This window comes from Kitasatospora sp. NPDC058218 (genome assembly GCF_042882445.1).
In the GTDB taxonomy this organism is placed as follows: domain Bacteria; phylum Actinomycetota; class Actinomycetes; order Streptomycetales; family Streptomycetaceae; genus Kitasatospora.
The window spans coordinates 17,682-73,268 of the sequence record NZ_JBHVWC010000038.1; the positions used below are offsets into that span (position 1 = coordinate 17,682).

58 protein-coding genes (1 of these 58 cut by a window edge) are annotated in these 55,587 nt (G+C 70.8%); 27 read left to right on the forward strand and 31 right to left on the reverse strand.

Going from position 1 to position 55,587, the window contains the following annotated elements:
- Positions 1 to 127 precede the first annotated feature (127 nt).
- The 13 genes from ACFVYI_RS23485 (at position 128) to ACFVYI_RS23545 (ending at position 12,423) form a co-directional block, all read left to right on the forward strand.
- Complete coding sequence (locus tag ACFVYI_RS23485) at positions 128 to 691, forward strand: hypothetical protein (protein WP_387888728.1); 564 nt, start codon at positions 128 to 130, stop codon at positions 689 to 691.
- 475 nt (positions 692 to 1,166) lie between these two features.
- Entirely contained in the window at positions 1,167 to 1,769 is a 603-nt protein-coding gene (locus ACFVYI_RS23490) for a hypothetical protein (protein WP_387888729.1), read from the forward strand.
- A gap of 10 nt (positions 1,770 to 1,779) precedes the next feature.
- Positions 1,780 to 2,757 (forward strand): NlpC/P60 family protein, encoded by a 978-nt coding sequence (locus ACFVYI_RS23495; RefSeq protein ID WP_387888731.1) that lies wholly within the window; start codon positions 1,780 to 1,782, stop codon positions 2,755 to 2,757.
- A 49-nt stretch (positions 2,758 to 2,806) separates the two neighbouring features.
- Positions 2,807 to 3,145, forward strand: coding sequence for a hypothetical protein (locus ACFVYI_RS23500; protein ID WP_051741238.1), 339 nt, complete (start codon positions 2,807 to 2,809; stop codon positions 3,143 to 3,145).
- 120 nt (positions 3,146 to 3,265) lie between these two features.
- On the forward strand, positions 3,266 to 4,459 hold the full coding sequence (locus ACFVYI_RS23505) for a hypothetical protein (RefSeq protein ID WP_387888733.1): 1,194 nt from the start codon (positions 3,266 to 3,268) through the stop codon (positions 4,457 to 4,459).
- Positions 4,440 to 6,467 carry a hypothetical protein gene (locus ACFVYI_RS23510; protein ID WP_387888734.1) on the forward strand — a complete coding sequence of 676 codons (2,028 nt, stop codon included), beginning with the start codon at positions 4,440 to 4,442 and terminating at the stop codon, positions 6,465 to 6,467. Before ACFVYI_RS23505 ends, ACFVYI_RS23510 begins: the two co-directional genes overlap by 20 nt.
- 3 nt (positions 6,468 to 6,470) lie before the next feature.
- Positions 6,471 to 7,997, forward strand: coding sequence for an SCO6880 family protein (locus tag ACFVYI_RS23515; RefSeq protein ID WP_387888735.1), 1,527 nt, complete (start codon positions 6,471 to 6,473; stop codon positions 7,995 to 7,997).
- On the forward strand, positions 7,994 to 9,430 hold the full coding sequence (locus tag ACFVYI_RS23520; protein ID WP_387888737.1) for an ATP/GTP-binding protein: 1,437 nt from the start codon (positions 7,994 to 7,996) through the stop codon (positions 9,428 to 9,430). The genes ACFVYI_RS23515 and ACFVYI_RS23520 overlap by 4 nt, the downstream gene beginning before the upstream one ends.
- Positions 9,431 to 9,492: 62 nt before the next feature.
- A complete protein-coding gene (locus tag ACFVYI_RS23525; RefSeq protein ID WP_387888738.1) occupies positions 9,493 to 9,813 on the forward strand; it encodes a DUF6238 family protein in 321 nt (106 codons plus the stop codon).
- Positions 9,814 to 9,821: 8 nt separating this feature from the next.
- Positions 9,822 to 10,073: a hypothetical protein gene (locus ACFVYI_RS23530; RefSeq protein WP_387888741.1), complete on the forward strand. Its 252-nt coding sequence runs from the start codon at positions 9,822 to 9,824 to the stop codon at positions 10,071 to 10,073.
- 30 nt (positions 10,074 to 10,103) lie between these two features.
- Positions 10,104 to 11,546 (forward strand): type IV secretory system conjugative DNA transfer family protein, encoded by a 1,443-nt coding sequence (locus ACFVYI_RS23535; protein ID WP_387888743.1) that lies wholly within the window; start codon positions 10,104 to 10,106, stop codon positions 11,544 to 11,546.
- Positions 11,543 to 12,016, forward strand: a complete 474-nt coding sequence (locus ACFVYI_RS23540; protein ID WP_387888745.1) for a hypothetical protein — start codon at positions 11,543 to 11,545, stop codon at positions 12,014 to 12,016. Before ACFVYI_RS23535 ends, ACFVYI_RS23540 begins: the two co-directional genes overlap by 4 nt.
- Positions 12,013 to 12,423 (forward strand): hypothetical protein, encoded by a 411-nt coding sequence (locus tag ACFVYI_RS23545; protein ID WP_387888748.1) that lies wholly within the window; start codon positions 12,013 to 12,015, stop codon positions 12,421 to 12,423. Before ACFVYI_RS23540 ends, ACFVYI_RS23545 begins: the two co-directional genes overlap by 4 nt.
- Before the next feature lie 13 nt (positions 12,424 to 12,436).
- Here ACFVYI_RS23545 and ACFVYI_RS23550 read toward each other — a convergent pair whose 3' ends face one another.
- From ACFVYI_RS23550 to ACFVYI_RS23590, 9 genes are all read right to left on the reverse strand, one after another.
- Positions 12,437 to 13,723, reverse strand: a complete 1,287-nt coding sequence (locus tag ACFVYI_RS23550) for a serine hydrolase domain-containing protein (RefSeq protein ID WP_387888750.1) — start codon at positions 13,721 to 13,723, stop codon at positions 12,437 to 12,439.
- A complete protein-coding gene (locus ACFVYI_RS23555) occupies positions 13,720 to 14,628 on the reverse strand; it encodes an aKG-HExxH-type peptide beta-hydroxylase (protein WP_387888752.1) in 909 nt (302 codons plus the stop codon). The genes ACFVYI_RS23550 and ACFVYI_RS23555 overlap by 4 nt, the downstream gene beginning before the upstream one ends.
- A gap of 109 nt (positions 14,629 to 14,737) precedes the next feature.
- The gene (locus ACFVYI_RS23560) at positions 14,738 to 14,869 is read right to left on the reverse strand and encodes a hypothetical protein (protein ID WP_387888753.1); all 132 of its coding nucleotides are present in this window, start codon (positions 14,867 to 14,869) and stop codon (positions 14,738 to 14,740) included.
- A 106-nt stretch (positions 14,870 to 14,975) separates the two neighbouring features.
- A complete protein-coding gene (locus ACFVYI_RS23565) occupies positions 14,976 to 15,842 on the reverse strand; it encodes a protein kinase (protein WP_387888756.1) in 867 nt (288 codons plus the stop codon).
- Positions 15,842 to 16,486: a hypothetical protein gene (locus ACFVYI_RS23570; protein ID WP_387888758.1), complete on the reverse strand. Its 645-nt coding sequence runs from the start codon at positions 16,484 to 16,486 to the stop codon at positions 15,842 to 15,844. The genes ACFVYI_RS23565 and ACFVYI_RS23570 overlap by 1 nt, the downstream gene beginning before the upstream one ends.
- A 4-nt stretch (positions 16,487 to 16,490) precedes the next feature.
- Entirely contained in the window at positions 16,491 to 17,219 is a 729-nt protein-coding gene (locus ACFVYI_RS23575; RefSeq protein WP_387888760.1) for a hypothetical protein, read from the reverse strand.
- Positions 17,216 to 17,848, reverse strand: a complete 633-nt coding sequence (locus ACFVYI_RS23580) for a hypothetical protein (protein ID WP_387888761.1) — start codon at positions 17,846 to 17,848, stop codon at positions 17,216 to 17,218. Before ACFVYI_RS23580 ends, ACFVYI_RS23575 begins: the two co-directional genes overlap by 4 nt.
- Positions 17,845 to 19,731, reverse strand: a complete 1,887-nt coding sequence (locus tag ACFVYI_RS23585) for a radical SAM protein (protein WP_387888763.1) — start codon at positions 19,729 to 19,731, stop codon at positions 17,845 to 17,847. Before ACFVYI_RS23585 ends, ACFVYI_RS23580 begins: the two co-directional genes overlap by 4 nt.
- Before the next feature lie 34 nt (positions 19,732 to 19,765).
- Positions 19,766 to 20,797 (reverse strand): NUDIX domain-containing protein, encoded by a 1,032-nt coding sequence (locus tag ACFVYI_RS23590; RefSeq protein WP_387888765.1) that lies wholly within the window; start codon positions 20,795 to 20,797, stop codon positions 19,766 to 19,768.
- Positions 20,798 to 21,010: 213 nt separating this feature from the next.
- On the opposite strand from ACFVYI_RS23590, the gene ACFVYI_RS23595 reads away from it, so the two are divergent.
- From ACFVYI_RS23595 to ACFVYI_RS23660, 14 genes are all read left to right on the forward strand, one after another.
- Positions 21,011 to 21,871, forward strand: coding sequence for a Scr1 family TA system antitoxin-like transcriptional regulator (locus tag ACFVYI_RS23595; protein ID WP_387888766.1), 861 nt, complete (start codon positions 21,011 to 21,013; stop codon positions 21,869 to 21,871).
- On the forward strand, positions 21,868 to 22,395 hold the full coding sequence (locus ACFVYI_RS23600; protein WP_387888768.1) for a DUF397 domain-containing protein: 528 nt from the start codon (positions 21,868 to 21,870) through the stop codon (positions 22,393 to 22,395). Before ACFVYI_RS23595 ends, ACFVYI_RS23600 begins: the two co-directional genes overlap by 4 nt.
- A gap of 140 nt (positions 22,396 to 22,535) precedes the next feature.
- Positions 22,536 to 23,738: a helix-turn-helix transcriptional regulator gene (locus tag ACFVYI_RS23605; RefSeq protein WP_387888771.1), complete on the forward strand. Its 1,203-nt coding sequence runs from the start codon at positions 22,536 to 22,538 to the stop codon at positions 23,736 to 23,738.
- 76 nt (positions 23,739 to 23,814) lie between these two features.
- On the forward strand, positions 23,815 to 24,414 hold the full coding sequence (locus ACFVYI_RS23610; protein WP_387888772.1) for an HAD-IA family hydrolase: 600 nt from the start codon (positions 23,815 to 23,817) through the stop codon (positions 24,412 to 24,414).
- Positions 24,415 to 24,619: 205 nt separating this feature from the next.
- Positions 24,620 to 25,009: a recombinase family protein gene (locus ACFVYI_RS23615; RefSeq protein ID WP_387888773.1), complete on the forward strand. Its 390-nt coding sequence runs from the start codon at positions 24,620 to 24,622 to the stop codon at positions 25,007 to 25,009.
- Positions 25,010 to 25,080: 71 nt separating this feature from the next.
- Positions 25,081 to 25,473 (forward strand): roadblock/LC7 domain-containing protein, encoded by a 393-nt coding sequence (locus ACFVYI_RS23620; RefSeq protein ID WP_387888776.1) that lies wholly within the window; start codon positions 25,081 to 25,083, stop codon positions 25,471 to 25,473.
- Between the two features lie 146 nt (positions 25,474 to 25,619).
- Positions 25,620 to 25,823 (forward strand): DUF5999 family protein, encoded by a 204-nt coding sequence (locus ACFVYI_RS23625; protein WP_387888778.1) that lies wholly within the window; start codon positions 25,620 to 25,622, stop codon positions 25,821 to 25,823.
- A gap of 211 nt (positions 25,824 to 26,034) precedes the next feature.
- On the forward strand, positions 26,035 to 27,249 hold the full coding sequence (gene fxlM, locus ACFVYI_RS23630; RefSeq protein ID WP_387888780.1) for a methyltransferase, FxLD system: 1,215 nt from the start codon (positions 26,035 to 26,037) through the stop codon (positions 27,247 to 27,249).
- Between the two features lie 78 nt (positions 27,250 to 27,327).
- On the forward strand, positions 27,328 to 27,519 hold the full coding sequence (locus ACFVYI_RS23635) for an FxLD family lanthipeptide (protein WP_387888781.1): 192 nt from the start codon (positions 27,328 to 27,330) through the stop codon (positions 27,517 to 27,519).
- Between the two features lie 79 nt (positions 27,520 to 27,598).
- Complete coding sequence (locus tag ACFVYI_RS23640; RefSeq protein ID WP_387888783.1) at positions 27,599 to 30,631, forward strand: lantibiotic dehydratase; 3,033 nt, start codon at positions 27,599 to 27,601, stop codon at positions 30,629 to 30,631.
- Positions 30,628 to 31,773, forward strand: coding sequence for a lanthionine synthetase C family protein (locus ACFVYI_RS23645; RefSeq protein WP_387888785.1), 1,146 nt, complete (start codon positions 30,628 to 30,630; stop codon positions 31,771 to 31,773). The genes ACFVYI_RS23640 and ACFVYI_RS23645 overlap by 4 nt, the downstream gene beginning before the upstream one ends.
- A gap of 11 nt (positions 31,774 to 31,784) precedes the next feature.
- Complete coding sequence (locus ACFVYI_RS23650) at positions 31,785 to 32,732, forward strand: thiopeptide-type bacteriocin biosynthesis protein (protein WP_387888788.1); 948 nt, start codon at positions 31,785 to 31,787, stop codon at positions 32,730 to 32,732.
- Between the two features lie 124 nt (positions 32,733 to 32,856).
- On the forward strand, positions 32,857 to 33,450 hold the full coding sequence (locus tag ACFVYI_RS23655) for an ATP-binding protein (protein WP_387888790.1): 594 nt from the start codon (positions 32,857 to 32,859) through the stop codon (positions 33,448 to 33,450).
- A gap of 96 nt (positions 33,451 to 33,546) precedes the next feature.
- Complete coding sequence (locus ACFVYI_RS23660) at positions 33,547 to 34,035, forward strand: hypothetical protein (RefSeq protein WP_387888793.1); 489 nt, start codon at positions 33,547 to 33,549, stop codon at positions 34,033 to 34,035.
- A 53-nt stretch (positions 34,036 to 34,088) separates the two neighbouring features.
- Here the strand turns inward: ACFVYI_RS23660 and mobF are convergent, their stop codons facing one another.
- The 22 genes from mobF to ACFVYI_RS23770 form a co-directional block, all read right to left on the reverse strand.
- A complete protein-coding gene (mobF, locus tag ACFVYI_RS23665) occupies positions 34,089 to 38,546 on the reverse strand; it encodes a MobF family relaxase (protein ID WP_387888795.1) in 4,458 nt (1,485 codons plus the stop codon).
- A gap of 304 nt (positions 38,547 to 38,850) precedes the next feature.
- Positions 38,851 to 39,852 carry a hypothetical protein gene (locus ACFVYI_RS23670; RefSeq protein ID WP_387888797.1) on the reverse strand — a complete coding sequence of 334 codons (1,002 nt, stop codon included), beginning with the start codon at positions 39,850 to 39,852 and terminating at the stop codon, positions 38,851 to 38,853.
- A 155-nt stretch (positions 39,853 to 40,007) separates the two neighbouring features.
- A complete protein-coding gene (locus ACFVYI_RS23675; protein ID WP_387888800.1) occupies positions 40,008 to 40,181 on the reverse strand; it encodes a hypothetical protein in 174 nt (57 codons plus the stop codon).
- A gap of 2 nt (positions 40,182 to 40,183) precedes the next feature.
- A complete protein-coding gene (locus ACFVYI_RS23680; RefSeq protein ID WP_387888802.1) occupies positions 40,184 to 40,882 on the reverse strand; it encodes a hypothetical protein in 699 nt (232 codons plus the stop codon).
- A complete protein-coding gene (locus ACFVYI_RS23685; RefSeq protein ID WP_387888804.1) occupies positions 40,879 to 41,157 on the reverse strand; it encodes a DUF6211 family protein in 279 nt (92 codons plus the stop codon). The genes ACFVYI_RS23680 and ACFVYI_RS23685 overlap by 4 nt, the downstream gene beginning before the upstream one ends.
- A 198-nt stretch (positions 41,158 to 41,355) precedes the next feature.
- Entirely contained in the window at positions 41,356 to 41,961 is a 606-nt protein-coding gene (locus ACFVYI_RS23690; RefSeq protein ID WP_387888806.1) for a DUF6349 family protein, read from the reverse strand.
- Positions 41,958 to 42,359, reverse strand: a complete 402-nt coding sequence (locus ACFVYI_RS23695) for a DUF6181 family protein (RefSeq protein ID WP_387888808.1) — start codon at positions 42,357 to 42,359, stop codon at positions 41,958 to 41,960. Before ACFVYI_RS23695 ends, ACFVYI_RS23690 begins: the two co-directional genes overlap by 4 nt.
- A 42-nt stretch (positions 42,360 to 42,401) precedes the next feature.
- Positions 42,402 to 42,830 (reverse strand): DUF6197 family protein, encoded by a 429-nt coding sequence (locus ACFVYI_RS23700; RefSeq protein ID WP_387888811.1) that lies wholly within the window; start codon positions 42,828 to 42,830, stop codon positions 42,402 to 42,404.
- A 58-nt stretch (positions 42,831 to 42,888) separates the two neighbouring features.
- On the reverse strand, positions 42,889 to 43,485 hold the full coding sequence (locus tag ACFVYI_RS23705) for a hypothetical protein (RefSeq protein ID WP_387888813.1): 597 nt from the start codon (positions 43,483 to 43,485) through the stop codon (positions 42,889 to 42,891).
- A 72-nt stretch (positions 43,486 to 43,557) separates the two neighbouring features.
- A complete protein-coding gene (locus tag ACFVYI_RS23710) occupies positions 43,558 to 44,571 on the reverse strand; it encodes a DUF3560 domain-containing protein (protein WP_387888814.1) in 1,014 nt (337 codons plus the stop codon).
- A gap of 330 nt (positions 44,572 to 44,901) precedes the next feature.
- Positions 44,902 to 45,300, reverse strand: coding sequence for a DUF6409 family protein (locus ACFVYI_RS23715; RefSeq protein WP_387888815.1), 399 nt, complete (start codon positions 45,298 to 45,300; stop codon positions 44,902 to 44,904).
- 121 nt (positions 45,301 to 45,421) lie between these two features.
- Positions 45,422 to 46,285 carry a hypothetical protein gene (locus ACFVYI_RS23720; RefSeq protein ID WP_387888817.1) on the reverse strand — a complete coding sequence of 288 codons (864 nt, stop codon included), beginning with the start codon at positions 46,283 to 46,285 and terminating at the stop codon, positions 45,422 to 45,424.
- A 125-nt stretch (positions 46,286 to 46,410) separates the two neighbouring features.
- On the reverse strand, positions 46,411 to 46,770 hold the full coding sequence (locus ACFVYI_RS23725; RefSeq protein ID WP_387888820.1) for a hypothetical protein: 360 nt from the start codon (positions 46,768 to 46,770) through the stop codon (positions 46,411 to 46,413).
- Positions 46,771 to 46,837: 67 nt separating this feature from the next.
- The gene (locus tag ACFVYI_RS23730) at positions 46,838 to 47,470 is read right to left on the reverse strand and encodes a hypothetical protein (protein ID WP_387888823.1); all 633 of its coding nucleotides are present in this window, start codon (positions 47,468 to 47,470) and stop codon (positions 46,838 to 46,840) included.
- Positions 47,471 to 47,925: 455 nt separating this feature from the next.
- Positions 47,926 to 49,071 carry a hypothetical protein gene (locus tag ACFVYI_RS23735; protein ID WP_387888826.1) on the reverse strand — a complete coding sequence of 382 codons (1,146 nt, stop codon included), beginning with the start codon at positions 49,069 to 49,071 and terminating at the stop codon, positions 47,926 to 47,928.
- 370 nt (positions 49,072 to 49,441) lie between these two features.
- A complete protein-coding gene (locus ACFVYI_RS23740; protein ID WP_387888828.1) occupies positions 49,442 to 50,659 on the reverse strand; it encodes a hypothetical protein in 1,218 nt (405 codons plus the stop codon).
- Between the two features lie 138 nt (positions 50,660 to 50,797).
- On the reverse strand, positions 50,798 to 51,220 hold the full coding sequence (locus tag ACFVYI_RS23745) for a hypothetical protein (protein WP_387888830.1): 423 nt from the start codon (positions 51,218 to 51,220) through the stop codon (positions 50,798 to 50,800).
- Between the two features lie 72 nt (positions 51,221 to 51,292).
- Positions 51,293 to 53,221, reverse strand: a complete 1,929-nt coding sequence (locus ACFVYI_RS23750; RefSeq protein WP_387888831.1) for a ParB N-terminal domain-containing protein — start codon at positions 53,219 to 53,221, stop codon at positions 51,293 to 51,295.
- A 99-nt stretch (positions 53,222 to 53,320) separates the two neighbouring features.
- Positions 53,321 to 53,782, reverse strand: coding sequence for a DUF6197 family protein (locus ACFVYI_RS23755; RefSeq protein ID WP_387888834.1), 462 nt, complete (start codon positions 53,780 to 53,782; stop codon positions 53,321 to 53,323).
- Positions 53,783 to 53,799: 17 nt separating this feature from the next.
- On the reverse strand, positions 53,800 to 54,036 hold the full coding sequence (locus ACFVYI_RS23760) for a hypothetical protein (protein ID WP_387888835.1): 237 nt from the start codon (positions 54,034 to 54,036) through the stop codon (positions 53,800 to 53,802).
- A gap of 76 nt (positions 54,037 to 54,112) precedes the next feature.
- Positions 54,113 to 54,859, reverse strand: a complete 747-nt coding sequence (locus ACFVYI_RS23765; RefSeq protein WP_387888838.1) for a DUF2786 domain-containing protein — start codon at positions 54,857 to 54,859, stop codon at positions 54,113 to 54,115.
- Between the two features lie 471 nt (positions 54,860 to 55,330).
- On the reverse strand, positions 55,331 to 55,587 hold the final stretch of the coding sequence (locus ACFVYI_RS23770; protein ID WP_387888841.1) for an HNH endonuclease. The gene runs 427 nt beyond the window's last position; 257 of the gene's 684 nt are visible here — the last part of the coding sequence; the start codon falls outside the window, past its right edge — the gene reads right to left on this strand; it ends in the stop codon at positions 55,331 to 55,333.

A 55,587-nucleotide genomic window follows, 5' to 3' on the forward strand; every position in this document is an offset into this window, starting at 1 on the left:
CCGCCCCCCCGCCCCGCCCGGGGGGTCCCTCTTTTTTTTTTTTTTCTTTTTTGTTGGGGGGGGGGGGGGGGGCGCGGCGCCCCCCCCCCCCCCCCCCGCCAGCCCCGTTGACCAGGAAGGAAAGGCCATGTGGCGACGTCGGCAGAACCGCGCCGAGGAGGCCGCCCGCGCCGAGGAGGCCGTCCGCGCCGAAGGCGAGCAGGCAGCGTCCGCACTCGCGGCCCATCTCCGGACCGGCGGCCGGCTGGTGCCGGTCGAGGTGGCGGGCGTACCGCTGGCCGTGGGCGAGACCGCCCTTGCGGACGTGTCGTGCTGGGCCGCCCGGTTCTACGGGACCGACATCGTGTATCCGCAGTCGACTGGGGGGTACTACGAGAACCACCCGACGTTCGGCCAGCAGTGGGTGCCCAACCCGCTCGACGCCCGGCGGCGGCAGGACGCCGAGGCCGCCGCCGAACAGCAGTGGCGCGACCACACCCCGGCCCGCCTCGTCCTGACCTCCACCGGAGTGCGGCTCAGGCCGGTCGGCTCCTCGACCTGGATGCCCTTCGACCACTGCCTCCTCACCGGCCTCACGGCAGGACCCGGGGAGCTCGTGCTCTCGTACAGCGTGTGCGCTCCGCTGCTGATCGGCGGGCCCGCCGCCCCCTGGCTCGGGGTGGCGATCGAGCACCTTCGCCAGGCCGGCTGAAACAGCCTCTCCACCACGAAGCCGGAACCTAATTCCTGGAATTAGGTTCCGGCTTTTTTGCTGATTCGAGTTGTCCGCAGACCTCTGTGAGGATTTAGGCACGGCCAACGCCACAAGGCGATTATCGGCCCGCCGGAGCCCGGCCAACGGGCTCCCCTTTTCCCGAGAGGGGCTGATGGCCTTGATATGAGCGACTGCTTTCGCGCACCCTCCCCTGAACTATGCCACGGGTTGACGGGTACTGGAATCGGCATCTGACCTGGACGAAGGTCTGCCGACAAGGCCAGTGGGCACTCAGCGGACAGAGGGCGGCACAGGACTGCCCCCTCGCCCGTGAATTCTACGGCGATGACCCGCCGATAAAGCCCGCAGAGGAAATCCCCCTCCCCTGCGAAGGGGTGTTGCGGCCCTCCCCCCTGGGGCCGCAACACCCAATCACTCGAAATCCCCCTTGCACCGAGATTGCGGATTCCCCATGCCCCGATCCACCCGTTTCATACGCATATCCGCCGCCATGGGCATCGTCGGCACGCTGGCCGCACTGTCGACCGGCTGCTCCAGCGGGCCCGACGCTTCCCGCCCCTCGGCCGCGCAGCCGAACACCGTCTCGGCGGGCTCCGCGGTGGCGACCTCGGTCCGGTCCGCAGAAGACCCGGCGGCACCGCCGAACGCCACCTTGCCGGCGGACGTCGACCAGGCCGCACGGGCGTTCACCACCGCCTACGCCGAGCACGACGCCCGCGACGGCAAGGACAGCTCGTTCGCCGACGCCGGGGCCCGCGCCTCCCAGATCGCATCCGGCGACCTGGTGGCCATCCTCAGCCAGAAGCGCCCCGGCCAGGAGGCGGCCTGGGCAGCGCTCCGCGCCGAGCAGGCCCGGCAGACCGTCGAGATCAACTCGACCAAGGTTCCCGACGGCGCACCGGCGCCGACCCGAGCCGTCGCCCTGGTCCGGGTGAACTACACCCTCACCACCACCCCGGCCTCCGGGCCCGCGCGGCGGAGCGGTGAACAGCTCGCCCTGCGCCTTGAGCACGTCTCCCAGGGCTGGCGGGTCACCGCCCTGCCCTGGGCGTGACGAGGCCGCGATGAACACGGGCTCGAAGTTCGGCCTGGGCCTCGCCTCCGCCATGGTGGTCACCGGCATCGCCCTGCTGACCACGTTCGGCGGGGCCGACAGTGCCTCCGCCAAGGAGGCCGGCCCGGGCGGCGGCATCTCGACGGACGCACCCGTCCCCGGCTGGGTCCGGGACCTCATCAACAAGCACGCGGGACTGTGCCCGCAGGTGACGGCCAGCCTGCTGGCGGCCCAGCTCTACACCGAGTCGAACTTCAATCCCGACGCCGTGTCTCCGGTCGGCGCCGTCGGGATTGCGCAGTTCATGCCCGGCACCTGGGCCGAGCACGGCCAGGACGGCGACGGCGACGGGATCAAGGACATCCGCAACCCCGCCGACGCCATCGCGGCGCAGGCCAAGTACGACTGCACCCTGGCCAAGGAAGTCAAGGACGTGCCGGGGGACTCCACGGAGAACATGCTCGCGGCCTACAACGCGGGCGGCGGGGCCGTGATCAAGTACGGCGGCATCCCGCCGTACGAGGAAACCCGGAACTACGTCCGCAGCATCCGCGACCTGGCGGCCAAGTGGGCGGACGCCGTCCAGCCGAACCTCCCGGTCGGCGAGGGAGCCGCCCGCGCGATCTCCGCCGCGAAGACGGCGCTGGGGACTTGGTACCTGTGGGGCGGCCCCTGCGAGTCGCCGTACACCGGCGGGAGCGGCTGCGACTGCTCGTCGCTCACCAAGATGGCCTGGGCCTCGGCAGGGGTGAATTTGCCGAGGGTGACCTACGACCAGGTCAGGGCCGGTACCGCCGTCGCCAGCGTCTCTCAACTGGCCCCGGGCGACTTGCTGTTCAGCGTCCCCGGGGACTCCGGCCCCGAGCACGTCGGCATGTACATCGGCAACAACGAGGTGATCGACGCCCCGCACACGGGCGCTCAGGTCCGCATCCAGCCGCTCAGTGTCTGGACGCCTCAGATCATCGCCATGCGGCACGTCGGCTAATCGCCACAAACACCCTCATTTCATCCCACACTCACCAAAGGGCCTGAACATGTACAACCTCCTGTCTGCCGCTGCCGATCCCTCCCTGCACACCACCCTCGCCGCAGGTGCCGACGTCGTCTCCGGCGTCACCCCGGACTGGGGCCCCTTCGGGAAGCTGGGCGGCACGGCGAAGGTCATCCTCGGCGTCATCGCCGCCGTCACCCTCGTCATCGGCGCAGGCGCGTTCCTCGCCGGCGTCGGCAAGTCGAAGGGGTGGTTCGGCGAAGGCCACAGCACCATGGAGAGCAGCCGTGGCAAGGGACTGATGGTCGGCGGCCTGACCGTGGTCTTCCTGGTGGCCAGCTTCGGCACCATCTTCGGCATCACCTACGGCATGGGCGTGTGACCCATGGCCTCTCGACTCCGTAGGAGAAACGATTCTTCACGGTCGGCCGGACCACCCCGGCCTGCCGCCAAGCTCTCCGGCATCGCCGCAGGCGGGGTCGCGGTCGTCACGCTGGCCGGAGTGATCGTCAGCTTCGCCACCGGCTCGCCGTCCACGCCCGCCCCCTCGGCGCCCTCGCCCGCACACGCGGCCCCGCAGGTGAACGTGGAGCGCGCCCGGGCGGTCGACGGTGTCCCCGTCGGCTACCCGCACACGCAGGACGGCGCGAAGGCAGCGGCGGCCAACTACACCGTGGTCAGCGGCAGCACCGCCTTCCTCACCAACAGCGAGCGTCGGCACCGCGCCGTGGCGGCCATGTCCGCCCGGGACGCCGCCGACGCAGCCGGCAAGAAGGCCGACCTGGCCGCCGCCGAGTCGGTCGCCTCCCTCCGGGGCGACAACCCGGAGGTCTCCGCCGATCAGGCCATCGCCCGTACCGGCGTCCTCTCCGCCCGCGTCCTGGGCTACGACGACCAGGGGGCCATGATCCGGCTGTGGACCACCACGGTCCGCGGCAGCGCGGCCGGGCACGCGACCCCGGTGGCGGGGTACCGGTCGGTGACGGTCACCCTGGTCTGGGAGGCCAACGACTGGAAGCTCAAGGACAGTTCGAGCACCGCCGGGCTCGTCGCGCCGATCGACGCGCGGCAGGCGTCCAACGTCGCCGCCGACTTCTCCGGCTACGTGCCGGCCGCTGCGGACGATCCGGTCGTGACCGGTGCGGCCCGGCCGGACGGCCTCCCCGCGCCCTACGAGCAGAACGAGCAGGGGGCCCGTGCCGCTGCGGTCAGCGCCGTCATGCTCTACGGCGACACGCGGTTCTTCACCGATGAGCAGTGGCGGCACCGGATGCTGGCCGCCACCGCAGCACCGAGCGTGCTCAAGTCGGTCACGTCGGACTCCGACGCGACGGCCCGCCTCGTCACGGAGAACCGCGGGGTCGGCACCAACGGCAAGTCGGCGGACGGCAGCGAGCTGATCACCCGGACGGCCGCCCTGGCGACCCGCACCATCTCCTGCTCCGGCCAGGCCGCGAGCATCGAGCTCTGGACCGCGTCGGCGGGCGGGATCGCGGGCGGGGAGGAGACCCGCCGCCCGCAGGTCGCCTTCCTGCGGATGACCGTGGACCTCACCTGGGCCGACGGCACGTGGAAGACGACCTCGGTCACGCCGTCCGCGCCTCTCGTGCCGTCGCCGCCCGCGATGCAGCAGGCGGACTCGGCCGACAGCTTCTCCGAGGTGGGGGGTGTCGGCAATGCGCCTGCGACTGCGTGATGACGCCCCCGGCCTGCTGCGGGTCGAACGGACCGCGCCGAGCCGCTGGGGGCGCCGGCTCCGGACCATCGCAGTGGTCAACGTCGTCCTCGGGTTCCTCTTCGTCCCGGCCGCGGTGGCGAACCCGTTCTGCTACATCCCGATGGTGTGCGAGGCCAAGGCTGCGATCGACTTCGTCAAGGACCCGCTCGGCTTCCTGCTGCAGAAGCTGACGGAGGCCAACATCTGGTTCCTGCGCAAGATGTTGGAGTTGATCCAGGCCACCACCAAGATCGACCTCACGTCGCCCGGCTTCCTGAAGCAGTACGCGATCATTTTCGCGGCCAGCTGCCTGCTCACCGTGGCGCTGTGGTTCGTCGCCGTGGCCAAGCGGGCGGTCCGCGGGGTCGGCATCACCACCGCCGTGTCGGAGGCGATCGGCTTCCTGCTCCTCCAGTTCACCGTCAACGCGCTGACGCCGGGGGCCCTCGCCCTGCTGCTCAAGGCAATCGACGAGGTCACGGCGGTCTTCGAGCCCTACGCGACGGAGAACTTCAAACCGTTCCTGGAGAACATCCTCACGGTGATGGCGGCCAACCCGAGCGAGGGCGTGGGGCAGCTGCTGGTGGTCAACCTGATCATGATGGCCGGCGCGCTGCTGATGTGGATCGAGCTGCTGATCCGCAGCGCCGCGATCTACGTGGCCGTCGCCCTCGGGCCCATCGTGAACGCCGGTCTGGTCGACCGTGACCTGTGGGGCAAGAGCAAGAAGTGGTTCGGTGCGATCTTCGCCATCGGCTTGTCCAAGCCGGTCCTCTTCGCCCTGCTGGGCCTGGGTGGCGCCGTCCTGAGCGACACCACGGGTTCCATGTCCGACGCGGTCTCCAAGACGCTGGTCGGCGCGCTGATCCTCCTGCTCGCGGTGTTCGCGTCGGCCACGCTGTACAAGTGGCTGCCGGAGTTCGGCGACCACATGGCACAGCTCCACCACGACCGGAAGGCGGCCCAGTCCTCCGGCCCGGCCGCCGCGATCGACGGCCCCGGGCAGCACGCGAACCGGGCGATCAACTCCCGTGTGCAGGACTCCCTGGTGGGCGGCGGCGGGAAGTCCGCTGGCGCCAAGGCGGCCGGAGCCAAGATGGGCGGCGGTACCGCCGCTGCGGGCGGGCCCGTCGCCGTCGGGGCGGCCGTGGCCAAGGCCGGACTCGACATGGCCAAGAACAAGGCCGCCAGTTCCCCCGGCGCGCAGGGTGCGGACGCCGCCAACGGCGGCCTCGGCTCCGACCAGGCCCAGGGCCACTCCGAGACGAGCGGCCACACCGGAGCCCCGAGCGCCCCGGCAGGCACCTCCTCCGGTGCGGTCGTCGGCTCGGCCCCGGACTGGTCCGCGGCCAGCGGCCACGCCGCTTCCGACGCTCCGGCCATCGCCAGCCCGGAGGGCCCGACGTCCGGTCCGGTCGTCGGCTCGACCCCGGACTGGTCCGCAGCCAGCAGCCATGCCGCTTCCGGCGATCCGGCCGCTGCCCGTCCGGCGGGGGCAACCTCCAGCCCGGCCCCGGCCTCGCCGGGTGGCAACGCAGCCTCTGGGGCACCGGCCACCGCCGGCTCGCAGGGCACGAGTTCCGGACCGGTCGTCGGACCGGCCGCTGCCCCGCCCGGCGGCGACGCAGCCTCCGGCACTCCGGCCAACGCCCGCCCGCAGGGCACGAGTTCCGGTCCCGTCGTCGGAGCGACCCCTGCCCAGCCTTCGGCGCCGCAGTCCCGGATGGCGCTCAACTGGGACAGCTTCGCCGGAGCCTCCCCTGCTCCGGTCGCCGCACGGCCGCTCGCGCCGCAGGCTCCGTCCCCGGCGGCACCTGCCCCGGCACCCGTGCCCCCGACGGCACCGACGCCCCGCCCGGCACCGCACTCCTCCCCTTCCCCCGTTCAACGAACCACCCCGGCCCCCGGACCCTCCGTCCCGACCGCGCCGCCTTCGCGGCCGATTGGCGGACAGGCACCCGGCCGGCCGGACCCCAGCAAGGACTGACCCATGTCGACTCGTACGTACCAGTTCGGAAAGCACCGCCCCACGGGCCTGGTTGGCCGCCGCGACCTCGGCGAGCAGGTCGTTCTCGGCAGCGGCGCCGTGACCGGCCTCCTGCTCGGCTTCGCGTTCAGCGGCGCGACAGCCCTCGCGGCGACGGGCCTCGTGGCGCCGATCCTGATCGCCCTGGCGATCGTCTACGCCCCGTACCGGCCGAAGGGCACCTCACAGCGGCGGTCCCTCTACCGCTGGTGGCGGATCAACCGCTACCACCGCAAGGCGCTCCGCCGTACCGGCGGTGTCTGGGTGTCGCCTGCGGTCGAGGCGGGCGTGCGCCGTGACGGCACGCCTCCGGACGCCGCGTTGACGGAGCCCGAAGGTATCGCGGGCATGACCTGGGTTCCGGTGACGGTCCGCGGGCAGCAGGCCGTCGTCGTCCTCCAGCCGGAGGCCGGCTGCGTCACCGCCACGCTGGAGGTCAGCTCTCCCGGCCTGGGCGGCAAGGACGTCGGGGAGCAGGTCGTCGCGCTGGAGCGCTGGGGGGAGTTGCTCGATGCGTTCGGCAACGTCGAGGAACACCCGGTGAAGCGGATTCAGGTCCTCGCCCGGCAGATGAAGTCCGACCCGTACGCCCACCAGCGGTTCATCGCGCAGCGCGACCAGTCCGCGGCGACGGCCAACGCCCCGCAGTGGCTCAAGGACTCGTACAACGAGCTGGCCAACGCGGTGTCGACCAGCGCCGAGGAACACCGGTACTACATCACCATCCACGCGAAGTTCACCCGGGACCTGGCGGCCGAGGGCTCCGCCCGGGGAGCCGGTGACGACGGGATCGCCGCTGCGATGGCCATCTACCTGGACGAGCTGTGGTCCCGCGCCGAGGACGCCGACCTCTCGGTGGTCGCCCCGCTGGACGAGGGCCGGATGACGGCCTTGATCCGTAACAGTTTCGACCCTGACCACGCCATCTGGGACAACGACCTCCCCAGGGCTCACGCCTTCCCGCGCAACGTCGACGTCCGCCAGGGCAGCCACGTGGCCACCCGCGCGGCGGGAAGCACCGAGAGCTGGTTCCACGCCACGGCCTACGTCGCCAGCTGGCCCACCACGCCCGTCGGCCCCGGCTTCCTGTCTCCCCTGCTGATCGGGATGCCCGACGTGATCCGCACCTTCTCCATCACGCAGCAGCTGGAGCCGAACGACAAGGCGGTGGAACGCATGTTGGCGGAGGACACGAACAACCAGGCGGAGATGCACCGCGACCGTCAGCGGGGCAGGAACATCGACCCCCGCGACCAGATCGCCGCGAGCGCCACCGGCTCCCGGGGCATGGCCCTGGCCGCCTCCGGCGCGGCCGGCTCCGCGGTCGTCGGCTACATCACGATCTCCGCCCGCAGCATCGAGGAGCTGGAGCGCACCAAGCGCACGACCGCGAGCCGTGCCCGTAACTCGAACCTGCGGATCGAGTGGCTCGACCTCGAACACGCCCGTGCCTTCGCGAACACCCTGCCCCTCGCCGGAGGCATCAAGTGAGTGACCTGCTGACCCTCGCCCCGCTGTCGCCGATGCACCAGACCGTGCGCCGCCCGCTCTACACCGAGACGACCACCAGCCAGGCCCTGTTCCTGCCGGTGGCCCCGCCGACCCTGGGCAGTGCAGGCGCGATCATCGGCCGCGAATTGTATTCCGGAAAGGCATTCATCTACTGCCCTTTCGTGGCCTTCGGCGACGGACTGCCCGGCGGCAACATGATCGTCATGGGCGATACCGGGCGTGGAAAGAGTGCCCTCACCAAGACCTATGCCGCGCGGCAAATTCGCCTCGGCCGGAAGGTCGTGGTCCTGGACACTAAGGAGCAGAAGGAAAGGGAAGAGGGCGAATGGGCGGCACTCGGCCGTTCGCTCACCGGAAAGGCCCCGGTGAAGTTCGCCCCGGGCGGCGGGTCCGGTGCCTCCTGCATCAACCCGATGGACCCCGCCATCTCGGGCAAGAGGCAGACCGAGTTGGTCAGGACGATCGTTGAACTCGGCCTGGGCAAGACCCTGGACGAGTTCGCCGGCTCCGCCTTGCGGATCGCGATCCGCCGGGCCCACCAGCGGGCGGAGACCCTCGGGCGCACGCCGCTGCTGGCGGACGTCGCCGCCGCGCTGCGGGCACCCGAGGAGTCCGACGCCGTCGCGAAGCAGCGGACCCGGGACGAACTCCTCGGCGACGGACTCGAAGCGTCCTACGTCCTCGACCGGCTGTGCGGAAGCGAGCAGGACTCGACGGGGGACCTCGTCGGCATGCTCGACGGGCCGACCAGCCTCGGGGTGGGCCTCGACAGCGACATGGTCGTCTTCGACCTCACCAAGGTCCCGTCCGGCGGCGTCGCCATGACGATCCTGGTCGCCGTCATCAGCGTGTTCCTCGAAGAGGTCTGGCTGCGACCGCTGTGCGAGTGCGGGGCGGAGCCGAGCCAGCACGAGCGCGTCGTGGTCGACGCGGACTCCGGCGCTTGGGAGGTGGGTCCGAACCCGGCGACGGGCTGCCGCCGCTACACCCAGCGCAAGCGCATTCTTATTGCTGAGGAAGCGTGGCACATTCTCGGCACCCCTCAGCTGGCCGCCCTGCTCGAAAAGTTCCTGAAGTTTGCACGCGGTCTGGGATTGTCGTGCATTTTCATCGTCCACCACTTGTCAGATATTGATGACTCCCCGGAGACGCAGGCGGCGCTGAAAATGGCCGATACCGTGGTCATTTACTCGATGAAAAAGGCCGAAGCGGAAGCCACCGTGGCCAGACTGGGGCTTCCCTCCTGGACGGCGGACCACATCGTGCGTCTGCGTCGAGGAATCGCGCTGTGGGTGGTGGGAGAGGTGATCTATCCCGCCGTTCAGCACCTGCTGGTGGTGGCGGAGCAGCACTTGTGCTTCTCCTCCGGCTCGATGACCGACGTCTCCACCAGTTACCCGGAGGCGGCGTGAACGGCTCCCGTCACCTCCTCGCCGTCGGCCCCGTCCAGGCAGATCCGGAACGGACGCGCTCCATGACCATCACTACCGCCGGGACCGCGCTCCCGGTCGACCACCACGCGGTCCGCGGGGAGATCGACCAGCTGCACGCCGACGCCCTCGAACTCGCCCGGCGCACGAAGGCACTGGCCACCGTCCTCGACCACGGGGACTACTCCGCGGCCGGAGGTCGTGTCCGGGCCGCCGTCACCCACCTCTGGCGCGCGGCCGAGGACCTCCACGGCGCGTTCCACACGGCTCCCCCGCGGTGTGCCGGGCCTGATGCGGCGGTCTCCCAGCTCTGCGGCCGGCGTATGCGCTACCTCGCCGCCCGGGTCGGACAGAGGGCCGCGTAGTGGACGTCATGCCCAGTGGGATGTCCGTGGCGCTGTACGCCGTCGCCGCCGTGTGCGCTGTGGCCATGGCCACCGTGTGGCTGCTGATGAAGCGGGGAGCCCGCAACGCCGGGTTCGCGGACAAGGGCCTGCTCAAGCGGCAGCTGTCTGCCGCAGCTGTCCTCAAGGCCACGGAGATCCGGCCCTCCCTCACCAGCGGTGACGCCCGCCAGCGCCGCACAGCGGTGCCCCTGGCGAAGAAACGATCCGCCTCCCGCTGACCCACCTCCCCCACTCGTTCGGAGCACGCCTTGCAACACCCTCTCCTCCCGCACGACTTCGGCTACTCGCTGGGGACCTCCCAGCGCCCGAAGGGCGTGGATCTCTGGTCCCGCGCCGACAAGGCGTGCCGGGTCATCGGTCCCATGGGCTCGGGGAAGACCCTGCGCTTCTTCGCCCCGACCATCCGCCGGTGGCCCGGGCCTGTCCTCGCCACCTCCACAAAGGCGGACCTGGTCGAACTGACCCTCGACGCCCGGCGCACCGACGGCCGTCCGGTCCTGGTCTTCGACCCGCAGGACATCGCTCCCTCCTTGCCGAAGTTCCGGTGGACGCCGATCACGGGCGCCGCCGAGACAGAGACCGCGATGATGAGGGCCAAGGCGTTCGTCGCCGGCTCGCGCACCCCGGGGGCCGCCGCGCAGTCCAGCGAGGGTGCGGCCTTCTACAGGGGCCAGGCGGCCAAGATCCTCGCGGCGTACTTCCACGCCGCCGCCCTCGACGGGGCGGGCCTGGAGTGGGTGTTGAAGTGGGCGCGCAAGCTGACCGATCCCGCGCCGGTCGGCATCCTCGACGCCCACCCCGGCGCCGGGCCCGGCTGGGCGGACATGCTCCGAACGGCCACCACCGGCGACAGCCGGACCGTCGGCAACACCGCCTCGACCCTGGACGCGGCCCTCGCCCCCCTCATGCACGAGTCGGTCCTCCGGGCCCTGCTGGGAGACGGCGAGGACCCCACGGACTTCACCGAACTCCTCGACGCGGGCGGCACCGTCTACCTGCTCGGTAAGGACAGCGAAGTGAACAGCGTTGCCCCGCTGACCACCGCGATCACGGAAGACCTGCTCGACATCGCCGAAGCTCACGCCGTCGCCTCGCCCGCCGGCCGACTCGACCCGCCCCTCCTCGGCGCGCTGGACGAAGCGCCGAACATCGCTCCCATCCCCAGCCTGCGGCAGCGCGTCGCCGACGGCCGCGGCCGGGGCATCACCGTGATCATCGGCCTCCAGGGCTGGGCGTCGGCCCGCGCCCGGTTCGGCGAGGACACCGCGAACGAGCTGGCGAGCTTCACCAACAACGTCGTCGTCTTCGGCGGGGCGAAGGACCCCGGCTTCCTCAAGGACTTGTCCGACCTGTGCGGTCAGGTCGAACGCGAGCGCACCACGAAGACCACCAGCGGCGGCGACCGTGGCAGCCACTCGACCGCCACCCACATGGCGCTGGAGCCGGTCCTGCGGAGCGACGAGATCAGGTCGCTGCCGGAAGGCCACGCGCTTGTGCTCGCCGACAACCTGCCTCCCGTGATCACTCGCCTCGACGGCATGTGGACCTGGGACTCCTGGCCGGAGATCGAAGCGCACGTCCACCAGTTGCGTGCAGCGAACGAGACGGAGCGCCGCCGACGGTCCGCAGCGAAGAAGAAGCAGGCCGCAGCTCACGCCGCTGCCTGGGCCGCGCGGGGAGCCGCCGCGTGACGAATCCACTCGCGCAGTTCAAGCCGTTCCCCGAGCCGCCCGCGCTGATTCTGGAGTACATCGCGGAGCGGAGCGCGGAGGAGTCCGTGGTCGACGGCCCCCCGCCGTGGGACCTCGGCGCCCTGTCGGCCGAGCTGATCGAGCCGATGCCCGCGTGGCTGGACGCGGTGTGCCGCTGGCTGAACGAGGCGTACGCCTGGCAGCCGCAGGACGTGATCCCGCCTTGCTGGAAGAAGCACGAAGGCTTGGGGTACGAGATCGCCGCCCTGGCCTTCGCCCGGGACGACGCTTACGCCGACGCGGGCTCGACCGTCGTCTGGCACGAGCAGTACGACCGGTTCCTCAGCCGGATGAACAAGGCCCTCGGCAAGGCCGGCGACGACTGCCGCCTTGGACGGCACGACGACCGGCCCGCACGATTCCAGCTCGCCGCCTGGACCGATGAGACCACCGGAGGTACCGCATCGTGATCTCGAACCCTCACGTCGTCTTCGACACCGACCCGAAGCGCGGGCTGCTCGCGCGAAGCGGCTGGGAGCAGGTGGAGGCCCGCGCCGTGCTCCGCGATCTCGGATGGGAGTGGCAGGAGGAACTGCACGCCCTCGTCCCGCCCACCGACACGCCGGATGTCGACGCCGGAGTCCAAGCGGTGGAACAGCTCCACATGCACGGGTACCGGACAGGGTTCTCGGTGGGGCCGTTCGGCGCGATTCGGCTGACCACTGCTCGTGCTGAGCAGGTATTTACGAGAGCCACGGCTACGGAGCCAGCTCATCCGACTGAGCCCGACACGACGAAGACGCGATATGCCGCATACGGCGGGCCGAGCAACCTGGATTCGGTCTCGCCACAAGCGCTGACTGCACCGCCGCTCTAACAGTCGGCAGCGCTCAGCTGTGGCGACCCACGCAGTCAGGACGGCCGCAGTCGTACGTAGGCAAGGCCGGGCCGTTGTGCATGGTGAGGGTGTAGCCGTCCCCCTCCCAGGTGGCGGGGCCGGCGGGGGCGAGGCGATCTGCGGTGCCACGGCGCCACAGGTAAAAGGTGTCCCCGGTCCGGGTGAGGCGCAGGGTTCCCGGGACCTGGTCACAGGCAAAGTCACCAAGCTCGCGACGGAGCGGTCCGCCGTCTTCTTCCCTTCCGTTGCCAGCAGCTTCTACCGCTCGTCGCGCGTGGCCAACCGCCAGGGGCAACAACTGCTCCAGATCATGGCCTGGGTGCGCAGAGAGTTCGCGGAGCACGGCAGCCACGGCATGGTCCGCAGCAAGGTCGGCACTGTTGGCCAGGCAGACAATCCGCAGACCGTCACGGGTGAGGTGGGTGACGGCAGAGAAGCCGTGTTCGTGGCCGTAGTGGAAGACGGCGGTGTGCCCGGGGCGGGGATCGGCGTACAGACCGGGCCCGTACACGTACGGCTGGTGGTCGGCCGTCCGGTAGCCGAGCACCTCTTCCCCGGGCAGCAGGGTGTTGTCGTGCTGCCACCGCTGGTGGCGGTGGCCGAGCCAGCGGTCGAGATCGCCGGTGGTGGTGAACAGGGTGCCGGGGCCGGGCAGGGCGACGGGGGTCTGGGTGTGCTGCCAGCCGTCCCGGGTGGGCCGGTAGGCGGCTGCGGCGCCGGGGATGACCTGGCGGGGGTCGGCCTGGAAGTGGGTGGCGTGCATGCCGAGCGGGTCGAAGATCCGTCGACGGGCGAGGTCGGCCAGCGTCGTGCGGTGGACGGTTTCGAGGAGTTCGGTGAGTAGGAGGTAGTTGGTGTTGCTGTAGAGGAACTGCCCTTCGGGCAGGGCGCGTTCGCGCTGCCGGTAGGCGAGGGTTCGCAGGTCGTCGGCGGTGTAGTGGTCGAGGTCGCGCAGTCCGGCGAGGGAGAGCAGGGATTCGGCGTCGCGGATGCCGGAGGTGTGGGTGATCAGGTCGGCGATGGTCACGTCGGTGAGCTTCAGGCGGGGCAGTAGGTCGGCGGCCGGCTGGTGGAGGTGGATCAGGTTGTCGCGGGCTGCGAGCAGGACCAGGTGGGCGGTGATCTGCTTGGCGACGGAGCCGGTGTTGAAGGCGGTGCCGGGCCCGATCGGGACGTGGTGCTCGACGCTGGCCAGGCCGGTGTGCCAGCGGGCTGGTTCCTGGCCGGGGAGGCGGACGAGCAGGGTGAGGCCCGGGGTGCCTGGGCGGTCGGCGGTCACAGGGTGAGCGCCTGGCGGTGGACGGCGGCCAGGCGCTCGCGCAGGTCCTCGTCGCCGACGAGTTCGAGGGCGCGCGGGTGGTCGGCGGCGGTGGTGATGAGGTGGCCGCGCTGCTGGTCGAGGTAGGCGGTCAGGAAGCGGTGCACGTCGCCTTCGGTGTGCTCCAGGACGCGGGCGGTGTAGAGCATGGTGAGGGGGAAGGCCCAGCAGGCGTGGAGGAACCCGAAGGCGGGCCGCATGCTCTGCTTCCACGGGGAGTGGAACGCGGCCTGGTCGTCGATCTTGCAGCCGGTGGCGGTGAGGGCGTCGTTCAGCCAGTTGTGGCCGGCTTCGTGGATGAGGTCGCGGGCCAGGATGATGTGGTCGCCTACGTGGTCGAGGAAGACGGTGCCGGGCAGGCGGGTGATGGTCCAGCTGTCGAGGGTGTGACCGAGCTGCTTGGTCCGTAGCAGGACCACCACGACGGCGTGGGCGGCCAGCAGGGTACCGAAGCCGGTGTCGGCGGCGGTGGCGAACGCTCCGGCCGCCAGCGTCCGCAGGGGGATCGGCGCGGGTCCGGTGACGGGCCCGAGCACGTAGTACGGGGTCTCCGAGATCGGGGAGCGGGGCAGGTCGGTGAGGTCGGGGGCGACGACGACGCGCGGGCCGATGCCGGTGGGGGTGGAGCTGGTGGCGGCGTCGGCGTACAGGTTGGCGGTGTACCAGTCGAAGGTGGCCCGCTCGCCCGAGCGGGCGGCGCTCTCGGCGCCTTCGAGGGCGTGGTGGGCCAGGCAGTAGTCGGCGGCGGGGCCCAGGCCCGAGGGCCGAGGCTGGGTGTCGGGGCTGAGGATCGTGTGGATCTTGCGGGTGCGCTCGTCGTGCAGGCGGGTGGTCGGCGGGAAGTCGAAGAGGCCGGGGTTGTCCACGTGTGGGCTCCTGTTCGAGTGAGGGTGGCCCGGGGCCGGGCCCGCCGCGGTCGGGTCCGGCCCCGGGTGGTTACCGTCGGCGTTCAGCGCGCCGGACGGTTACGGGTGTTCAGGCGGCGTCGCCCTCGGCGGCCGGCCAGCCCTCGGCGGAGACGCTGGAGGTGTGGGCGGTGGTGCGGACGTCCTCGTCCTCGCCGCGCAGGTCCTCGACGGCGTCCAGGAACTCGGAGATGCGGTCCATGGCGGTGGTTCCCTTCTGGTTGTCCGGATGGTGCTGATGGATGCCCTTCGCGTCGGTGCTCGGGCACCGGGCGGTGATCTCGCCCTGGGCACGGCGGCCTCCCTGGTCAGTACCGGGCGGTGCGAGCGGCGGTGCGGAGTGCGGCGGCGAGGTCGTCCATGCCGGGGCGGTCACCGGGTTGGTCGGCGAGCGCGGCGACGAGCAGGGTCCGCAGCACTGCGGGGATGAGTGCGAGGTTGGCGTGGCCGCCGAGGCGGGGGATGTCCGCGCACAGGTAGCGGTAGATGAGAACGCCGAGGCTGAACACGTCGGCCGCAGGTCCCGCCTGGTGGTAGCCGGTGATGTACTCCGGCGGCCAGTGGACCTCGGGGCCTCGGTGCTCGGGGCCGCGCTCGGCGGACAGGCGGCGGGCCGCGCCGAGGTCAGTGATCATCCCGCGGCCCTGGTGGATGAGGATGTTCTCCTGGTAGACGTCCCGATGGACGATGCCGCGCTGGTGGAGAGTGGCCAGGCCGTCGCCGACGTCGGCGAGGATGTTCAACCCCTCGTCGGTGTCCTTGTACGAGGTCATGAAGGTGCGGAAGTTCCCGCCGTCGCACAACGGCATGGTGTACCAGTCGAACCGCTCGCCCTGGGCCTGGTCCAGCAGGGGGACGACGTGGTCGGCTCCGCTGACGGCCTGCGTGAGGTCGGTCTCGTGGCGGAAGTCCTCGCGGGCCAGTGCGCGTTCGGCCTCGCTCATCTGCGCGTACCAGTAGAAGCCGTACGCCGCGGGCCGCTGGTCGGCGGAGAGTTCAGCCAGGACGTGATTGCTGCCGAAGCCCGCCTTCAGAACGACGGACTGCTGCCCGTCTCGGTGGGCGGTGACCAGGGTGCTGGCTCGGGTGAACGCGAGGAGGTCGCTCACCTGCCAGCCGTCCGAACGTAGCTGGTCGAGGACCCAGGCGGCGGGGTGGAGGGGGTGGAGGTTCATCAGCTCGCTTCCGTGGTCGTGGGCGGGCGAGTGGAGCCGTGCATGTAGGTGAGGCAGTCGGCGGCCAGCTGGTCGAGGTCGTCCGTGGTGGCACAGGGCCGCCGCCAGACCTCCAAGCCTGTGCAGATGGTCCAGGCGGTGGCGGCCTGCCGATACAGGTCGGCGAGGCGAGCGGTGGTTTCCGGCTGGTCGCTGAATCGCAGTGCGGTCTCCCGGCCGGCGAGCCGGTTCTGGCACAGGTCGGGGTCGGTAGTGAGCAGGACGGTCAGATGGGGGCGGGCCTGTTGCTGGTCGGCGAGGCGCCTGACGTACTCGGCGACGGGGCGACGGTGGACCAGGGCGAGCAGGCAGGCGGTAGACAGGCTGAGCCGGTCGGCGATCACCGGGCCGCAGGCGAGGGCGGGGGTGAGGTTGAAGCGAGCGTGAAGGTCGAGGTCCCGGCAGGCTGCTTCAACTGCGTCGGCCGGGTCGTCGGCGCCGTGTCCCGCCCGAAGGCTTACCAGGGTGCGGGTGGCGGCGAGGGAGAGCCAGGAGAACTGGCCGATGTGGTCGAGGGGGATACCTCGGGTGCGGGCGTCGGTCAGAAGCCGGTCGCGCAGGGTGCTCTTGCCGGCGCCGGGTGTTCCTTCCAGGGCCATGAGCACGTGGTCAGCTCCTCGGTTCCTCGGCGGCGAGCCAGCTGATGAACTTCGCGCACCGCCCGGCGGTGACCGGCGCGGTGCCGTGGGCGAGCTGGGAGCCGTACAGCAGCGCGGTGCCGGGGGCCGGATCGACGGACCAGCGGGTGCGGGGAATCTGCTGGAACCACGGGCTGGAGTTGTCGGCGCCGTCGTGGGCCAGCCACATGCCGTCGGCGTAGCCATGCGAGGCCGGGTCGGGGGCCTGGCGGTCCCAGAGCCGGTCATGAGAGACGGTCTCGATGTAGAAGCCGCCGCCGGAGTCGGCCGCAGTGATGACGACGCTGATGCCGGCGATCTGGCGAGGCCAGGCGAGCGGGTCGGGGGCGATACCGTCGAGGTGGCTGGTGATGTGCTGGCCTTCGCCGTACTCGACGTACGTCCACGGGCGGCACACGGTGATGGAGGGCATGACCCGGGCCAAGGCCGGGCGGGCGCGTTCGAAGGCGTCCTGGAGGATCTTCTCCGCGGCGGCGGGGATGTCCCGGATCTCGATGCGGCCAGCGGGCTCGTAGACGGCCATGGCCTGCTCGTGGCTGTGGCCGGGGATCTCGTGGATGGAGGTCCGGCGCCCATCGCCGAAGCGGCTCGGGTCATCGGCGAGGACGCCGTGCATCAGTGTGGCGAGGTGGAGTCGTTCGTCGGGGCAGAGGAAGTTCTCGATGCTGCTGACGCCGACGGTCTCGGCTATGTGGATCACGGGGTGGGCCTCCTTGTTTCGAGGACGCGGCGGATGTCGTCAAGGTCGGTGCAGTGGTTGAGCCAACTGACGACCGGGCTGCGGCCACCGGCCAGTGGATGGCGCCACAGGGCGAGGAGTTCGCCGGTCAGCGGCAGCTCATCGGCGCCGGGCAGCAGCCAGGCCCCGGCCTTCTCCGTGCCATGGACGGCGGGGCAGGGGGCGTGGTGCTGGCGGACGAAGACGCGGGTCATGCGGGTGGCGGCGGCCTCGCGGCATGCCTGCCGGGTCTGGGTGTTGGGCTCGGGACGTTGGTAGGCGTGGTGCTCGGTGGCCAACCAGGTTTCGGCGAGGGTGGTGGCTGCGGAGGAGACGCGGCACGTCGCACAGCATCCCGGCCCGTGCGTTGGGCAGCGTCGAGCGTGGGCGCCGAGGGTGGTGGTGATCTCGTCAAGGACGGCCCATGCCGTTCCGGCCAGCAGCCCGGCCGCGTCCGGCCGCTCTTTCCCTGCCGGGGTGCGATGGTTGCAGCAGGTCTCACCGCTGACAGCGGCCGGGGCCGAGGGTAGGGCGGGCTCGATGAACAGGGCGTGGAAGTAGGAGATCCGTCCGAGCAGTTGGTGGACGGTCACCTCGTCGCCGGGCCTCATCCCGCCACCGTCGTGGAAGCGGCAGCGGCTGGGGTCGGCAGCGGGCAGGCGCACATGGTGCCCGTAGGGTGTTCGGCGGTCAGTGCGTAGGCCAGAGCGCCGATGGCGGAGTCCAGGTGGGCGAAGTAGCCGTCCCAGTCCTGCCGGTGGTCCGGGTGGAGGCTGAGGTCGAGCACCGGGACGGTGGTGCCCGAGGTCTCGCAGGTCAGTTCGGAGCGGCCGACGCGGACCTCGATGCCGCCGGGCAGCACCGTGGCGGCGGCGGTCGCCGCGCGACACAAGGCTGCTGCGGCGCGGGCGTACTCGGCGCGGTCGCGCGGCAGCAGGCCGACCCGCAGTTCTGCTGCCTCCAGGTCCAAGCCGTCGTACGGGTGGCCCTGGCAGCTGTCGTAGGTGATCAGCCCCCAGCCAATGGTGAGGGCGTCGACCAAGGGCCAGACGCGGTGCTCGATCGCCTCGCGCCACTGGGGGTGGGCTGGGTCGAGGTCGTCGGCTTCGTGGATACCCGCCTGGCCGACGGTGTTGATGTTGCCGTGCTCGCTGGTGTGCAGGCGAACCTCGGCGCGGACGTCGGCGGGGTTGTCCCAGCGGGTGGTGAAGGTGTTCACGTCGCGCATGCTGTTCGGGGTGCGCGGGCTCCAACGCAAGGTCTGGCACCAGACGCCGTCCGGGTTGTCGGGCTGGGCAAGGAGGGCGGCGATGCCGTCGACCATGCGCATCCGGTAATCGCAGTACGGGTCGCCGTCCGCAGCCGGGTCCTGACGCCAGCGGGTGGCGATGCACCCGCCGCCGCAGGTGGCGCGATAGTCGCAGCTGGTGCACTTGGCCATCAGGGCCTTGCCCTGGTTCAGCAGGATGGAGTCCTGCTGAAGGCGGGCAAGCTCGTCTTGGCCGGTGACCTCATCGAGCTGAACAAGGCGGGCCTGGGGCCAGGGCAGTTCGTCGCAGCTACCGAATCGGTTGTCGGGGTAGAGGGTGAAGACGTGGTCGCACTTGAGGTCGGAGAAGTGGCAGAAGCCGGTTCCTAACCCGCGCAGGCGCCGGATCGTGGAGACGGCCGGCTCCAGCTTGATGCGGGCGAAGTGCCCCGCAGTGACCCAATGAGCGGTGGCAGACAGCACGAACTCGGCGTACTCGTCCGGGTGGATCGCCCATGCCGGGCCGCCGTCGCCCACGAGGGCGGCTTGCTGGAGCAGACGGCTGGCCGGGAGGCGCCGGGTCCGCACCATGGTGGATCGGCGGATGGCGCTGTCGAAGGCGGGCACGAAGCTGACCGCGTTGACCGCCTCGAAGGCGGCAAGGTGGTCCAGCACCTGCTCGGCCCTGCCCAGTATGGCCGGGGTCACGGTGGCGATGACGCCGATCTTGCGTCCCCGCTCAGCCAGCAGTTCCAGGGCCGCCGCGACACGGAGGTAGACGGGCTGGCCGTCGTAGCCGATGCGCCAGGCGTTACCTTGGGCGTCGCCGTCGAGGGAGACACCGATCTGTAGGCGGGGGCAGAGCTCGTCAAAGAGGTCAAGCCACCGCTCGTCGAGCTGGACGCCGTTGGTCTGCATCGAGACCCGCACGACCTGCGGCTGGGCGGCGAGTTCGCGCAGGACCTCGGCTATGGCCTCGCGCCCGGCGGTCAGCGGTTCCCCGCCGTGGAGTTCGACGGCGAGCGGACGGTTCCGGAAGAGCCGGGCCAGCTGTCCGATTTGGTCGGCGCTGATCCGGGCTCCTCCGGGCACCTCCTTGCGCTTCTCGTAGCAGTGGGGGCAGTCGATGTCACAGGTCTCCCCGCGCAGCTTGACGATCACCGACACCGCCGTGCTGGTGTCCTCGGGCTGAAGGCTCCGGTAGAGCCGGTCGATCGGGTGGTGCTGTTCGGTGGTGCGGTGCATCGGCTGCCTCCCTTGCTGCCGTGACCGGTCGGGATCAGTCGGACAGGAGTCCCAGTAGGGCGCCCTGGCCGGACTGGAGGATGTGCGCGGCCTCCAGCGGAATCCAGAAGCACTCGAAGTGGGTGGGCTCCTGCTCGCCGTCGTGGTCCTCCTGGCTCATCCACCGCTCCGGGGTGGGCTCGGTGAGTTCCAGATGGAAGACGTGCCGGTGCTGAATCTCGAACCGGTAGGGGCTGATGTCGTACTCGGTCTCACCGAGCTTGCTGACGATCTTGAACTCCGTGAGCCCGGTCTCCTCCCGGGCCTCCCGCAGCGCTGCGGCTTCCGGGCTCTCCCCGGGGCGGATGCTGCCGGCCGGGACCTGGATGCCGACCTCCTCGTAGCTGTAATCGGTGTGCCGGAAAACCAGCAGCCGTCCGTCGCGCACGACGTAGACAAGCACCTTCTCCTTGGTGACCTTCTCGGGCATCGAGACATCCTCCACGTGGTCGGAAACGAGCACCGGGAGCGCACGGGACCGCGGCTCCGGCCCCTGCGGCCCGTCAGTGAGGCCGCGCCGGGGAACCCACGAGTCTAGGGCTCCCGATGCACCGTCAATTGCCGTGCCAGACACGACTCCACGACGCTCGGACCCCTGTGCGACCGGCCGGTCAGCCGGAGGCTTTCCCTCGGCGAGGCGAAGGCTGAACCCGATCTCCTTGCCCTGCGGAAGGACTTCGGTCTCCAGGTCACCCACGAGGCAGGTGAGCAGGTGGAGCCCTCGTCCACCGGTCGCGTCCGGCTTCGGCTCCCGGGCCTGCGGCAGCCGGTCATCGAAGTCGATGACGCCGACACGAACGCCGTCCACGGTCTCCCGCACCAGCAGCTCACCGCCGCCTGCGGTGTGCAGGAGGACGTTGCTCAGCAGCTCGGTCACCCCCAGCTCCACCACGTCGCTGAACTCACCCTTTCGCCACATCCGCAGCTGGGCCCGCACGATCTCGCGCACTTGCGCCATCACCTCGGGCCTGAGCATGGGGAGGACCATGCGGAACTCGCCGAGCCGATCGACAGCGGTGACAGACATCAGCCCTCCGGATCGCGGCGAAGACAGGGCAGATCATCGCGCTCCGTGCCCGCAAGGGCACTCTGCGCTCGACCGAGGTTCGATGATGGCCCTGCCGATGGCAGAAGGGCAAGGGCACCGAAGAGGAAAGTGTTTCCTTTTGGCGATCTGTCATATGCACCTACTGGCGCGGGCACTACGCTTTCCCTGCACTGCTGCCGATCGGGAGGTGCCATGGCCGTCGAGCCGACCCCGCGCCGAAGGCGCCTCGGGACCGAGATCCGCCGCGCCCGCGAGGCACTGGGGTGGAGTCAGGAAGAAGCAGCCCAGAGCCTCGGCTACAAAGCCCTGTCGACGGTCAGCAAGATCGAAAACGGAACCCAGGGAGTCAAGCTCCAGCTCCTCCCCCACTTCTTCGAGGTTCTCCAGATCCATGACGCAGCCCGGCGAGAACAGTGGCGCGAACTGGTCCGCCGCGCCGGCGAACCGGACTGGCATCAGCGCTACGAAGGCGTAGTCGAGGACCCCCTCAGTGACTACCTGACCGAGATCGAGGAAGCCCTCGACCTGTTCCACTGGAACTCGGGCGCCCTGCACGGCCTGCTCCAGATCCCCGAACACGAACGGGCGATCATCGAGGGCAGCCGGGCCTGGACCACCGCCGAGGACATCGAACGCTTCATCGCCATGCGCGCCGAGCACCGCCAAGCCATGGCCGAGCGGCAGCCGCCCCTGAAGATATGGTCCGTGATCCCCGAAGGACTCCTCCGTCAGGAAGTCGGCGGGCGAGCCGTGGCGAAGGCCCAGGTCGAACACCTCATCGACCTACTCAAGGACGACCCGAACACCACGATTCAGGTCCTGCCCCTCAGCGCCGGGGCGCACTCGGGCATGGATGGCCCATTCATGCTCATGTCATTCGCAACGGGCACCGACACCGTCACGATCGAGGCCACCCGCGCGCGCCTGCACCTCACCGACCCCGAGTCGGTCGAGGTCTACCGCACCACCAGTAACCACCTGAAATCCGATGCCCTCAGCCAGAAGGCATCCCTGTCCCTGCTCAAGACGATCGCCAAGGATCTCGCAGCATGAACACGACCGACCTCGACGCCGCCCGGCTCGCCAGCGAGCTCGCTGGAGCCGAGTGGCAGACCGCCAGCAGCGGCGGTACCAACTGTGTAGAGGTCACCTTCCTGAAGAACGGCGTGGTCGCATTCCGCGACTCGCTCAATCCTGAGCAGCAACCCCTACTGATCAGCGACGGGGGGTTTGCGGCCTTCACGGTCGGCATTCTCGGCGGCCTGTTCCAGAGGCCGACGCGGCTTGACGCCGACCCAGTCACGGCAACCACCAAGAACAACCTCCCTCCCGTTTGGCTAGCGGAGCAACTCACCGAGGCTCAGTGGCATTTCGCGGGGTCCGAAAGCCTTGAGGTGGCATTCCTTCCTCGCGCAATCACTGCCTTCCGCGAGCCGAACAGCACCCCCGGCTCGCACGTCCTGATCTTCGCAAACTCGGAGATCAGCGACTTCTACGAAGGCGTCCGGAACGGGAGGTTCCGCCGCAGGGAGGGCTTGACGCTGAGCCCCCCAGGCCCTCTAGAGCTCGTCCGCTGAGCGGCTCACCGGGGCCGACGAAGTCCATCTCAGTCTCGTCAATTCACTTCATTCCGCTGACAGTTCACTCCCAATAGAAACCAACCGGCGGAGTGATCGCGCGGGTATCGTCCAGGAACGAATCAGTGGAGGGGAAACCAGTGAGTCAGTGGCAAGACTTCACCACAGGCGAGCGGATCAAGATGCTCAGGGGAAAGGAAACCCAGACTGACCTGGCTGAACGGTCCGGGCTGTCGAAGCACACGATCCAGAAGGCCGAGCAGGACAAGAACGTCTCGTTACCAACCCTGCTTCGTCTCGCGGAGGCGCTGCACTCCGACGTGTCGGTGATCCTCGGGCAACAGGCACCACGGCGCGGGATGGGGCGAGACGACCGCTCGATGCTGCGTGAGCTGTCGCGGACGGTCCACGACACCGCTGCGGGTGTACTGGCCGATCCCGCCGAGGGTGCTGCTCCGGGGCCGGCTGATCTCGCCGACGCCGCCGAGCGGATGTGGCGGATGTACTGGCGCGGGGCGTATGCCGAGGCCGGCTCGTTGGTCGCGCCGTTCCTGCGGTCGGTGGCGCTGTTGGCGCAGGAGGCGCCGACTGGCCAGGAAGCTGAGGCCAACGGTCTGATGTCGGATGCCTTCCGGGCGGCCGGGTTGATCGCCAACTTCCTTGGGGCACGGGACTTGGCGTACGCCTCGATCGGTCACGCCATCCGGCACGCGGAGTTGGCAGCCGATCCTGTGCGGGTGTCGATGTTGGGGTCCGCGCGAGCGCGGGTGTTGCTACGGGATGCGCGGGTGGAGCAGGCGTTGCGCGAAGCCGAGGCGGCGGCGGCCCGCGCTGAGCTGAGGTTCTCCGAGCAGGGGACGGGGCTGCTGGCCGCTTACGGGAAGAACATCATCTTCGCGGCGGTCGCGGCGTCCCGGCTCGGTGACTCCGAACGGTCCGCGGACCTGCTCTCGCAGGGCCATGCGGTGGCGGCGCGACTGGGCCGCGACGTCTTCGGGAACGGGATGCAGTTCGGTCCGTCCTACGCTGGCGCCCAGGCAGTGGGGATCAACGTCACCCTCGGGAACGCGGGCAAAGCGCTCGACCTCTCCCGACGCTTCGATCCGTCTGGCCTGACCCAGGCCGCGCACAGCAGGATGCAGCTGGACATCGCGCTCGCGCAGGCCGACTCGCGGCAGTGGGACACATCCCTGGACACACTGCTGGAGGTCTGCTCGGCACACCCGGAGTGGGCCAAGCATCAGGCAATCCCGGGGGTGATCATCCAGCGGGCCGGTCGCGCCGGGAACTCCAGGATTCGGAAGTTGTCTGAGATCCTGGGGACCTCTCCGATCGTCCGGTGAGCACTGGTCCATACCCTCAGCTTGGGAGTGCCCGTTGTCGTCCTACCGCGGCCTGATACTCGACTTCGCGGGAGTGATGACCACTCCGATCGGCCAGTCCTCGCGGGCGTGGTGTGCCAGCGAGGGGTTGCCGGCCGACGCCTGGCGGCGCACGCTGGAGGACGATCCGGCGGGGCGGGCGTTGTACGTGGAGCTGGAGCTGGGCCGGATGCCGCAGACCGAGTGGAACCAGCGGACCGCAGCGCTCATGGGCGTCTCCGGTGAGAACCTGATGGGCAGGGCGCACGGTGGAGTGCGGGCGGTGGTGGAGATGGTGGAGTTGGCGCAGCGCGCCCGCTCCGCCGGGATCGTTGTCGCCCTGCTGTCGAACTCCTACGGCTTCGACCCGTACAACCCGTATGCGACGACGGGAGTCTGGGACCTCTTCGACGTGCGGGTGATCAGCGGGGTGGAGGGCGTGGCGAAGCCGGACCCGGTGATCTACCAGCGGACCCTGGAGCGCATGGGGCTGGCAGGCTCCGAGTGCGTGTTCGTGGACGACCACCGGCCAAACCTGGCGCCCGCCGAGTCGCTGGGGATCAGGGCGGTGCTCGCCGACGGGCCCAGCACCGCCGCTCGGGTGGCCCGGCTGCTGGACCTGGACCCCGTCGAGCCGAGCCCGGCGGCCTGCTACTGACGCAGCGACAGGGACCTGCGGGCGGTGAACTCCTACGTACCGTACGACTTCCCCCTCCTGCGATCTTCGGAAGTCGTACGGCTCGCAGGTTCACTCAAAGCGACACTGGCGTGACAGTAGTGACATGCCTTCGGACGTACCTCGATCGCCGGGCCGTGTCCCTGTAGCGATCTACCTCGCCTCTCCGGGTGGAGACCCCGGCGCCGTGCTGGAGACCCACTGCCGGAAGTTCGCAGAGTCCCGCGAGTGGGTGGTGGCCGTCGTTTTCACCGACGCGGGGCAGCTCTCTTCGTTGGAGGAGCGGCCGGGCTGGCGAGCCGCCCATGAGGCCCTCACGTCCGGAATCGCGCGGGGCGTGGTGACGTGGACCCGTTCGATGGTGGCCGACAGCGCTGAGGCGTGGGCGCGGTCCGCTGTGCTCGTCGGCGACCTGGGCTGCTTCCTGGTGGCCGTAGCCCTCGACACCCCCGGCCAGTCGCTCTACGGCCGGGGCGTCCAGGAGCTGGCGCCGGCGGGCCGCCGCCCGGATGCGCGCCGCGCACCGGGCGCAGGCATCCCTCACCCTGAACCCGCGCACGACCGCGGCGGCCCGTGACCGCACCGTTCCGCGTCAGGCCGATCCTTCCTCCGACCTCACCGCCCCCACCGTCTGGCCAAGGAGCAATCGTGCAGCCACATCCGCAACCGCCCTTCCTCAGCGATCTGGTGACCGGAACCAGCGGCGCCGTCGCGGCCATCCAAGTCAGTCCCGAGGGCCTCGTCACGGGCACCTCGCCCGGGATCAGCCGCGACGACGCCGACAAGTGGGCCGCGCTGATGGCCGCGCTGGGCGCCGTGAGCGCCAGGAGCGTCGACGTCGCCGGCGAACTCACGTCCGGCGGATTCCCGTGGGGGCACAGCGTGATCGAGGACCGCTTCGGCCAGACCCTCACCTTGGTCGGCGCCCCCGATCAGTCGATGCTCGCGGTGGTCGGCGAAAAGGGCGCGGACCTGGGCGAGATCGTGGGTCGGATGATCGAACTCGCGGACCAGGGCCTCCCCGCGCCGGTGGCGGTGTGATCGTCACGCCGCAGCAGGACGGCCGCCGAACCGCACTGCTCGGGAGACTCGACCGATCCGAGGCCATCGCCAACCCGTTCCTTCCCACGGCTACGTAGCAGCCCAAGGTGGCCACTTTCCGAACCGCACCCGAGAGGACAAGCACCATGTGCCGGCACACCCCGCCGTGCCCGACGGCCGCCGCCCCCGACAGGGACGCCGCGCTGCCGATCGCACACCATCCTGAGCAGGGCTGGAGCCTGCTGTGCAACCAGGTGCTGATCTTCGACGACACCGGTGAACTGCTGCCGGACGGAACCGTGATCGCGCCGAACCGGCCGCTCGCGACTCCGGTAGGAAGTGGCGCATGACCTACTCCGAGATCGTGGCACTGGACTATCTGTCGCGCGCCATATAGACGGCCGCCCGGCGGCCCGGATGTTACCGGCCGAGTCGTCGGGCGGTTAATCACCCCGGCGCGGACTGACGCCTCGTCCCTGACTCGCGAGTCCTCGTGTCCGTGCCGGTCCACCAACCCGCTCGACCATGCCCGGCGCAAACTCGCCCAAGAGGAGAACCAGCATGAACGACGTCCCCATCACGGAACAGCAGCTGCGCGACACCATGGTCCAGAGACTCATCGAGGTCGGGGCCGCCCGTGACCCTCGTGTCGTCGCCGCGTTCCGTGCCGTTCCCCGGCACCTGGCCACCCCGGAAGTGGAGGCCGCGAAGACGTACGAGGTCGAGACCGCCACCATCACCAAGACCGATGAGAACGGCGTGGACATCAGCTCCGTGTCGGCCCCCCGGATTCAGGCGATGCAGATCGAGCAGGCCGACATCAAGCCGGGGATGACGGTGCTGGAGATCGGCTCCAACGGCCCGAACGCCGCCTACTTCGCGGAGGTGACCGGCGAGGACGGGCACGTCGTCACCATGGACATCGACGCCGATGCCACCGCTCGCGCGGAGCAGTTCGTCAAGATCACCGGCTACCGGAACATCACCGTAGTCACGGGCGACGGCGAGCTCGGCGCACCCGAGCACGGTCCGTACGACCGCATCGTGGTCACCGTGCAGGCCGCCGACATCCCGCCGGCCTGGACCGAACAGCTCAAGGACGGCGGCCGACTCGTCGTGCCCCTCCGGATGCGCAGCATGACCCGCACGGTCGCGTTCGTCCGGGACGGTGATCGCCTGGTCAGCGATGGGTTCGAGCAGTGTGGCTTCGTCCCCATGCGCGGCGCAGGCGAGAACCGGATGCGCCTCGCAGTCCTCCACGACGAGGAAGGCGCCGAGGTCGCTCTCCGCCTCGACGGACACCCCGAGCCGGACACCGAGGCACTGCGTGCCGCGCTGCGTTCTCCGCGAGTGGAAGCGTGGTCCGGGGTGACTGTCGGCGGTGAGGAGTCGATGGAGCACCTGGACCTGTGGCTGACGACCGCCCTCGACAACCTCCCCCTTATGGCGGCCAAGCTCGCGGCACGGCAGCGAGGCGTCGTGGCCGTTGCGTCCCCGATCGGAATCCCGACGCTCGTGGACGGCGACAGCTTCGCCTACCGCCGCGCCCGCCCCACCGACCAGGACGACCGCTACGAGCTGGGCGCCATCGGGCACGGGCCCAACGGTCAGAAGGTCGCTGAGCGCCTGATCGAGGAGATCCAGGCGTGGAACGACGGGCACCGCAGCGACCGCGCTCACATCGAGGTCTTCCCGGCAGGCACGCCCGACGAGCAGCTTCCCGCGGGCCGAGTCATCGACCGGCCGCACACGCGGGTCACCATCTCCTGGCCGTGACGTTTCCGTCGTCGCCAGGTGGCACCACCAGCACGGTCCGCACAGTCCACTGATCCCTCAACACCGAGGAGACGCACGATGGCACCGCAGAACACCAGGTCCCTGCCGCAGACCGCGACGCCGTTCACGGCGGAGTCCGGGTCCGACTTCGATCTGAACATCGAGACTGTCTCGGCCCTTCCCGTGGCCGGCGCCCTGCTGAACGACACCGGCGACGGCTGCGGGGCCACCTGCCAGTCCGCCTGCTCGAACAGCACCTGCATCGGCTGATCCAGCCCCCGCCTGGGGTGGGTGGGCCGTCCACCAGCCCACCCACCCCAGGCACCACACCGGCGAAGGAGGAACAGCCATGTATCAAGTAGTTGACGCGGGCATGATCAGGGCATCGGTGTTTCCGCTGACCGCTTCGCCGCCCCCCTGTCCTGCCGCCGTTGCCGATCCCGTCGTGGACGCGGAGAACTGCGGCCGGTGGATCGAGCTGGTCTGGAGCGACAACCCGCGCGCCAGCGCCATCGAACTCGCCGCGCCGGTGCTGGCCGCCACCATCCGCAGAGCCCTTGGCGGCGGCATCCGGCCTTCTCGCATCCGTCGAGCCGCGCTCTCGCTCAACCGATACCTCCTTCGGATGCAGTTCCGCGCGACCCCGTTCGGGACCTTCGCGGGCCCCGCCCCCGTGCGCTTCGGCGAGTCCAGCACGGTGCGCTGGGGAACGGAGCACATCACGTTCGCCAGGGCCGACGCGACGTGGCTCCACGACGTGATCACCTCCCTGGAACAGGACCTAGAGGTATTGCGGCACCTGCACGTCGTCACCGATCCGACGTGCACCACCCGCGGCCGGCAAATCGCGGTCCCCCACCAGCCCGGCGCGAAGGGGCCTACCGAGACCACCCTTCGCCGCACCCGGGCCTCGGAGCTGACGCTTGCGTTGGCACAGTCGCCCACGCCGGTCAGCGAACTCGTGACCAAGCTCAACGCCGAATACCCCGACACCCCCGCGCAGGTCATCGAGGACATGGTGCGCAACCTAGTTGCCCACCGAGTCCTCCTCACCAACCTTCACGCCCCGATGACCGTTGACGACGCCCTCGGCCACCTGGTTGCCCAGTTGGATGAGGCCCACCGCGCTGGGGCGTCGGGCCCCGCGTTGCAGGTGAAGGCGGAGGAACTGCGCGGCGTCCACCGATTGCTCCACCAGCACGACCGCGCGCACCCGGACGAGCAGCCCGGCCTCCGCCAAGGGGTCGTCGCTGCGATGAACCGTTTCACCAGCGTCGACAACGGCAATCTTGCCGTGAACCTGCGACCGGACTGCGACGTCGTCCTCCCGCACGGGATCGCTGAGGAAGCGAGCCGGGCCCTGGAGGTCATCGCCCGCATCACGCCGTATCCGAACGGCTCTCCGGCTTGGCGTGACTACCTTGCCCGGTTCCTGGAGCGGTACAGCATGGGCACTCTCGTCCCGGTGAGGGAACTGACCGATCCTGACACGGGCCTCGGCTTTCCCGTCAGTTACCGCGGCACCGTCCTCTCCCGCCCCGTCCTCGCGACGACGCCGCGCGACGAGCATCTCCTGGCCATGGCCCAGAATGCCGCCCTGACCTCCTGCCGGGAGATCGTCCTCAGCAACGACGATATCGAGGCACTGTCCGTCGGCACGCCGACTCAGGTCCCCGCTCACGCGGAGTTCGTCTTCACCGTGCTCGCTCAGTCCCAGCAGGCGCTGAATGAAGGTCGCTTCACGCTCACCACTGTCGGACTCTCCCTCGCGGCCGGCATCACGACCGGGCGATTCCTGCCCATGCTCGAACGAGCAGACCTAGAGCGGGTATCCGCCGTGCACACCGGGTTGCCCACCTTGACCGAAGGTGCCGTCCGCGGGCAGGTCTCCGGCCCGCCGCTGAAGGTACCGGTCAACAACGTGAGCCGCTCGCCCATCGTCGCCCCCGAGCTGTTGTCCGTGGGTGAGCACAACCCCGCCGCGACCCTCGACCTGGATGACCTCGGCGTCGTCGCGGACTCCGGCCGTTTCTACCTCCTGTCGATCTCCACTGGGCGCGTCATCGAGCCGACGGTAATGAACGCCGTCGAGATGTCGAGCGGCACCCACCCGTTGATCCGGTTCGTCTGCGAGCTCGCTCGGTCGCACACCGCCGTTCTGATCCCGTTCTTCTGGGGAGTGGCCAGCCGACTGCCCTTCCTGCCCGAGGTCCGCGTGGGCCGCACCGTCCTCTCCGAAGCCCAGTGGCACTTGCGGCTGCGCGACCTCGGCGACGGGGACGACTGGCTGGAGCGCTTCATCAACTGGCGTTGCACCTACGGTGTGCCGCGTACGGTGTTCGTCGGCGCAACAGATCAGCGTCTCCGTCTCGACCTCGATGAGCCGGTCCACCAGGAACTCCTTCGCGTCGAGCTCCGACGGCAAGAACTGGCCGTCCTGCGCGAGGCCCCCGAAGAACGGTCCTACGGTTGGATCGGACGCGCTCACGAGGTCGCCGTGACGTTCGCATCCGACCAGAAGCCCACCCCCACACCTGTGGTCCGCGCCTCCACGAGCGAGGCATCGGCCCGGATGCCGGGGGGCCAGGGCTGGGCGTACGTGAAGCTCTACGGCAGCACGGCGCGTCTCCCCGAGGTACTGACCACCCACCTGCCCCGCCTCCTGGATGAGGGGTGGGACGTGCCTCCTCCGGCCTGGTTCATCCGCTATGCCGACCCTGACGCGCACCTCCGCCTGCGGCTGCACCTCCCCGGCTCCCTGGCGTTCGGAACCGCTGCGCAAACCGTCGCCCGCTGGGCGGCCGACCTCCGTCGGGAGGGCTTGATCCAGCGGGTGCAGTGGGACACCGACTACCCCGAGACAGGCCGTTACGGCACCGGTCGTGCGCTGGAGGCAGCGGAAGACTACTTCGTCGCCGACTCGACGGCAGCCGTCAGGCAACTGGCTCTGAAGGTGCCGACCGAACTTCAGCCCGCCGTCACGGCCGCATCCTTCGTGAATATCGCCACCGGCTTCCTCGGCTCCCGCGAGGCCGCCTGCACCTGGCTGATCCAACACCTTCTGCGCAGCGATGGCACGGCCGCACCGCACAACCTGCAAGCCCTCGCGCTACGACTTTCGGAGCCGGCCCGACGGTACGGCCTCACCGACCTAGATGGCGGGGACGCGGTGGCCGCCGCCTGGGAGGCGCGCGGCCAAGCGCTGAACCGCTACCGCCAAATGCTGGCAGGCGACAGCCCGGAGACCGTGCTGCCCTCTCTCCTGCACATGCACCACAACCGCGTCGCGGGTATCGACAGCACCGCAGAGGCGACCTGTCGCCGGATGGCCAGAGCCGCAGCCCTGGCCTGGACCCACTGCCCGGAAGGAGCTGTGGCGTGACGACCACCCTGCCGGCCACCGCCGACACCTTCCCCCGCCAGTCTCTCGCCCACGGTTCTCTCGGCACTGCCTTGCTCCAGATCGAGCGGGCCCGGCGGGGCACCGGGGAGTGGCAAGACGTGCACCGCACCCTCGCCGGGATCGGTCCCCTGGCCGACGGCCCGGAGGCGAACCTGTTCCTCGGCGCCCCCGCGATGGCCTTCGTCTTGCACCTCGCTGCCGACGGCACCGACCGGTACGCAGGCGCCTTGCACACCCTCGACGGAATCGTGGCCGAGCACACCAGGCAGCGGCTGTCCGCCGCACACGCCCGGATCGACGCCGGCCGCCGCCCCACGTTCGCGGAGTACGACCTCTTCCGCGGCCTGACCGGTATCGGGGCGCTACTGCTGCGGCGACAGCCCCGCGGCCCTGAGCTGAAAGGCGTCCTGGAGTACCTGGTCCGCCTGAGCGAACCTCTCACCGACGCGACGCACGGACCCCTGCCCGGCTGGTGGGTCGGCCACGCCCCTGCCAGCGACAAGACCGCCACGCCGGGCGGCCATGCCAACGCCGGGCTCGCACACGGCATCACGGGACCGCTCGCCCTCCTCTCTCTGGCCCTGCGCGCGGGCGTCACCGTGGACGGACACGAAGCAGCCATCCGGCGCATCTGCCGGTGGCTCGACCAAGTCCGACAGACCGATGCTCACGGCCTTCGCTGGCCCCGGTGGATCAGCCACCTTGGTGCCGCCCCCGTGCACGCAGCCGCCCCCGGCTGGTGCTACGGCACACCCGGAATCGCTCGTGCGCAGCAGCTCGCGGCCATCGTTCTTGAGGATGCGGACCGAAAGCGGATGGTCGAACGCACTCTGCTGCACTGCCTCGCCGACCCTCACCAGATCGACCTGGTCGCCGACCGCGGGCTCTGCCATGGCTTCGGGGGTGTTCTGCGTGCTGTCCAGCGCATTGCGGAAGACGCCGACACCCCGGCCAACTACCGCCACCGGTTCAACTTCCTCATCGGGCGGTTCGCGCTGGCTCCGGCCCCCGATGAGAACGGCCTCCTGGTCGGCAAGACGGGAGCTGCCCTCGCTTTCCAGGACGCCGAAGTCGGCGCCAACCCCCTGGGGCAGTGGGACGCCTGCCTCCTGCTGACGTGAGGAGTCCGGCCGTGCACCGCACAGACCGTCTGGAGGACGCGGTCCTGGCCGTTCTCGGCGGGGCCTCCGTCGAAGACTCCGCCCGAGCCGCCGACACGGAGCCCGCGCTCCTGTCCGAGGCCATCGAGCGCTACCAGGACGCCGGTCGGGCGGCGCTCGACGCCGAACCGTCCGGCTGGCAGCAGGCGAACATCCGCTTCACCGACTACCCGACCGGCCACCGGATCTTCCGCGCCTACCTCCTGCCGGCCCTTCGCACCGGGCCAATCGGTAGCTGGTGGTTCGTTCGCAAGCACCCTCACTGGCGGCTGCGCTACCTCCCCGCTCCGGGCACCACCGCCGAGGACGCCGTCCGCCACGTCGCCGAGGCGCTGGACAGCTCCGTCTCCTGGAACGTGACTGCCGAATGGAGTGCCTCGCCGTACGAACCAGAGGTCACCGCCTTCGGCGGCCCGGACGGAATAGCCCTCGCGCATGAGCTGTTCCACGCCGACAGCGTCGGCGTGCTCGACTACCTGGCAGAGGCGACTGACCAGCAAGCGGGGCTGGACACCAAGGCAGTTTCCCTCCTGGCCATGACGATGATGATGCGCTCGGCGGGCCTGGAGTTCGGCGAGCAGGGCGACGTGTGGGGGTTGGTCGAAGTACGGCGTCCGCTCACAGACGACGTCACCTCCGATCAGGTCAGCACCATGGTTGAGCCCATGCGCAGGCTCCTCTTGGCAGACGCTCAATCCCTTCTCGAATCCGAAGCGCTCGCGCACGTCCAGCCATGGATCAGTGGCCTGGAGACCGGGGGACGGGCGTACGAACAGGCGGCGGCGGCCGGAAAGCTCAGCCTTGGAATGCGCGGAATCCTCGCGCGGCACGTCATCTTCCACTGGAACCGGATGGGCTTCACCCTCCGCCAGCAATCCATCTGGTCCCGCGCAGCCCGAGAAGCGGTTCTCGGACGCTGAGCTGAGGGCGCTTCTCCAGCTGCCCCCACGGCGCGCTTCTCCTCGTCGCCACCAAGTAGGAACTCCCCCAACCAGCGCGATGGCCCGGACACTCGGGCCACTGCCCCGCCGGGAGGCGTCCACAATGCAGAAAGTCCCCACTGTGCCCCACAGTCACCTGAAACTGGCCGACACCCCCAATGCGGCCGGCTGGGCCAGGCTCCACACCCGTGATGTGCTGGGCCGCTGGCAGGTGCCTTCCGACCTGATCGACTCCATCCTGTTAGTGCTCTCGGAACTCGTCACCAACGCGATCCAGCACCCGAACGACGCGAAGCAGCCCGAACGGCTGACCTCTGCGGTGCTGTCCAAGGTGCAGCTGATCGGCCTGGACCTCCAGCTGCGCGGACCGACCGTCCTGGTACAGGTCACGGACAACGACACACGCCCCCCAGCGCCGAAGACTGTCGGCACCGATGCTGAGCGCGGACGCGGACTCTTCCTGGTCGAGCACATGAGCAGCCGATGGGGGTACTACCACCCGCCGAACGGTGGCAAGACCGTCTGGGCCGAGGTCCGCCCCGGCACCACAGCACCGAGACCTCGGACAGCAACCGCCAGAGAACCGTCGAACCGGGCAGGACGGCCACGGCCGTGCGAGCCCATCACCGACGAACACCTTCCCGTCGACGACCCGCACCTCATGGGCCGCGTCCTGGTAGCACTCCGCCAAATCTGATGCCGCTGCCCCGCAGCGAACTGACCCGCGACGACCATCCGTGCTCCAGCCCTTTTGCTTCTGCCCCCGTCTACCTTCTTCACGAGGAGCTTCACCATGCAGCCGGCCGATTCGGACCTGCCCGCCGATTCCGCGTTGCGCGACCAGATCGACGCCGCGACTGCCGAGAGCGATGCCTTCCTGACCGCCAGAGGGGCCTCTGCCCCGGTGTTCATGGGCCGGCCAGCCTGGCAGCGCTCAGCCATGGAAGCCCTCATGGCCGCAGTCTGGTCCGGGACGGCGCGGCTGTGCGTGCACGTCAGGCCGGACCGGCTCGTCTCGACGCCGACCGTGGTCTGGGTCGAGGCGCCGGAGACGGTCTGCTGCCCGCCGTGCGATTTGGCGCGCAGGCTGGAGGAGGCGCGTACCTGCCAGGGTTGCGGGACCCGGGGCTCGCTTACCGGCGGTACTGAGTGCGCGGTGCCGGCCGGGCCGATGTCCGTCACCGCGCTCTGGTGCCAAGCATGCACGCCGCCGACAGCCCCGTCGGATGCAGGCCGCCGTGGCCGTACCGGTAAGAAGCGTTCTCGCAGGCGTGGTCGTTGAAGGCTGCCGTGACGCTGGGCGTTCGCCACCGACACTGCTCAGACCGGATCGGACTACACCGGCAGTGCGTCCTGCACGTTGTCCGGCGGGATGCTGTTGTGCGGGTAGTCCGTCGTGGTCCGGTGGCCGTACGGGGATTCGGGCTGCGGTGGGGTCGGTGCTGCTGCTTCCGCGGGCTCTGCGCTCTGCCCGTTGCGGTCGGCCCGCACGGTCAGTTCCTCCCGGAGGCCGGACGCCCGGCCGTCGGCGTTGCGCGCGGTGCGGCGTGCCTTGGTCGCCTCGGTGCGGAGGGCCTTGGCTGCCTCGGCGTCCTTGTCCTTGGCTCGTCGCAGTAGGGCGGCCTTCGTTGCCTGTGGCAGGTCGGCTTCGGTGAGCACGGCTTCGTGCTCACCGGCGGGCCCGGCCTGGGGGGCGACTTCGCGGAGCCGTTCCTTCGCGTTCTCCAGCTCCTGTTCGGTCGTGTGGCGCGTGCGGACGAGGTCTTCGCGTTCTGTCTCGGCGGCGGTCCGCTGGTCACCGCGCAGGACGGGACGACCGAACCGTCCGGTGGCGGCCAGCTGCTGCTCGATCCCGCCGATGCGGGCCTGGGTGCCGTGCAGCCGGGTGGTGTGTTCGGCGATGACCTCTTCGAGGGCGCGCACGTCGCGGATCGCCTCGGCGCGTCCGGCGACGTCTTGGTGCCGGCGGCTGAGCGCGAGCACGTTGGGGCCCGTCCCGGCGGTCGCGGTCTGCTCGGCGCGGTCTGCGGCGTCCTCTGCCTTCTCGGCGGCCGTCCTGGTGGCACGTGCTGCTGCTGCGGCCTTGCGCGCGGCGTCGCGCAGGGCCTCGCTGGTGAGGTGGGCGTAGGGACGGGCGGCGGCCGGCTGCCGGGGCTCGGAGGCTGCGGGCGGCGTCGCGGCTCGGTTGGCGGCGCCGGTGGCACGGCGGGGTCCGGGCTTCGGAGCGGTCTCCTCGTTGTCGTCCTGCTCGGGGGTGTCGCCGGTGCCGGGGGCGCGCGGGATCGGCAGGTTGGGGACGATGTGCCGGACGTGGGCGGGGACGGCGGCCGTCGGGAGTTCGGTGAGGATCATGCGTTCCTCGGTGCCGGTCTCGATCTCGCGGATGAGGCCCGCGACCGCCCGGTCAAGCTGTTCCTGGTCGGTGAGCGCTTCGCCTGCGCGGGCGCGGTCGGCGTCGGTCTCGTAGACGGACAGCGGGAGGAAGAGGTGCGTCTCCTTCTTGTCGCGGCTCATCATCGTGTAGAGGGCGTTGGCCTGCGCGCCGGGACCGTAGACCAGGGCTTCCTGCACGCTGAGGCCCTGGCTCTTGTGGCCGGTGATGGCGTATCCGAGGCTGAGGCCGCCGTGGGCGATGTAGTCGGCGTCCACCCATTCGGCGACGTCGCGGTGGCCGTCCTCGGTCTTCGCCCTCCACTCGACCAGGACCCGGCGGTCCTCGTCCACCGCGACCACCAGTCCGCGGAGCCCGTTCAGGACGTCCTCGTGCGCTCCCCGGCTCCGCTTGCTCCGATAGTCGTTGGACCGCAGGAGGACCTGGTCGCCTACGGAGAGGGCGAGTTCACCGCCGCCGGCCAGGGCGAAGAGGTGTTCCGGGCCGGTGAGAGCGCCGCTGGCCTTTCGCAGGGCCCGGGCCCCGACGTTGAGTTCCTCCACGATCTCGTTGGTGGCCGCGAGCATGAGCAGCTGCTGCACGGCGGTGTGGTCGTCGGTGTGCGCGGCGCGCTTGTCGGCCCAGACCGTGAGCATCGCGGCGAGCGCCTCGTCCTTGTCGGCGAGGGCGTGCACGCGGCCGGTTCCGGCGAACGTGCGGAGCGCGTCCGTGCGGTGGTCGTCGCGCCACAGGGCGAGTGCCCGGCGCTCGATCGTGTCCCGTTGCCGGAAGTTCTCCGTGAGGCTGAGCCCGCCCACGATGCTGTGGATGGCGGCGAAGGACCCGCCGATGCCCGGCGAGTGCAGCTGCTTGGGGTCGCCGACGGTCACGATCTTCGTGCCGGTCGTGGCGGCGTGGGCCAGCAATTCGGCGATGTCGCGGTCATCGCACATCGCGGCCTCGTCCACGACCAGCACGTCAACGCCGGTGAGGCCGGGGCCGCCGGTGCGGATGCCGGTGAGCCAGGAGGCGAGGGTGCGGGAGGTGATGCCAGCTTCCGCCTTGAGGTTCGCGGCGGCGACGGCGGCGGTGCTCGCGCCGGCGATGACGAGTCCGTTGGCCTCCCACGCGGCCCTCGCGGTGTTCATGATGGTGGTCTTGCCCGCGCCTGCGATGCCTTCGACCGCGTCGATGCCGTGGCCTGCGGTCAGCAGCCGTTCGAGGACGGCGCGCTGTTCGGCGGAGAACTCGAACTCGCCGCCGTGCTGGGCTTCGACGGCGGACAGGGTCATGGCGACGGTGTCGCCGGTGACAACGGCTGCCTGCTCGTTGAGGCGGTTGGTGGCCTCGGTGACGATGAGCGCTTCGGCAGCGACCACGTCGGCTGTGGTGTAGCGGTCGGCGTGGGTGAAGTGCTGGGCGCCCTTCGGCTTCAACTTGACCGCGTACCCGGCGTGCAGCAGGACGGAGGTGGTGAGCTGCTCGGCTTCGTCCGCGTCGGCGACGCCGTACGGGAGGGCGTCCAGGACGGCGGCGATGGCGGCGGCGTGGGTGAAGTCCTTGCTGTGGCTGGTCAGGCCGGTCTTGGGGTCGAAGACCTGGGCGCACAGCTGGTCCAGGTCCGGGTTCTGGCCCATCCGGTCCTGTTCGATGGCGCTGGCCGTGATGGCGTCGGGGTCGTCACCGGCGGCGCGGCCCTCGGCCTGCCAGTAGGCGCGCAGGACGTCGTCCTCGACTCCGGCGGCTTCGCCGTTCTTCGCGGCCTTGGACGCGGCGGAGGCGGCGGTGCGCTCGCGGGTGGTGGCGCTGTCGTAGTCGATGCCCAACTTGCTGAGCAGGTCCCGTACCTGGCTGTCACGCTTGCTGAACAGGCGGATGGTGGCTTCGGGGATCGCCGCGATCTCCCACGCGCCGGTCCGCTCCTCCCGGCGGAAGCTGATGCCGAAGGTGTCGGTCAGCTCGCGGCGGATGCGGGCGTTCATGAGGGACTGCGTCGCGCGGGCGTGCCGGTGCAGGTCGCGGCCTCCGCCGGCCACGGTGGACCACTGGCCGTCCTCGGTGCTCCTGACCATGTTGGCCAGGGTGAAGTGCAGGTGGAAGTGGGGGTCGCCGAACGGGGCGCCGTCTACGGGCCGGGCGGCGCGGTGCACCATCATCCAGCCGGAGAAGCCGCTGGTGGGCACGGTTTCCGCCTCGGCGCCGTCACCGTGCCGACCGCGCATCGCGTAGGCGGTCCACCGTTCCAGCGCGCTGATGGACTCGCGGCCGGCTGCGGTGTAGATGCCCTCGACCTGGGCGGCGATCTCCTCGGGCGCGTAGGCGAGGAACGCGGACTTGGACTTGGCGAGGTCGAGGGTGACGTCCGCGCCGAACCGTCCGACCTGCACTCGCCCTTCGAGCAGGGCGGCCCTGATCTCCTCGGCGTCCCACACCTCTTCGGGTGCGAGCCCGGCGGCCTTGGCCATGGCGACGGCTTCGCGGACGTCCATGGGCAGGTCGCGGAGGCGGCGGCGGCCTTCGCCTGCGGTCTGGGTGTACCGGCGCTGCATGGAGGCGGCGGTGAACAGGTCGGCGGGCTGCTGCCCGGTCTCGGCGGCGCGGGCCTGGACGGCGCGCAGGAGCGGGCGGGCGTCCAGGCGGCCACCGGCTTCGGCGGCCATGGCCTTCTGCAGGGCGTCTTCGCCGTAGAGGTCGACGGCGTCGACTCCGACCGCACCGGCGAGCTTGAGCAGGGTGGAGGCCGGGACGCGGTGGGATTCGCCGAACCGCTGGAGCTGGTTCTCCATCCTGCGGAAGGCGTCCTTCTTCCGCTCGGAGTCCAGCAGGCTGGCGGGGTTCATGCCGCGTTCGGCGGCGGTGCGGCGGATGGCGCGGACCAGCGGGGCGGCGGGCAGCTTCGCGGCGGGGGCGATGGCGAGCTTGGGTTCCACGAGGGTCTTGCCGGTGTTCGGGTCCTCGCCGTGCATGAGCCTGCGGGCGGCGTTGAAGTCCGCGGGGGCGAGGATGCTGCCGGGGGTGATGCCGAATTCGTTGAGGCCGCTGCCGATCCACACGAGGGGCCGTTCGCTGGCGTCGAGGTGGTAGTCCACCTGTCCGTCGGTGGCCGGGCGCGGGAGGTCCTGGTCGTCGTACAGGTCGCGGGCGTTGAGGCCGGCTGCGGCGGCGAGCTCGACGGCGTCGAAGCCGGTGAACCTCGGGTTCTGCGCGTTCCGCAGTTGGGTGCGGGCCCGGAAGAACGCCTTCTTGGCCTCGGTGGTGCCGAGCAGTGCGGCGACGGTGGTCCCGGCTGCCTCGGCCCTGGCCTCGATGGCGGCGATGAGCGGCGCGGCGTCGACCAGCACCGGCTTCCCGCAGCCGTGGCCGCCGGTGAGGCGGTATTCAATCTGCTCGTCGGAGGGGCCGATCATGGTCACCCAAGCCATCGGCCCGCTCACCCCCCGTGCTCTTCCGGTCAGATCCGGTCGTCTTTGAGGATTGTATCGTCACGAAGTGACGATACCTTGGTCCTCAAAATTCAAGATCATGATCAGCTTGGGGAAGGTCGGGCACTCGTGGGGGCCTGGTCGCTGCTGCGGATCGGGCTCGTTCGAGGCCGGGGTGCTGTCGGACTGTTACCTCGGGAGGCGGTCTGGCATCGAGGTGAGGTTGGCCTGGGCGTCACGGTCGGCGTGCGGTCCTGGCCTGCGGCTGGGCCTGGTGTTCGGCTGGGGGTGCCGCTGGGTCGGATCAGGCGGCTGGCGGGCATGCCGTGGCCTCGGACTGCGGAACGGTCGGCTGCGGCGGTTGCGAGCGGGCGTCCTCCTCGTGCCAGACCGCACCGAGGGCCTGCACAGCCGCCTCCAGTCGGGCTACCGCCTGGTGCCACACGCCGTCACCGGGGTCGGACAGGTCCCACTGGGTGGCGGCACTCACCAAGCTCCGCGCGTCCTGCTCAACCTGGTCGCACCGCAGCCCCAGGGCCCTCGCCACCACGCGCACCGCGCCCAGCTCGGCGACGAGGTCGGTGGCCACCGGCTCGATGGCTTCCTTCGCCGTGCGCAGGGTCGCCCGCAGCGCGGACTCGCACTCCTCGGTGTCGCGGCGCGGCGGCTCCACCTGTGCCTCGTCGGATGTAAGCCGGTCCCCGGTGCCCGGGTCGAAGAACGGGCCGAGGCTCTGGGCCCACCGGGCTCTCATCGCCTGCCAGCCGGCAGCCGCGTCCGCAGCCGCCCGGCGCTGCTGACGGCTGGTCTCCACCAGTCGGCTGGCACACCGGGCCACCTGTGCCACTGCTGCGGCTGCGGCCGTGGCGGCGGCCTCCTGCTGCGGGCCGAAGGACTGCTCAGCTGCTTCCGCGGCCTGGTCGTCGGTGATCGGCCACGCCCGCTGGATCGTGTCGTATTCGCGGAGCTGCTCGCGCTTCCACTCCCGCAGCAGGTCGGCGGGGTAGTGCGCAGGGGTCTCGTCGACTTCGGCTGCGTCTTCGATACACAGGGGCAGGAGGTTCCCGGCGCTGCGGTTGTCGGCTTCGGTCATCTGCGGGTTCCATCGCGGACCGCCCTGGCGCCGCGCGTGGATGTGGGCGATGCGACTGTTGAGGATCGTCTCCCCGGTCTCGTTGTTCATCCGGTAGAGCGGTCTCGGGCATTCGGGCTTGCCGCACCGGAAGGCCGTGGCGTAGAGCTGTTTTACCGTCGCTTCGGTCGGCGGTCGGTGCTCGGTCTGGGCCGGTCGCGTGTGCCCGGTCATCGGAGGTCGCCTTCTGCGTCGGCCTGATGGGTCCGCGTGTCCAACGACGGCGGATGCCTGCGGGATACGGGGTGGCTGGCAAAGCAAAGGCCCCCGCTCCATGGGCTGGAGCGGGGGACCTTCCGGTGCCACCGGGTGGGCTGGGGCCAGCTGAACTAGGTCAGCGGCCACTCGCCGGGCGGTACGGGTGCCTGGCGCTGGGCTTCGCGCACGGCCTCGTCAGTGCCGCACGTGGTGCAGATCGGGACGTCTCGGTCGGTGGTCACCCGGGAGCGGGCGGGCCGTTCGCCGAGCGGGCCGCCGCAGCGCGGACAGCGGGGGTCGGTCACGGTCAGTCCCCCTCGGGGTGGGCGCGGGCCGATTTGAGGATGTTGTTCCAGGTCGGCCGGGAGTAGGGCTTCGCCCCTTGCTCCTGGAGCAGGGGGATCAGCTCGGCGTTCGTGGCCTTGGGGTTGGCGGCGAGGGCCTGCCGGGCGAGGGTGAGTCGTTCGTCCCCCTGGTACGGGTAGGCCACCCGGGAGCCGGTGCCGGTGGGGCGTCCGCCGGCGTGGCCGCGGCCCTTGCGGTCGGCGAGGTACTGCCACAGCCGCCAGCGCTTCCACTTCGGGCGGCGGCGGGTCGGCAGCTCGTCCCAATCGTCGGGGTCGGGCCAGCCCTCCGGCGGGGCCTTGACGTAGTGGGAGACGGTGGTGGAGTCGGCGAAGCCACAGATCTTCGCGGCCTCGGCCGGGCCCACCATCTCCTCCGGGTCGCCGTCCAGCTTCGGCGCGTTGGTGGTGTTCGCGGCGGCGCGGCTTCGCTGGAGCTCGTGGTGCCACGTCGCCCACTCGACGCCGTCCCAGTGCATGACACCGTCGATGATCTCGGCGGCCGGGTGCCCGTTGCTCTCCCTGTCCACCCAAAGGTTCTGGAGGGTGGATTCGCTGAGGCCGTGGACCCTGCGCAGGTCCGTGCGTGAGTAGCGCGTGCGGCCGGTCTTGGCGGGCACGGTCGCCTCCTGTTGGTGGTCGTGGTCGTTCGGGGTGGTCACTGGGTCTCGTCCGGCTCGGGGACGGGCGTCCAGGTGCGGCTTCCCGTGGGTTCGAGCCGGGTGAGGGTGGCTATCTCTGCCAGGGGGACGGCGGCGGCCCAGTCGTCGTGGGCGGGGTGGCCCACGGGGAGGTTGAGCACGAGGTGCCGGCCGGTACGGGGGAAGTCCTCAACGAGGACGTAGCTGTCGGTGGACTTGGCGCCGATGCTGTTACCGCCCCTGAGCTGGACGGTGTCCCCGGGTTGGGGACAGTCGGCGTGCCGGTCGCATAGCATGGGGTGGTCTTTCTGGTGAGAGACACCGGACGGCCAGCACCGTGTTGCCCATGTGTGCTGGCCGTCTTTTGCTGTCTTGGTGGTTCGGGCGCCGGTTCGGCACCCGCCGGGACGAAGGTTGCCCACTCCGCCGACGGCGGAGTAATTGAACCATCTTTGAGCCGGGCGGCGGGGCTCTGGCGCGGAGTGCGGCGGCCATCAGAACAGGGCGTCCTGGTCGGCGGTGCCGGGGCGCGGAGCGGCGGGCGGCCGGGGGACGCGCAGTTCGTAGCGGGGGCGTCCGCGGTGCGGGGGTGCGTGCTCCTCACGGTGGTGACGGCTCCACGCCACCAGCGGGGCACCCCGCTCCAGCCACCCGGGCGGGTAGCGGGAGGTCAGCTGTGCCCACCGTGCCCGGTCGCGCGGGAGTGCCCACCGGTCCGTGGTGGTGGTGAGGGGCGGCAGCTCGCGCCACCCGGGGAAGGCGTGGTCGTGCGCCTCCTCCACGGCCGGGTTGTCGCCGTCGCCGTACCCCTCGCCCTGGTGAACGGGGCCCTCCCATCCGCAAGCCAGGCACCCGCCCCGGAACTCCTCCGTCTCCCGGCGGCCGGTCCGTCGGCTGCGGGTGAGCAGGGTCGGGGTGTGGTGCTCGGGCGGGTCGGGTTCGTGCCCGAGGTCGCTGTAGTCGCCGCCGGGGTGGCCGGGGCGGATGTGCCACGTCTGGGGGGCGCTGGTGGTGAGGTCGAGGGTTCGTCCGTTGCGGAGCCGCCAGTAGTGCGTGTGCCGTGTCCGGGCCCCGGCCGGCTCGGTGACGGTCGCGGTCACGGCCGACCGTCCGGGGTGGCGGCGAGCACTTCGCGCAGGGGGTCGGCGAGTACGGCCTGCTCTGCCGGGGAGCCCTGGAAGCGCTGTCCGTAGGCACGGCGGATCGCCCGGCGGGCGTCCTGGTGGCGGCTGCGGCCGGGGTCGTACGGCGACCGGTCGAGTACCTCGTAGCCGTACCGGGTGAGCACGTCGGCGATGAGCGCGCGGACCTGTACGGGGTCGAGGGTATGGAGGGCGGTCTCCGCCGGGGCCGCGAGGAGTACGCGGATCAGGTCGGTCGCGCTGAGCCGGGGTTGGAGGGGTATCCCGATTCGGTGGACGCCGTCCTTGCTCGGGGTGGCGGCTCCTCGTCGGCCGGGGGCCCCGGTGGTGCTGCGGAGTGTGGTCGTCTGGTCCATCGTGCTGGCTCTCGAAGTGTCGGGGTGGCGGGGCAGACCCGGTCAGAACAGGGTGCGGTCGGCGCGGACGGCGGCTTCGCGGAAGGCGCGGGCGGCGTCGGCGGCGGTGCGGCCGGGCTCGGCGCTCCACCGGTCGATGACGTCCCGGTGCTGGTCCTTCGCGGCAGCGGGGTCGGCGGCTTCCGCGGGACGCCCGGTGAGGGTTTCGGCGAGCAGGGCGAACGCCTCGTCACGGGCCCCGTGGATGCGGGCCCAGTCGTAGGTGCGGCCGGCGGCTCCACGTCCTTCTCCGGCGGCGACTTCGAGGGCGCCGCGCGGCCAGCACGGCAGGAGGGCGGTACGGCCGGGGCCGGCGAACAGGCGCGGGCCCTGGTGGATGCCGACGTGCTCGATGTGGTGCGCGGCCCACTCCAGGATGGCGGCCGGGTTGTCGGCGATGACGATGCTCTCGGGGGTGTAGCGGATCAGCATGGTGGTGTCCGTCTCGGTGGTGCCCGGGGGCGGCGGCGCCGCCCCCGGGTTGGTCGGTCTACTGCTGGTAGGCGGGGATCAGTTCGCGGACGCGGTCCGGGCCGACGCATCCGCCCTCGTGGCGGTGAAGGCTCGGCAGGCCGCCGTTCCTCCCGCGCAGGTGCGACCAGAACTTCGGGCCGATCCACCCGCACAACTCGCAGAGCAGGACCCAGTGGTTGTCACTGCCGGGGAACCCGGTGAGGACCGCCCGCCACCGGAGGTTCGCGAGTCCGGCGAACGCGGTCGCGGCGCTCTCGGTGTTGCGGTCGTTGACGGGCATCCGCAGGTGCAGCAACGGCACGGGGCCGGCCAGCGGCTGGGGTTCTTCGGCGCGGATCTGGCCCAGGGGGACGGCGGTGATCCGACCGGCGGCGTACTCCTGCGTGAGGTGGACGGCCGCCTTCTCGATGCCGGGGACGCCGACCTTCGGGCGGCCGATGTTGCGCTCCCCCGCGCTGGTCACGACCCACCAGTCCCGGTGCCACCGGTAGGCGCGGCCGATCACCAGGTCCGGCCCGATGATCACGGGGTACCGGGATTCGAGGTCGGGGGTGCCGATGCGGAAGGGCATGGCGGTGAGGACGACGGTTCGTTCGAGGTTCTGGGTGGTCATGGTGGGGCCCTGTTCTGGTGAGAGAGGGGGCCCGCCCCGGGGCGCTTGGCCGCCGGGGCGGGCGCGGCGGTCCTACGCGGCCTGGGCCGGTGCGGCGGGCTGCATCTCGTCGGCGCTCTTGCGGCCCGCGACGTCGTCGTAGGGGGCGGTGGAGGTCCAGCCGTCGTATCCGTCGTCGGTGGCGCGGACGATGGTCTTGCCGGTGCCGTTGAAGATGTGCGGGATGGTGAGCGACTTCGGGTTGACGCGCAGGACCTCGTACCAGGTGCCTCGGTGGAGCGCGAAGTCACCGCGCTTGAAGTCGGCCTTCGTCCAGACCTTGAGGCCCTTGGCCTCGGCGTCCTTGATGACCTGCTCCCAGAGCTCGATCTCCTCGGTCAGCTCCTCGTGCCGGATGGTCAGCTCCGGGTCGTCGGGGTTGCGGGAGTACCCCTTCGCCGACTCTCCGCGCTGCCATTTCTCGACCGCGCGTAGGTCGGCCCGCAGCTTGTCCAGGCGCCGGAGGGTGCGGCCGGGGTCCTTGCGGAACCGCTCGTAGTTGGCGGCGGCCTTCTGCCGGTCGGCCCAGTGCTGGGCGCGGTCGCCTTCGCTGATGCTCTTGCGCATCGAGGTGTCCATGCGCTCGCGGTCGCGGCGGGCGCGGCCCTCCGAGTGGTGGCCGACAAGGATCGGCTGGCCGAACTCGAACCGCTCCGATATCGCGTGGGCGGACTTCCACGCGGCCGTGGAGTTACGGGCGGCGTTGTCGGCGTACCCGCCGAAGCGGTCGGCGCGGTCGGCGGCTCGCTCCTCCCGGTCCTGCTCGGCCTCGGCGAAGCTGCGGCGGTCGGCGTTGTCGACGGTCAGGGTGGCGTCGAGGCCGGCGTCCCGCAGCCGCTGGGCGAGGAGTTCGAGGTTGGGGGTGTAAGCGGCGTGGTCGCGGCTGTGCGGGAGGTACCAGCAGTCGAGGTTCCTGCTCCAGCGGAAGCCCTGGCGCAGGGTGCGGCCGTACTCGCGGAGTTTCAGGATCTCGGCCGATCCGTCGCCCCGGGCGCTGCCGGTGATGAGGGTGCCTTCGCGGCGGGTGTGGGTGATCTCGATGGTCATTGAACTGGTGGTTTCTGGTGAGAGTTTTTGGCCGCCCGGAGGGCGGACGGGGTGCTGGAAGCGGTGAGCACCACCGGGGGCGGGCCGTGAGGGACGAGCGGTCCGCTGCCGTCGCGCCCCGCGCGACGGCAGGGGCTGCCGCGCCCCCGCGGGGCGCGTCCTTCGCGGTCCGGTGCCCGCCGTCGGTCGGCGGAGCCGCTAGGCGGAGTCGGCCGGCGGCGGTGAACGCACCGGACCGTGCCTGCTGCCGCCCCGAAGGGGTGTCCGCTCGGGTGTTGGGGCCCGCCGGTCCGGAGGTGTTGCCCTCCCCCGGACCGGCGGGGCCTGCGGTCAGCTCTGGCGGGTGGCCGGGGCGGCTTCGATCCGCTCGCGGACCGCGCGGTTCACGGCGGCGATGAGGTCGTGCCCGTCGCCGTAGGCGAACCGGCCCAGCGGCAAGCTGGTGGCGATGTCGCAGAACGCGCCCGGGTCCATGGTGGTCAGCGTGTCGTCAAGCGGCGTCAGCTCGTGGGGGAACATCGCCTGGACGCTGTCCCCGGGCTTCGGGACACCGGTGGTGAAGTACCAGACGATGACCATGTTGGCCTTGTCGGCGAACTCGGGGCCGCCGAACGGACCGACGACGATGGCCGGGCGGGTGTCGAGCTGGCGGCCCCGGAACCAGGGTCCGGCGGTCACGAGAGTGGCGGTGGGGAAGTCCTGGACGGTGGGGGCCTGGGTGGTGAGCATGTCGTGTCCTGTCTGGTGGGAGGTTCCGCCGGGGCCGGTCGGCCCCGGCGGCGGGTGTCGGTCGGGGGTGTTGCCCTCCCCCTTCCGACATCATTAATTAAACCATGTTTCTAGGTCTGGGTCAACCGGCTGCGGTGAGTTCGCGGCGGCGCTCGGCGGCGGCGGTGACGGCCTGCGCGATGGCGCGGCCGGTCTCAACGGCGCGGACAGCGGACTCGTGCACGGGGGGCTTCTTGTCCTGGGTGATGATGCCCGCGAGCGGGGGCATGACGGCCGGGCCGGGGGTGATCTTGAGGATCAGGGCGGCGACGTGGGCGGCTGAGGCGACCTCGGCGAGATGCTGGCCGGGGAGCGAGGCGTCCGCCTCGGTGATGCGCCGCCATGCGTGGCCGTACAGCAGGATGCGGGCGGCGGCGTCGGGGGTCTCGCGGGTGAAGTCGAACCCTCCGGCCTGCTCGGGGTCCTCGTGGTACCAGTCGCGGTACTGGGTGAGCAGGATGTCCCGGACGGCCTCGGCGGCGAGCACGGCGGCGGCGGGCTCCTCGTAGGCGTCACCGTCGGTCTGGCTGATGTCGAACACCGGCCCAGCCTTGAAGCCGGAGACCCTGCGGCCCTCCCCCTGCGCGGCAGCGTCGGCAGCGGCTTCCCGGGGCCCGGCCTCGGCGGCCTGGGCGTCGTCGGTCCGCCGCCGGATCGGGGTCCAGATGCGGAGGGAGGTGGAGCCCTTGACCGGGAAGCGTCCGGCCTTGCGCCAGTCGCCGGAGCTGAGGACGCGGGTCGCGTTGGGGTGCTGGGCGGCGATGGCGATGCAGTTGACGGGGCTGCGGTCGGCCAGGGTCGCGGCGGTGCGCATGACGGCGGCCCAGAATCCTTCGTCGGCGACCATCGCGCCGTACGCGCGGTCCATCACGCCTTCGAGCTCACCGCGCATCTGGGCACTGTAGGCGCGGCGCTCATCGTCGGTCATCTTCGGCTTGCTGGGCATTCCCTGGTCTCCCTGGTGAGAAATTTCGGCCCCCGGCCGGCTGGCCGGTGGTGTCGGTCGGGGGTGTTGCCCTCCCCCTTCCGACATCACTAATTAAACCATGTTCTGAGGTGTTCGGCAAGCCCTCACATCCAGTACAGCCCCTCTTTGTGGCACGCGGCCCGGTATGCCTCTATGACCTCATCCTCAATTTCTGTCCAGTGTTCGAGGATGTCCGGGGCGACTTTCTGCGGGCTGGCTTCGCGCTTGGCCCTGCGCCATTCGATGGCGATTTTGAGCGTGCGGAGCTGGGAGCGGTCGAGGTACAACGGGCCGGAATCGGGGAGTTCTCCGCCGTAGGCCAGCGCTCCGGCATTGTTGATGTGCTCGGTGCCGGACCACACCCTTTGTTCGGGCTGGGCAGCAAGGGCCCTTCTCAGGGTGCATCGCAGATGCGGGGCCTGGACGGTCCATTTCGGGCGGATGGCGAACAGGTCGGCGCTCATTATGGCCTTTCGCTGGGGACGGCGCGCGCGCTCATTCGGGCGCGCGCCGCCGGGGAGACCGGAGGGATTAGAGGGCGAATTCCTCGGGGTGCTGGCCGCGCTCGTCGTCGGGGGTCTGGATGTCGGGCAGGAATCGGCTGACCGCGAATACGACCGCGTCAGCGATGATCATGGGCGCATCCTGGAGAACGACGTTCACCACTCCCCCTTCAAGTCCGATTCGGACCTCTCCGGGCTCAAGGCTCATGTGGATATAGGCGCTCGTCCCGTCGATCCGGGTCCGGGCCCCGGGAAGCCGGGCGGAAATCTCGCGGGCGGCTTCTTCGACGCTTCGGCGCATCGCGGCCTGTTCGCTGTTGTACTCCTTCACGCGCTGGTGAACGGTGCGGTGCGCGGGGATGAGGCCGTCCAAGAGCAGGGCCGCGATCCGCGCGGGGTCTTCGTCCATGGCGATTCGGACGCTGTCGCGCTCGCCCCGGCGGAACGGGTAGTCGGTGGCGGGGAACGCGCCCCGGAGCTGGAGGTGGCCGGGGTCGTCGTAGCGCTCGGAGAGGTGGAGCTGTCGGCCGTCGGGGTGGGTGAGGTTGGCGGCGTGGGCCAGTTCGTGGACGCCGTGGAGTACCTGCTGCGGTCGCCAGTTCCCGCCGAGCGCGAGGGCGATCGAGTGGGCGAGGTCGGCGACGGCGGGTCGCTGGTCCATCTGGGTTCTCCTGGTGAGAGTGGGTGCCGGGGGCCGGTCAGCCCTCCGGAGGCCGGCGGGGTGTTGCCCTCCCCTTCCGACATCACTAATTAAACCATGTTCTAAGGGTCGGGTCAAGCCAGAGAACCGCCCTGACCTGCCCTTTTCCCACCACACCGACCCGCACCCGCCCGGCCGGGCCCGGCCACAACGGGCCCCGGGCGGGGTTCCCTCCTCGGTCGGACAGCTCCTGCCGTTTCAGGGTTCCGGGTGGGGTGCCCAGGCTCGCGCAGCGACCGCGAAGCGGCTTGGCCTGGGCACCCTGCCCGGGTTCCTGGTACGCCCTCCGGGTGGCCGACCGAGGAGGGAGCCCCGCCCCCACAACCCCAACCACCACCAAGCCGCACCCAACCGACCGGCCCCCACCCCCTCCGAGAGAGGACCCGCCGGAGGCAAAGGCAACCACCGCCGGAGCGTCACCACAGGGTGGGTTGGAGTGGGGAGACGAGGATCGGCCGGGCCCCCCGCAGTGCTCGACGGGGCTTGCGTGCAGCAAGTGCTGGAGCTCGCGGGGTCGTGGTTGGGGCGGGTGCCGGCTGTGGCAGAGCAACGGCGGGCAGACTTCCGACGCCGGTCTCCGACGGGTTGGCCGGTCCGGGTTCGATGCGTGCCTGCTGGTCGGGGTGCGCCTGCTGTTCGGCGATGGTGACGGTCTTCCGATACAGCTTCTGCGCGCTGGGGTCGAGCGGGGGCAGGCGGCGGGCGGCGGCCTTCTGGTCGTCACGGCGCTTGTGGCGGCGGCGGACCCGGGCGAACCGCGCTTCGTAGGCTGCTTGGTCGGTGCTGTGGAGTCCGTCCTGGTGGAGCCGGGCGAGTTCCAGCGTGACGTGGCCCATCGGGCTGGGGGTCAGCACACGGGTGCCGTCGCTCTGCTGGGCGGCGGTGAGGAACTTGGCGGCCAGCAGGGCCTGCGTCCTCTCCTGGCTGATCCGGCGCCCGCCGGTCCACTCGCCGTGCCGCGCCGCGAGCCGGGCACGGCCGCCGCGCCAGTACAGGCGGCCGGTCGCGGCGGCCTCCATCACCCGCAGGTGGCCGGTGGTCCAGCCGAGTGCGGCGACGTACTGCTGCGCGAGGTACTGGTTCGAGGCGGCCTGCTCCCGGTTCTGGCGGTCCATGCCGGTCGCGGCCTGCTGTTCCGCTTCGCGCTGGGCCTCCTCCTTGCGGCGGGCGCTCTCCCGTTCGGCCAGTTCCGCGGGGGTGAGGACTCGGTCCAGTTCGGCGCGCAGGCCGGCGGCCGTGGTCTCGACTCCGGCTGCGACTTGGGCGAGCAGGGCGTGGTGGACGGCTTGGCGGGCGCAGTACGCCAGCGCGCTCGTCGGCATCTCGGGGTCGACGGCGTACTTCTCGGCGTGGTCGGCGTGCCGGGCGGCCTCGGTGGCCTCCTGGTGGGCCGCGTGCATGGCCGCCTCCAGGTGCGCGCTCCCGGAGCGGCTTCGGCAGACGGCGGTCATGGCCTCGTCGGCGGCGATGATGGCGAGGAGAGCGGCTTCCCCGGCGACTTGCAGACAGGTCTGCGGTGACGGGTCTCCGAACGGGGCGGCGACGCGCACGGGCTCGGGCATGGGTGGTCCTCGGTGGGTTCGGCGGTGCGGTCGGGGGCGGGCGGCGCCCCCGTCGTCGGGGTGCCGCCTGGTCGCGCGGAGCGCGACGGAGAGTGCTGTCGTGCCCGCAGGGCACGTCCGTTGGCCCGGCGTCCGGGCGGGGCGGGAGGGCCGCCTGCGGCCCGGACGTCCCGGCCGGCTGCGAGCCGGGCCAGGCTGCGCCGTCCCGCAGGGACGCCCTTTCGGTCCGGGCCGTCCGGCGGTCGGCCGCCGGACGGGGTCACCCTGGCGGGCGGTGGGCGAGCGTGGGGGTGGGCGGCTCGATGCCGCCCGGCCCCACGGCCCGGCGGCCGGGGGCGGCCGGGCGGTGGTGTCCGCCCGGCCGGGCCTCCTAGGCGGCGACCGGTTCGCGCTCGGTGACGCGGCACCGGGTGAGCACGGTCTGCGCGGTCTCGCCGTAGGTGCTGTGCTCCTTGACAGTGCCGGTCAGCTCGACCTCGTCGCCCTTGTCCGGGACGGTGGCGGCGGAGGAGAACCAGACGAACACGTTGCCCTCGGCGTCCTGGAACTTGATCAGTCGGCGGCGCTGGGCGTGGTAGCCGTAGTGCCGCTCCTCCAGCTCGATCACGGTGGTGACGGTGGCGGGGACGGTCAGCCGCTCCCCCTTGGTGCCCTGCGGCTTGCTGTTCTGGGCGGCCCGCTCGATGACCGCCTTCTCCTGGTCGCGGTGCCACCCGGCGACAGCGGAGACCAGCGTCGGCAGGTGGCGGGGGGCGACGGTCTCGCCCTTGGCCAGCTGGCCCACCTTGTGGCGGTACTCGGAGAGGCTGCCGTACCCCTGGAGGGCCCACGCGCGGACGGCGGCGGCGGTGCTGGCCGCGTCGGCCTCGGCGTCGATCCCGGCCCGCCACTCCTGCGGGGCCTTGCGGTCGAAGAAATAGGCGTCCACCGAATCGGCGGTCGGCACGCGGTTCTTCCACTGCTCGGAGCGGCTGTAGAAGCGGCCGTCCTGGGTGACGACGGCGGCGGCCACCCGGAGCACCTCGTCCACCGGCACGCGCAGGTCTGCCGGGACGCCGCCCTCGTCGCCGTCCCAATCGGAGTCCTTGATCGACCCGAGACGCCACAGGGCCTCAAGGCCCTTGATCGGCAGGCCGGTGTACGGCTCGACGCACGTGGTGCCCAACTGCTTGATCTCGCCGTTCTCGTGGCGGGCGAGATAGGTGGCGGTGCGGTGCCGGGCGACGGAGCACCCCTGGCAGAACCCCTCGGTGGCACGGTGCTGGCGCGCGGCCTCGGCGTCCCGCTCGGGCAGGCCCGGGAACAGGCTGGTGATCGTCTCGCCCTCCTCGTCGTGGTCCAGGCGGGCGATGACGGTCCAGCCCTGGTGGCGGGGGAGGTCGCCGGAGATGGTCACGGTGACGGTGGGGCGCTTGCCGATCACTCGGCCGTCTACGTCGCGGTAGTCCGCGAGGAACTGCGCGGAGATGTCGAGCGCGTACGGGCTGAGGCGGTGGACAGCGGCGCGGGCGTTGGTGGCCTCAACGAGCTGGCGGACGCGGGACTCGGCGGTCGCGGGGACGGAAAACCGCATGGCTGCGCTGGTCATCGTGGGTGCTCCTGCTGGTGAGAGAGATCGGGCCCCGGCCGGGCGGGTTGCCCTCCGCGTGCGGCCGGGGTCGGGTCGGGGCCGGCTGGCGGCCCGTGGGTCGGAGGGGGTGTTGCCCTCCCCCTCCGACATCATTAATTAAACCATGTTTTGGGGGGTGAGGCAAACATCCTTGCCGGGGATGTCGAGTGCGGCGCGGTCGCGCAGGAAGGCGGCGAACAGGGCGGCGGTGTAGCTGTCGGCGGTGCCGTAGGTGCGGCGGCTGTCCAGGGCCCCGATGCGCTCGCCGTGGTGGCGGACGGGGAACGGCTGGCCAGGCTCGGGGATGACGAGCGCGTACAGTCCGCGCGGGGTGTCCACGCGCAGGACGACGGCGGCGGCCTCGCGGTCGTAGGCGGCCGACCAGCGGGCGGACCCGATGCCGAACTCCGAGAGTCCAGACGCGATGGCGCGGGCCTGCATGAGGTCGGCGGCAACGCTGGTGTTGGGCTCGGCGGGGGCGGCGGCATATCCGCAGCAGTGGTCGTCGGCGTAGGTCTCGGAGAGGGCGGCGCGGGTCACGGTGGGGCTCCTGGAGGGGGTGGCCGGGGGCGGGGCGGGCTCCCGCCCCCGGCGTCGGATCGGCGGGGAGGATCAGGCGGTTTCGGTGTCGGCCGTCGGCTCGGCGTCCGACTCCGTGCCCTCCGGCTCCGTGCCCTCCGGCCCCTCGACCGTCGGCTCCTCGGTCGCCTGCTCGGCGTCCGGCTCGGCCTCGCCCTCCGGGTTCTCGTCGGCCTGCTCCGGCCGGGCGTCGTGGGCGGCCTGTTCGTCCTCGCCTTCACCTTCGACCGGCTCGGCCTCCGACTCCTCGTCACCCTGCTCGTCGCCCTGCTCGTCGTCCGGGTCGCCTCCGCCGAGCAGGGAGGCGTGGGGCTCCTCCTTCGCCCGGTCGTACGGCTTCTCGTCCACCACGGACCGCTCGATGAGCGTCAGCGGGTACCCGAGGGACTCCAGCACCCGGAACCATGCCGCCGTGGGCTTGCGGGTCCACGGGGCGTGCTGGCTGTCGGTCCGCCACGCCGACCGGTTCGCGCACTTCTCGCGGACTGCGGCGATGGCCGCGAATTGGAGCTGGGGGGCCTTCCTGGGGTCCTTGGCGGCGTACTGGGCGAACGCGCTGCGGTCCGTGGCCTGCTGGGCGTTCAGGCCCAGGAAGTCAGCCAGGATCTCGGTGGTGGGCTCCTTGTTCAGGTCGTCGCAGATCCCCCAAGTGCCGCTGAGGAGAGCTTCGTTGACGTGGCCGATCAGCGCGATGGTGCTGGCCTTCGGAAGGTTGCGCGACTTGATCAGGTCCGCGAGCCACTTCCGGCGGATCACCTCGGCGGCGTCCCAGTCGATATTGCCTGCCTTGACGGCGGCGCGGGCGGCGCGCTCGGCCTCGACCTCGGCGGCGGTGGCGGCGTTGCTGGTCCCGCTGCTCTTGGCGCTCTCGGGCGCGATGTGGCCGTACAGGCCGGGGGCGGAGCAGTAGGGCTCGTACCGGTCGCCGCGCCGGTCGTCGAACACCCACACCTGCCCCTTGCACGTGGCGTGCTCCTCGGCCTTGACGCCGTTCAGCTCCGATACGGCCGTGGCTCGCTCGGCCAGCTCCTCGATGTCGCGGATCTTCTGTCCGGCGGCTTCCAGCTCCGCGCGGTGGGCCGCCGCCTTGGCCGCCTTGTCTCGCTTGACCCGCTCGACCTCGATGGCCCACTGGACCTTGGCCTCGTCCGCGCCCTTGGCGGTGGCGGCCTTGGTGATCGCGGCGAGCGCCTCCGGGTTGTCGGCGAACTCGGAGAGGGCGGCCATGTTCTCGAACGTCCACGTGTAGCCGCTCGCGGCGCTGATGGCGGCGTTGAGCGTCTCGTCGTTGCGGACCTTGACGAGAGTGCGCACGTCCTTCTGCCGGACCCCCGCTGCCTTGGCGATGCGGCCGACCTGCGCGCCCGCCTCGGCCGCGCTGAACATGGCCTGGTTCATCTCCCGCGTCGTCAGGCCCTTGCGCTGCTCGGAGGTGGTGATCATGTCGAGGAACTGCCCGGCGGCGTCGCGGTCGTCGTCCTCCCACTCGTACGGCACGTGGGTGAGGCCCGCGTCCGTCGCACCGTAGAACCGGCGGTTCCCGTCGTTGACCTGGAGGACCCCGCCCTCAAGCCGCTGGATCTTGACGGGGATGCGGCAGCCCTCGACGCGGAAGGACTCCACGAACCGCGCGTTGATGTCGAGATCCTCGCGGGCGTTCTCCGGGTGCGGGGTGAGGGCGTCGATCCGGATCACCGGGCGGGGCGTGAACGGCAGCTCCTCCAGCCCTGCGTCGACGGCGGCGGCCAGACGCTGGAACCCGTCGATGATCTGGGGCACCCCGCCGTGGGTGTCCACGATGTACAGCGGCTCCTGGACGCCGTTGGCCTTCACGTCGGCCAGCAGATCGGCCGGGGCCTCGACGGAGCGGACGTTGCCGGAGTGCGCGAGGAGTTCAGCGGTGGTGATGGTCGGCCACGGGGCGGGTGCGGTCTGGACGCCGGCTTCGGTCTTGGTGGTCATCGTCGTACTGCCTTCTGGTGAGAGGTTCCGCCGGGGCCGGTCGGCCCCGGCGGCGGGTGTCGGTCGGGGGTGTTGCCCTCCCCCTTCCGACATCATTAATTAAACCATGTTCTGAAGGGTGGGGCAACCGGGGACGGTGTGATCGGCGTCACTCCGGTAGAGGGCTGCGGTGGAGCGGATCAGGGCGGCGGCCTCGGCGGTGGTCCGCCCGGGGGTATCGGTCCAGCACCACAGCAGGGTGCGCCGGTAGGCGTCTTCGGTGAGCCCCAGCTTGCGCCACCGGACGGGCGACACGGGGCGGCCGTGGGCCTGGTTGCTGAGCACCACCAGGGAGTCGAACAGGGACCGCTGGAAGACCTCCCACACCTCGCCGCGCTGAGACCAGCGGGGCCGGGCGGCGCGCACGCCGCGCCCCCATGCGTGCAGGAGGTTGCACGGGGCGTTGTTGCCCATCCGTCCGGGCTGCCAGAGGTGGTCACCCTGGTAGAGGCCGACGCGCTCGATGTGGTCGGCGGCGGCGGTGAGGATGCGGGCGGGGGTGGCGCGGTGCTTGCGGGTCACGGCTCTCTCCTGGGTGGTCAAGACGCCTTGCTCTCAACGGACTTGGCGGCAATGGCGCAGTCGGTGCAGTGGCAGGGGACGCGCCATTGGTGCCCGGCTGGGCTGGCGCTGGCGAAAGCGCGGGCGGCGCTCTCGCTGATCCGGCCTGTGCCCGGGATCTTCGGGGCGGCGGCGTTCCACGCCTGGGGGACGCTGTAGACCTGGAAGTAGTGGCGGCCGTCCTGGTCGGTCTTGGCGAACCTGATCCAGTCCATGTACACGCGGGGCTCCTCGAAGCGCGCGGAGGTGGGGCCGGGGCGGCGGGCCGCCGCCCCGGCGGGGGTGCGCGGATCAGGCGACGAGCGATCCGGCGGACGCTGCTCCGATGCGGCGGGTTCCGCCGATGTCGGCGCGGTTGCCTGCGGCGATGCCGTCGCCGTACCCGGTGCCACTGAAAGAGCTGCTCTGCTTGCGGACGGTGGGATGGGCTGCCTGGAACGCGGCCCGGACCATGCCGCCTCGGGCTGCCAGCACGAGTTCGCCGCTGCGGCCGGTGGCGGACGTCTCCCCGCTGGCGGCGGCTCGGGCGGCCTCCTCGATGGCCGCGAGCCGCTCGGTGACGCGCACGATGAACCCGAGCTGCCAGGAGTTGCGCCACGCCTTCGGGCTGCGCACGCCGTACGGCACGGCCTGCCGGTTGAGGCCGTTGAGCATCTGGAGCTGGAGCGAGGTGTAGAGGATCTCCGCGCGCTGGACATCGGACTCGTAGCCGACCACGTGGACGCGGCGGGTGCCGTTGCCCTGCTGGCCCATGAGGATGGACTTGCAGCCGACAGCTTCCGCGATGTGGTACATGAGGCGGACGCGGGACATGGACCAGGGGTTTTGGAGGTCGAAGTTCTTGTCCGTGACCCCGTCCCGTGACGGCTGCCCGTCGCTCAGGAGCGCCGAGTCAACGCCGTACTTCGCCATCATCTCCATCGCGCGGGCGCGGTAGAGCTCGGCCTCCGCCTCGGAGGCGGCGGAGTTCTCGGCCTTGGCGAGCAGCGCCTTGATGGTGGCCAGCTTGGGGTTCACGTCCGCCTGGGGGGTCGCCACAGTTCTTCTCCTGGTGAGAGTGGGTGCCGGGGGCCGGTCAGCCCTCCGGAGGCCGGCCGGGGTGTTGCCCTCCCCTTCCGACATCACTAATTAAACCATGTTCTAAGGGTCGGGTCAAGCCAGAGAACCGCCCTGACCTGCCCTTTTCCCACCACACCGACCCGCACCCGCCCGGCCGGGCCCGGCCACAACGGGCCCCGGGCGGGGTTCCCTCCTCGGTCGGACAGCTCCTGCCGTTTCAGGGTTCCGGGTGGGGTGCCCAGGCTCGCGCAGCGACCGCGAAGCGGCTTGGCCTGGGCACCCTGCCCGGGTTCCTGGTACGCCCTCCGGGTGGCCGACCGAGGAGGGAGCCCCGCCCCCACAACCCCAACCACCACCAACCCGCACCCAACCGACCGGCCCCCACCCCCTCCGAGAGAGGACCCGCCGGAGGCACGAGTCCGGCGCAGGAGCTGGTGCTGGCGTCCGTCGTCAGCCGGCGCCGCCGTTGTCCGGGGCGGCTGCATCCTCTGCCCCGGGCGCCGATGCGGGTTCGAAGCCGAAGCCGTTGGGCGTCTCGACCACGTTGTACCGGCCGGGCGCGGGCGGGGGGACGTTGGTGATGCCGCGGGCGAAGTAGTACTCGTCGGGGTTCCCGCCGTAGGAGCCCTGCCGGATCAGCCCGCTGACCGGGTCCGCGGTGGACTGGAAGTAGTGGTCCTTCTTGAAGAAGGGTGCCACCGTGATCG

What these genes read in the sequence shown, in the direction of transcription:
- ACFVYI_RS23695 (WP_387888808.1), bottom strand. Translation starts at nt 42,359, where the DNA reads ATGGACCAGACGACCACACTCCGCAGCACCACCGGGGCCCCCGGCCGA.
- ACFVYI_RS23500 (WP_051741238.1), top strand. Translation starts at nt 2,807, where the DNA reads ATGTACAACCTCCTGTCTGCCGCTGCCGATCCCTCCCTGCACACCACC.
- ACFVYI_RS23635 (WP_387888781.1), top strand. Translation starts at nt 27,328, where the DNA reads ATGGCACCGCAGAACACCAGGTCCCTGCCGCAGACCGCGACGCCGTTC.
- ACFVYI_RS23595 (WP_387888766.1), top strand. Translation starts at nt 21,011, where the DNA reads ATGGCCGTCGAGCCGACCCCGCGCCGAAGGCGCCTCGGGACCGAGATC.
- ACFVYI_RS23640 (WP_387888783.1), top strand. Translation starts at nt 27,599, where the DNA reads ATGTATCAAGTAGTTGACGCGGGCATGATCAGGGCATCGGTGTTTCCG.
- ACFVYI_RS23715 (WP_387888815.1), bottom strand. Translation starts at nt 45,300, where the DNA reads ATGCTCACCACCCAGGCCCCCACCGTCCAGGACTTCCCCACCGCCACT.
- ACFVYI_RS23515 (WP_387888735.1), top strand. Translation starts at nt 6,471, where the DNA reads ATGTCGACTCGTACGTACCAGTTCGGAAAGCACCGCCCCACGGGCCTG.
- ACFVYI_RS23560 (WP_387888753.1), bottom strand. Translation starts at nt 14,869, where the DNA reads ATGGACCGCATCTCCGAGTTCCTGGACGCCGTCGAGGACCTGCGCGGC.
- ACFVYI_RS23740 (WP_387888828.1), bottom strand. Translation starts at nt 50,659, where the DNA reads ATGACCAGCGCAGCCATGCGGTTTTCCGTCCCCGCGACCGCCGAGTCC.
- ACFVYI_RS23710 (WP_387888814.1), bottom strand. Translation starts at nt 44,571, where the DNA reads ATGACCATCGAGATCACCCACACCCGCCGCGAAGGCACCCTCATCACC.
- ACFVYI_RS23725 (WP_387888820.1), bottom strand. Translation starts at nt 46,770, where the DNA reads ATGAGCGCCGACCTGTTCGCCATCCGCCCGAAATGGACCGTCCAGGCC.
- ACFVYI_RS23580 (WP_387888761.1), bottom strand. Translation starts at nt 17,848, where the DNA reads ATGAGGCCCGGCGACGAGGTGACCGTCCACCAACTGCTCGGACGGATC.
- ACFVYI_RS23610 (WP_387888772.1), top strand. Translation starts at nt 23,815, where the DNA reads ATGACCACTCCGATCGGCCAGTCCTCGCGGGCGTGGTGTGCCAGCGAG.
- ACFVYI_RS23685 (WP_387888804.1), bottom strand. Translation starts at nt 41,157, where the DNA reads ATGCTATGCGACCGGCACGCCGACTGTCCCCAACCCGGGGACACCGTC.
- ACFVYI_RS23705 (WP_387888813.1), bottom strand. Translation starts at nt 43,485, where the DNA reads ATGACCACCCAGAACCTCGAACGAACCGTCGTCCTCACCGCCATGCCC.
- ACFVYI_RS23485 (WP_387888728.1), top strand. Translation starts at nt 128, where the DNA reads ATGTGGCGACGTCGGCAGAACCGCGCCGAGGAGGCCGCCCGCGCCGAG.
- ACFVYI_RS23750 (WP_387888831.1), bottom strand. Translation starts at nt 53,221, where the DNA reads ATGACCACCAAGACCGAAGCCGGCGTCCAGACCGCACCCGCCCCGTGG.
- fxlM (WP_387888780.1), top strand. Translation starts at nt 26,035, where the DNA reads ATGAACGACGTCCCCATCACGGAACAGCAGCTGCGCGACACCATGGTC.
- ACFVYI_RS23585 (WP_387888763.1), bottom strand. Translation starts at nt 19,731, where the DNA reads ATGCACCGCACCACCGAACAGCACCACCCGATCGACCGGCTCTACCGG.
- ACFVYI_RS23735 (WP_387888826.1), bottom strand. Translation starts at nt 49,071, where the DNA reads ATGCCCGAGCCCGTGCGCGTCGCCGCCCCGTTCGGAGACCCGTCACCG.
- ACFVYI_RS23525 (WP_387888738.1), top strand. Translation starts at nt 9,493, where the DNA reads ATGACCATCACTACCGCCGGGACCGCGCTCCCGGTCGACCACCACGCG.
- ACFVYI_RS23565 (WP_387888756.1), bottom strand. Translation starts at nt 15,842, where the DNA reads ATGAACCTCCACCCCCTCCACCCCGCCGCCTGGGTCCTCGACCAGCTA.
- ACFVYI_RS23590 (WP_387888765.1), bottom strand. Translation starts at nt 20,797, where the DNA reads ATGTCTGTCACCGCTGTCGATCGGCTCGGCGAGTTCCGCATGGTCCTC.
- ACFVYI_RS23490 (WP_387888729.1), top strand. Translation starts at nt 1,167, where the DNA reads ATGCCCCGATCCACCCGTTTCATACGCATATCCGCCGCCATGGGCATC.
- ACFVYI_RS23720 (WP_387888817.1), bottom strand. Translation starts at nt 46,285, where the DNA reads ATGCCCAGCAAGCCGAAGATGACCGACGATGAGCGCCGCGCCTACAGT.
- ACFVYI_RS23660 (WP_387888793.1), top strand. Translation starts at nt 33,547, where the DNA reads ATGCAGCCGGCCGATTCGGACCTGCCCGCCGATTCCGCGTTGCGCGAC.
- ACFVYI_RS23510 (WP_387888734.1), top strand. Translation starts at nt 4,440, where the DNA reads ATGCGCCTGCGACTGCGTGATGACGCCCCCGGCCTGCTGCGGGTCGAA.
- ACFVYI_RS23530 (WP_387888741.1), top strand. Translation starts at nt 9,822, where the DNA reads ATGCCCAGTGGGATGTCCGTGGCGCTGTACGCCGTCGCCGCCGTGTGC.
- ACFVYI_RS23495 (WP_387888731.1), top strand. Translation starts at nt 1,780, where the DNA reads ATGAACACGGGCTCGAAGTTCGGCCTGGGCCTCGCCTCCGCCATGGTG.
- mobF (WP_387888795.1), bottom strand. Translation starts at nt 38,546, where the DNA reads ATGGCTTGGGTGACCATGATCGGCCCCTCCGACGAGCAGATTGAATAC.
- ACFVYI_RS23655 (WP_387888790.1), top strand. Translation starts at nt 32,857, where the DNA reads ATGCAGAAAGTCCCCACTGTGCCCCACAGTCACCTGAAACTGGCCGAC.
- ACFVYI_RS23730 (WP_387888823.1), bottom strand. Translation starts at nt 47,470, where the DNA reads ATGGACCAGCGACCCGCCGTCGCCGACCTCGCCCACTCGATCGCCCTC.
- ACFVYI_RS23600 (WP_387888768.1), top strand. Translation starts at nt 21,868, where the DNA reads ATGAACACGACCGACCTCGACGCCGCCCGGCTCGCCAGCGAGCTCGCT.
- ACFVYI_RS23625 (WP_387888778.1), top strand. Translation starts at nt 25,620, where the DNA reads ATGTGCCGGCACACCCCGCCGTGCCCGACGGCCGCCGCCCCCGACAGG.
- ACFVYI_RS23670 (WP_387888797.1), bottom strand. Translation starts at nt 39,852, where the DNA reads ATGACCGGGCACACGCGACCGGCCCAGACCGAGCACCGACCGCCGACC.
- ACFVYI_RS23700 (WP_387888811.1), bottom strand. Translation starts at nt 42,830, where the DNA reads ATGCTGATCCGCTACACCCCCGAGAGCATCGTCATCGCCGACAACCCG.
- ACFVYI_RS23760 (WP_387888835.1), bottom strand. Translation starts at nt 54,036, where the DNA reads ATGGACTGGATCAGGTTCGCCAAGACCGACCAGGACGGCCGCCACTAC.